54 protein-coding genes and 3 riboswitches (1 of these 57 only partly in view) are annotated in these 57,671 nt (G+C 41.3%); of the genes, 12 read left to right on the top strand and 42 right to left on the bottom strand.

The window, feature by feature from the left end:
• The 12 genes in view from AC3ISB_RS11705 to AC3ISB_RS11650 are tightly spaced (at most 47 nt apart) and all read right to left on the bottom strand, a layout consistent with a single transcriptional unit that may run on beyond the window.
• On the bottom strand, positions 1 to 938 hold the 5' portion of the coding sequence (locus tag AC3ISB_RS11705) for an MFS transporter (protein WP_489276469.1). The gene continues 424 nt to the left of window position 1, outside the view; the window shows 938 of its 1,362 coding nt (coding positions 1-938); it begins with the start codon at positions 936 to 938; its stop codon lies off the left edge, out of view.
• Positions 939 to 963: 25 nt separating this feature from the next.
• Entirely contained in the window at positions 964 to 1,737 is a 774-nt protein-coding gene (locus AC3ISB_RS11700; RefSeq protein WP_141994302.1) for a 2-keto-4-pentenoate hydratase, read from the bottom strand.
• Positions 1,734 to 2,753, bottom strand: a complete 1,020-nt coding sequence (gene dmpG / locus AC3ISB_RS11695) for a 4-hydroxy-2-oxovalerate aldolase (RefSeq protein WP_489276467.1) — start codon at positions 2,751 to 2,753, stop codon at positions 1,734 to 1,736. Before dmpG ends, AC3ISB_RS11700 begins: the two co-directional genes overlap by 4 nt.
• A gap of 34 nt (positions 2,754 to 2,787) precedes the next feature.
• Positions 2,788 to 3,669 carry an acetaldehyde dehydrogenase (acetylating) gene (locus AC3ISB_RS11690; protein WP_098371870.1) on the bottom strand — a complete coding sequence of 294 codons (882 nt, stop codon included), beginning with the start codon at positions 3,667 to 3,669 and terminating at the stop codon, positions 2,788 to 2,790.
• A 16-nt stretch (positions 3,670 to 3,685) separates the two neighbouring features.
• The gene (locus AC3ISB_RS11685; protein WP_144552728.1) at positions 3,686 to 4,468 is read right to left on the bottom strand and encodes a 2-keto-4-pentenoate hydratase; all 783 of its coding nucleotides are present in this window, start codon (positions 4,466 to 4,468) and stop codon (positions 3,686 to 3,688) included.
• A gap of 17 nt (positions 4,469 to 4,485) precedes the next feature.
• On the bottom strand, positions 4,486 to 5,961 hold the full coding sequence (locus AC3ISB_RS11680) for an aldehyde dehydrogenase (RefSeq protein WP_098371868.1): 1,476 nt from the start codon (positions 5,959 to 5,961) through the stop codon (positions 4,486 to 4,488).
• 47 nt (positions 5,962 to 6,008) lie between these two features.
• Positions 6,009 to 6,470 (bottom strand): RidA family protein, encoded by a 462-nt coding sequence (locus AC3ISB_RS11675; RefSeq protein WP_141994307.1) that lies wholly within the window; start codon positions 6,468 to 6,470, stop codon positions 6,009 to 6,011.
• On the bottom strand, positions 6,433 to 7,479 hold the full coding sequence (locus AC3ISB_RS11670; RefSeq protein WP_489276465.1) for an amidohydrolase family protein: 1,047 nt from the start codon (positions 7,477 to 7,479) through the stop codon (positions 6,433 to 6,435). Before AC3ISB_RS11670 ends, AC3ISB_RS11675 begins: the two co-directional genes overlap by 38 nt.
• Positions 7,464 to 8,024: a 3-hydroxyanthranilate 3,4-dioxygenase gene (locus tag AC3ISB_RS11665; RefSeq protein WP_144528071.1), complete on the bottom strand. Its 561-nt coding sequence runs from the start codon at positions 8,022 to 8,024 to the stop codon at positions 7,464 to 7,466. Before AC3ISB_RS11665 ends, AC3ISB_RS11670 begins: the two co-directional genes overlap by 16 nt.
• 38 nt (positions 8,025 to 8,062) lie before the next feature.
• On the bottom strand, positions 8,063 to 8,812 hold the full coding sequence (locus AC3ISB_RS11660) for an IclR family transcriptional regulator (protein ID WP_098371864.1): 750 nt from the start codon (positions 8,810 to 8,812) through the stop codon (positions 8,063 to 8,065).
• A gap of 31 nt (positions 8,813 to 8,843) precedes the next feature.
• Positions 8,844 to 10,325 carry a 4-hydroxyphenylacetate 3-hydroxylase family protein gene (locus AC3ISB_RS11655; protein WP_098371863.1) on the bottom strand — a complete coding sequence of 494 codons (1,482 nt, stop codon included), beginning with the start codon at positions 10,323 to 10,325 and terminating at the stop codon, positions 8,844 to 8,846.
• An 11-nt stretch (positions 10,326 to 10,336) separates the two neighbouring features.
• A complete protein-coding gene (locus AC3ISB_RS11650; protein ID WP_480338941.1) occupies positions 10,337 to 10,804 on the bottom strand; it encodes a flavin reductase family protein in 468 nt (155 codons plus the stop codon).
• Between the two features lie 259 nt (positions 10,805 to 11,063).
• On the opposite strand from AC3ISB_RS11650, the gene AC3ISB_RS11645 reads away from it, so the two are divergent.
• Positions 11,064 to 11,849: a serine/threonine protein kinase gene (locus AC3ISB_RS11645; RefSeq protein WP_311609721.1), complete on the top strand. Its 786-nt coding sequence runs from the start codon at positions 11,064 to 11,066 to the stop codon at positions 11,847 to 11,849.
• A gap of 520 nt (positions 11,850 to 12,369) precedes the next feature.
• Here the strand turns inward: AC3ISB_RS11645 and AC3ISB_RS11640 are convergent.
• From AC3ISB_RS11640 to AC3ISB_RS11565, 16 genes are all read right to left on the bottom strand, one after another.
• Positions 12,370 to 12,642 carry an HU family DNA-binding protein gene (locus tag AC3ISB_RS11640; protein WP_098371861.1) on the bottom strand — a complete coding sequence of 91 codons (273 nt, stop codon included), beginning with the start codon at positions 12,640 to 12,642 and terminating at the stop codon, positions 12,370 to 12,372.
• Between the two features lie 149 nt (positions 12,643 to 12,791).
• On the bottom strand, positions 12,792 to 14,309 hold the full coding sequence (locus AC3ISB_RS11635) for a cobyric acid synthase (RefSeq protein WP_480338940.1): 1,518 nt from the start codon (positions 14,307 to 14,309) through the stop codon (positions 12,792 to 12,794).
• 13 nt (positions 14,310 to 14,322) lie between these two features.
• The gene (locus tag AC3ISB_RS11630) at positions 14,323 to 14,859 is read right to left on the bottom strand and encodes a cob(I)yrinic acid a,c-diamide adenosyltransferase (protein WP_141994313.1); all 537 of its coding nucleotides are present in this window, start codon (positions 14,857 to 14,859) and stop codon (positions 14,323 to 14,325) included.
• Positions 14,860 to 14,873: 14 nt separating this feature from the next.
• Positions 14,874 to 15,437 carry a nitroreductase family protein gene (locus tag AC3ISB_RS11625; protein ID WP_141994314.1) on the bottom strand — a complete coding sequence of 188 codons (564 nt, stop codon included), beginning with the start codon at positions 15,435 to 15,437 and terminating at the stop codon, positions 14,874 to 14,876.
• Positions 15,416 to 16,225 (bottom strand): uroporphyrinogen-III C-methyltransferase, encoded by an 810-nt coding sequence (gene cobA, locus AC3ISB_RS11620; RefSeq protein ID WP_098371857.1) that lies wholly within the window; start codon positions 16,223 to 16,225, stop codon positions 15,416 to 15,418. The genes AC3ISB_RS11625 and cobA overlap by 22 nt, the downstream gene beginning before the upstream one ends.
• A 35-nt stretch (positions 16,226 to 16,260) precedes the next feature.
• Positions 16,261 to 17,655, bottom strand: coding sequence for a cobyrinic acid a,c-diamide synthase CobB (locus AC3ISB_RS11615; protein ID WP_098371856.1), 1,395 nt, complete (start codon positions 17,653 to 17,655; stop codon positions 16,261 to 16,263).
• A gap of 15 nt (positions 17,656 to 17,670) precedes the next feature.
• Positions 17,671 to 18,795, bottom strand: coding sequence for a cobalt-precorrin 5A hydrolase (locus AC3ISB_RS11610; protein ID WP_489276459.1), 1,125 nt, complete (start codon positions 18,793 to 18,795; stop codon positions 17,671 to 17,673).
• The gene (gene cobM / locus AC3ISB_RS11605) at positions 18,792 to 19,568 is read right to left on the bottom strand and encodes a precorrin-4 C(11)-methyltransferase (protein ID WP_098371854.1); all 777 of its coding nucleotides are present in this window, start codon (positions 19,566 to 19,568) and stop codon (positions 18,792 to 18,794) included. The genes AC3ISB_RS11610 and cobM overlap by 4 nt, the downstream gene beginning before the upstream one ends.
• Positions 19,565 to 20,272, bottom strand: a complete 708-nt coding sequence (gene cobI / locus AC3ISB_RS11600) for a precorrin-2 C(20)-methyltransferase (RefSeq protein ID WP_098371853.1) — start codon at positions 20,270 to 20,272, stop codon at positions 19,565 to 19,567. The genes cobM and cobI overlap by 4 nt, the downstream gene beginning before the upstream one ends.
• On the bottom strand, positions 20,265 to 21,479 hold the full coding sequence (gene cbiE, locus AC3ISB_RS11595) for a precorrin-6y C5,15-methyltransferase (decarboxylating) subunit CbiE (protein WP_098372007.1): 1,215 nt from the start codon (positions 21,477 to 21,479) through the stop codon (positions 20,265 to 20,267). The genes cobI and cbiE overlap by 8 nt, the downstream gene beginning before the upstream one ends.
• Positions 21,463 to 22,575, bottom strand: coding sequence for a cobalt-precorrin-5B (C(1))-methyltransferase (locus AC3ISB_RS11590; protein WP_098371852.1), 1,113 nt, complete (start codon positions 22,573 to 22,575; stop codon positions 21,463 to 21,465). The genes cbiE and AC3ISB_RS11590 overlap by 17 nt, the downstream gene beginning before the upstream one ends.
• A 5-nt stretch (positions 22,576 to 22,580) precedes the next feature.
• Entirely contained in the window at positions 22,581 to 23,228 is a 648-nt protein-coding gene (locus AC3ISB_RS11585; RefSeq protein ID WP_098371851.1) for a precorrin-8X methylmutase, read from the bottom strand.
• Between the two features lie 12 nt (positions 23,229 to 23,240).
• Positions 23,241 to 24,011 (bottom strand): precorrin-6A reductase, encoded by a 771-nt coding sequence (gene cobK / locus AC3ISB_RS11580; RefSeq protein WP_098371850.1) that lies wholly within the window; start codon positions 24,009 to 24,011, stop codon positions 23,241 to 23,243.
• On the bottom strand, positions 24,008 to 24,928 hold the full coding sequence (locus AC3ISB_RS11575) for a sirohydrochlorin chelatase (RefSeq protein WP_489276455.1): 921 nt from the start codon (positions 24,926 to 24,928) through the stop codon (positions 24,008 to 24,010). Before AC3ISB_RS11575 ends, cobK begins: the two co-directional genes overlap by 4 nt.
• A gap of 18 nt (positions 24,929 to 24,946) precedes the next feature.
• Positions 24,947 to 26,602: a precorrin-3B C(17)-methyltransferase gene (cobJ, locus tag AC3ISB_RS11570; protein ID WP_098371848.1), complete on the bottom strand. Its 1,656-nt coding sequence runs from the start codon at positions 26,600 to 26,602 to the stop codon at positions 24,947 to 24,949.
• 15 nt (positions 26,603 to 26,617) lie between these two features.
• Positions 26,618 to 26,986: a (2Fe-2S) ferredoxin domain-containing protein gene (locus AC3ISB_RS11565; RefSeq protein WP_098371847.1), complete on the bottom strand. Its 369-nt coding sequence runs from the start codon at positions 26,984 to 26,986 to the stop codon at positions 26,618 to 26,620.
• Between the two features lie 150 nt (positions 26,987 to 27,136).
• Positions 27,137 to 27,327, bottom strand: a riboswitch (cobalamin riboswitch).
• A gap of 201 nt (positions 27,328 to 27,528) precedes the next feature.
• Positions 27,529 to 27,724: riboswitch (cobalamin riboswitch) on the top strand.
• Between AC3ISB_RS11565 and AC3ISB_RS11560 the strand changes: the two genes are divergently transcribed.
• From AC3ISB_RS11560 to AC3ISB_RS11540, 5 genes are all read left to right on the top strand, one after another.
• A complete protein-coding gene (locus AC3ISB_RS11560; protein ID WP_179086154.1) occupies positions 27,708 to 27,878 on the top strand; it encodes a hypothetical protein in 171 nt (56 codons plus the stop codon). It overlaps the preceding riboswitch by 17 nt.
• 20 nt (positions 27,879 to 27,898) lie before the next feature.
• Positions 27,899 to 28,642, top strand: coding sequence for an energy-coupling factor ABC transporter permease (locus tag AC3ISB_RS11555; protein WP_098371846.1), 744 nt, complete (start codon positions 27,899 to 27,901; stop codon positions 28,640 to 28,642).
• Between the two features lies 1 nt (position 28,643).
• Entirely contained in the window at positions 28,644 to 28,955 is a 312-nt protein-coding gene (locus AC3ISB_RS11550) for an energy-coupling factor ABC transporter substrate-binding protein (protein WP_098371845.1), read from the top strand.
• Positions 28,942 to 29,718, top strand: coding sequence for a cobalt ECF transporter T component CbiQ (gene cbiQ, locus AC3ISB_RS11545; RefSeq protein WP_098371844.1), 777 nt, complete (start codon positions 28,942 to 28,944; stop codon positions 29,716 to 29,718). The genes AC3ISB_RS11550 and cbiQ overlap by 14 nt, the downstream gene beginning before the upstream one ends.
• Positions 29,719 to 29,736: 18 nt before the next feature.
• Positions 29,737 to 30,582 carry an energy-coupling factor ABC transporter ATP-binding protein gene (locus AC3ISB_RS11540; RefSeq protein WP_098371843.1) on the top strand — a complete coding sequence of 282 codons (846 nt, stop codon included), beginning with the start codon at positions 29,737 to 29,739 and terminating at the stop codon, positions 30,580 to 30,582.
• A gap of 112 nt (positions 30,583 to 30,694) precedes the next feature.
• Here the strand turns inward: AC3ISB_RS11540 and AC3ISB_RS11535 are convergent, their stop codons facing one another.
• The 8 genes from AC3ISB_RS11535 to AC3ISB_RS11500 form a co-directional block, all read right to left on the bottom strand.
• On the bottom strand, positions 30,695 to 30,913 hold the full coding sequence (locus tag AC3ISB_RS11535; RefSeq protein WP_098371842.1) for a YozQ family protein: 219 nt from the start codon (positions 30,911 to 30,913) through the stop codon (positions 30,695 to 30,697).
• A gap of 183 nt (positions 30,914 to 31,096) precedes the next feature.
• Positions 31,097 to 32,524 carry an alanine/glycine:cation symporter family protein gene (locus tag AC3ISB_RS11530; RefSeq protein WP_098371841.1) on the bottom strand — a complete coding sequence of 476 codons (1,428 nt, stop codon included), beginning with the start codon at positions 32,522 to 32,524 and terminating at the stop codon, positions 31,097 to 31,099.
• 450 nt (positions 32,525 to 32,974) lie between these two features.
• Positions 32,975 to 34,549, bottom strand: a complete 1,575-nt coding sequence (locus AC3ISB_RS11525) for a class I adenylate-forming enzyme family protein (protein WP_098371840.1) — start codon at positions 34,547 to 34,549, stop codon at positions 32,975 to 32,977.
• Positions 34,550 to 34,576: 27 nt separating this feature from the next.
• Positions 34,577 to 35,749 (bottom strand): acyl-CoA dehydrogenase family protein, encoded by a 1,173-nt coding sequence (locus AC3ISB_RS11520; RefSeq protein ID WP_489276452.1) that lies wholly within the window; start codon positions 35,747 to 35,749, stop codon positions 34,577 to 34,579.
• 171 nt (positions 35,750 to 35,920) lie between these two features.
• Positions 35,921 to 36,826 (bottom strand): LysR family transcriptional regulator, encoded by a 906-nt coding sequence (locus AC3ISB_RS11515; protein ID WP_144528057.1) that lies wholly within the window; start codon positions 36,824 to 36,826, stop codon positions 35,921 to 35,923.
• 118 nt (positions 36,827 to 36,944) lie between these two features.
• On the bottom strand, positions 36,945 to 38,183 hold the full coding sequence (locus AC3ISB_RS11510; RefSeq protein WP_489276449.1) for an MFS transporter: 1,239 nt from the start codon (positions 38,181 to 38,183) through the stop codon (positions 36,945 to 36,947).
• A gap of 295 nt (positions 38,184 to 38,478) precedes the next feature.
• Complete coding sequence (locus tag AC3ISB_RS11505; protein ID WP_489276447.1) at positions 38,479 to 40,470, bottom strand: alkyl/aryl-sulfatase; 1,992 nt, start codon at positions 40,468 to 40,470, stop codon at positions 38,479 to 38,481.
• A gap of 385 nt (positions 40,471 to 40,855) precedes the next feature.
• A complete protein-coding gene (locus AC3ISB_RS11500; RefSeq protein ID WP_489276446.1) occupies positions 40,856 to 41,734 on the bottom strand; it encodes a LysR family transcriptional regulator in 879 nt (292 codons plus the stop codon).
• A 255-nt stretch (positions 41,735 to 41,989) separates the two neighbouring features.
• Between AC3ISB_RS11500 and AC3ISB_RS11495 the strand changes: the two genes are divergently transcribed.
• Together AC3ISB_RS11495 and AC3ISB_RS11490 are read left to right on the top strand one after the other, a co-directional pair.
• Positions 41,990 to 42,619 carry a chromate transporter gene (locus AC3ISB_RS11495; RefSeq protein WP_260399715.1) on the top strand — a complete coding sequence of 210 codons (630 nt, stop codon included), beginning with the start codon at positions 41,990 to 41,992 and terminating at the stop codon, positions 42,617 to 42,619.
• 49 nt (positions 42,620 to 42,668) lie between these two features.
• On the top strand, positions 42,669 to 43,214 hold the full coding sequence (locus tag AC3ISB_RS11490) for a chromate transporter (protein ID WP_260399714.1): 546 nt from the start codon (positions 42,669 to 42,671) through the stop codon (positions 43,212 to 43,214).
• Positions 43,215 to 43,497: 283 nt separating this feature from the next.
• On the opposite strand, the gene AC3ISB_RS11485 is transcribed toward AC3ISB_RS11490, so the two are convergent.
• The 4 genes from AC3ISB_RS11485 to hutG all read right to left on the bottom strand — a co-directional run bounded on the left by AC3ISB_RS11485 (position 43,498) and on the right by hutG (position 47,533).
• A complete protein-coding gene (locus AC3ISB_RS11485) occupies positions 43,498 to 44,814 on the bottom strand; it encodes a Na+/H+ antiporter NhaC family protein (RefSeq protein ID WP_098371833.1) in 1,317 nt (438 codons plus the stop codon).
• Between the two features lie 191 nt (positions 44,815 to 45,005).
• Positions 45,006 to 45,113: riboswitch (SAM riboswitch) on the bottom strand.
• A 288-nt stretch (positions 45,114 to 45,401) separates the two neighbouring features.
• Positions 45,402 to 46,073, bottom strand: a complete 672-nt coding sequence (locus AC3ISB_RS11480; protein WP_144528053.1) for an SOS response-associated peptidase — start codon at positions 46,071 to 46,073, stop codon at positions 45,402 to 45,404.
• A gap of 60 nt (positions 46,074 to 46,133) precedes the next feature.
• Positions 46,134 to 46,289 carry a hypothetical protein gene (locus AC3ISB_RS11475; RefSeq protein ID WP_153246094.1) on the bottom strand — a complete coding sequence of 52 codons (156 nt, stop codon included), beginning with the start codon at positions 46,287 to 46,289 and terminating at the stop codon, positions 46,134 to 46,136.
• 287 nt (positions 46,290 to 46,576) lie between these two features.
• Positions 46,577 to 47,533: a formimidoylglutamase gene (hutG, locus tag AC3ISB_RS11470; protein ID WP_098371831.1), complete on the bottom strand. Its 957-nt coding sequence runs from the start codon at positions 47,531 to 47,533 to the stop codon at positions 46,577 to 46,579.
• A 123-nt stretch (positions 47,534 to 47,656) separates the two neighbouring features.
• On the opposite strand from hutG, the gene AC3ISB_RS11465 reads away from it, so the two are divergent.
• On the top strand, positions 47,657 to 48,559 hold the full coding sequence (locus AC3ISB_RS11465; protein ID WP_480338931.1) for a LysR family transcriptional regulator: 903 nt from the start codon (positions 47,657 to 47,659) through the stop codon (positions 48,557 to 48,559).
• Between the two features lie 138 nt (positions 48,560 to 48,697).
• Here AC3ISB_RS11465 and ggt read toward each other — a convergent pair whose 3' ends face one another.
• On the bottom strand, positions 48,698 to 50,773 hold the full coding sequence (ggt, locus tag AC3ISB_RS11460; RefSeq protein WP_480338930.1) for a gamma-glutamyltransferase: 2,076 nt from the start codon (positions 50,771 to 50,773) through the stop codon (positions 48,698 to 48,700).
• 680 nt (positions 50,774 to 51,453) lie between these two features.
• Here ggt and AC3ISB_RS11455 point away from each other — a divergent pair.
• Positions 51,454 to 52,365: a LysR family transcriptional regulator gene (locus AC3ISB_RS11455; RefSeq protein WP_141994769.1), complete on the top strand. Its 912-nt coding sequence runs from the start codon at positions 51,454 to 51,456 to the stop codon at positions 52,363 to 52,365.
• A gap of 232 nt (positions 52,366 to 52,597) precedes the next feature.
• On the opposite strand, the gene AC3ISB_RS11450 is transcribed toward AC3ISB_RS11455, so the two are convergent.
• Entirely contained in the window at positions 52,598 to 54,640 is a 2,043-nt protein-coding gene (locus AC3ISB_RS11450; RefSeq protein WP_480338929.1) for a sigma-54 interaction domain-containing protein, read from the bottom strand.
• 280 nt (positions 54,641 to 54,920) lie between these two features.
• On the opposite strand from AC3ISB_RS11450, the gene AC3ISB_RS11445 reads away from it, so the two are divergent.
• Both AC3ISB_RS11445 and iadA read left to right on the top strand, forming a co-directional pair.
• Positions 54,921 to 56,342 carry a YfcC family protein gene (locus AC3ISB_RS11445; protein WP_098371826.1) on the top strand — a complete coding sequence of 474 codons (1,422 nt, stop codon included), beginning with the start codon at positions 54,921 to 54,923 and terminating at the stop codon, positions 56,340 to 56,342.
• A 36-nt stretch (positions 56,343 to 56,378) separates the two neighbouring features.
• Complete coding sequence (gene iadA, locus AC3ISB_RS11440) at positions 56,379 to 57,551, top strand: beta-aspartyl-peptidase (protein ID WP_489276441.1); 1,173 nt, start codon at positions 56,379 to 56,381, stop codon at positions 57,549 to 57,551.
• Positions 57,552 to 57,671 lie beyond the last annotated feature (120 nt).

The raw sequence follows: 57,671 nt of genomic DNA, 5'->3' as shown, positions 1-57,671 counted from the left end.
ACCAAGTACCCTCCAATTATTGATCCGCCAATTTGTCCTATTCCCGATATAAGATTGAAAGATAAACTGGATGATAGGCCGTATCCGGACTGCTGCATGATTTTGGGTAACCATGTATTGAGTCCGTATACCATAAGTAAACAATTAAAGGCAGCTACCCAAAAAGCAAAAGTGCTAAGAGTACGCTTATTTTCAAAGAGCTTCTTGACTGGAAAGCCCTTTGCCCTTTCTTGGACTTTGGCAAACTCATAATCGTCCGACTCTTTATAGTCGCCGTCTGGGTCAATGCGATTCAAAATTCCAGCAAGCTTTGCTCCTTGTTTTCGAATAACATAATAGGAAAGCGATTCAGGAAATTGCTTCATGAAGAATGGCAGTGCCAGTAAGGGTAGAGCCCCTATCCAATATAAAACCCTCCAACTCATTTGTTCCATCACATACATTCCAATTAAAGAAGCAAGTATGCTTCCGATAGAATAACCACAGTACATAGTGGTTACAATGAGCACCTTATTCTTTTTGGGTGAGTATTCCGCCATTAAGGAGATGACATTTGGCATTAATCCTCCCATTCCCAAGGCTGCTATAAATCGCATAACCGAGAAAAAGGTAGGATTCGGGGCAAAACTTGAAAGTAATGTAAAAACACTGAATAAACATATACAAATGGCAAGCACTTTTTTCCTCCCTAGTTTATCCGCCAGGGGGGCAAAAATGAGGGCTCCCACCATCATTCCGAACAAAGAATAACTTGCTATTCCGCCAGCTTCAACGGGCGTCAAGTTCCATTCCTCCATCATCAAAGGTAAACCTACTCCGTACATGGCTATATCAAATCCATCGAAGGTAATTGCGAACAAACACCACATAAAGACCATTAAGTGAAAACGGCCAAATCTACTATTACCTACCACTTCCGAAGCATTAACTTCACGCAATTAATTCCCTCCCCTTTGCCATATTTCACGATATAACATGTAATGTCAGTTTCCCTAGTTCACCGTAATCTGCTATAATTTCATCGTTTGCCTGTATGGTAACGGCATCTGTAATTCCGCCTACCAATACAATCATTCCAGCCTGAATGGAAAGTCCTTCACGGCTAATCATTTTTACAAGTTCCACAATCGAGTGAATCGGATGATCGAGTACAGCTTCTCCAAGACCCCTCTTTTGCATTTCACCATTTTGATAAAGCGTAACTTCTGCTTGAGCCCAGTCCGTATGGTACGGAGAATAAGCTTGATTGCTAAGCAGGATTTTGGCTGAGGATGCGTTATCCGCTACTACATCGGTAAGTGTAAAAGAAAAATTTTTATAACGGCTGTCAATAACTTCCAGAGCGAGAAATACACATTCTACAGCCGGCCAGACATCTTTCGCCGTTATATTTGCACCTTTCAATTCATCCTTGAACAAAAAAGCAAATTCAGGTTCCACTCTCGGATGAATGAGTTCCCCAACTTTTAATACTGGTTTAGTTAGTTCCATTGCAGATGTCAACCTGCCATAGATTGCTTCCTCTACCCCTACTTGCTTTTGTTTGGCTTTGCTCGTCAAGCCCATCTTCCACCCGATGAATCTGTTATCACCAGTGATCGTCTCATTTATGCTCAACTTCTGAATTTCATATGCTTGATTTACTGTTAGTTCAGGATTGGATAATGTAAGCTTATCCATTTCACGTCCGCTTTTTTGCGATTCGGCTACCCGTTTTGCTAGTTGATCTAGTTTCATCTTAAAGTCCCTTCTTTCTGAAAAGCCATTTGCTCAGCTACTTCAATTATGGTATCTTCCTGACCGCCAACCACTTTTTGTCGACCAAGCTCCAGCAAAATATCCCGGGCATCAACTCCATACTTTTTCGCCGCTTTATTTGCATGCAATAAAAAGCTGGAGTACACGCCACTATAACCCATGATTAAACTAGAGTCTGTTATTTCCTGGGGCTTGGGCATGATTGTATTTCCAACTTCCTCCGAAAGATCGAGCATTTTATATAAGTCAATTTCGGTACAGATACCCATCTTATCCAGAACGGCAACAAGCACTTCCGTCTGGGTATTACCAGCCCCTGCACCGAGACAGCGGATGCTGCCATCGATTCTATTCGCCCCTTCTTCAATTGCCATAAGCGAATTTGCCACAGCTAGCGATAAGTTATTATGAGCATGAAAACCAATATCGATATTCAGCTTTGATCTTAATAACTGGATCCGCGTCTTCACATCTTGGGGCAAAAAAGATCCTGCGGAATCAACAACATACACAGCATCCGCTCCATAGGATTCCATTAATATGGCTTGTTCAAGAAGTTTTTCCGGAGATGCCATGTGAGACATCATTAAAAACCCGATTGCTTCCATACCGAGATGTTTCGCAGCTTCCAGATGTTGCTTTGAGACATCCGCTTCGGTTACGTGGGTTGCAATCCGCGCCATTTTCGCCCCAACTTGAGCCGCTTCCCTTAATTGGTCGATCGTCCCTATACCAGGGATTAAAAGTACTGAAATAACGGATTGGCCTGCAGCTTCAACAGCGGCTTCCACCAATTCAATATCATTCACTTTTGAAAAACCATATTGTAAGGATGATCCGCCCAGGCCATCTCCATGCGACACTTCAATATAAGGGACACCTGCTGCACTGAGTTTCCCAGTCATGTTTTTTACTTGATCGATGGTGAATTGATGTGCCACTACATGGCTCCCATCCCGCAATGCAACTTCAGTCACCAATACATCTTTACTCAAATGAACCCCACCTTTATAGTTCCGATTACCTTTTTCAAACAAATTGTTCGAATTGGCTTTTAGCGATCTCTTCCCCTACTTTTACTGCTGAAGCCGTCATTATATCTAAATTACCGGCATATACGGGAAGAAAATCCCCTAACCCTTTCACTTCAAGAAAGACCGTTATTTGTTTCCCATCACATATCGGCTCTGTCTTCAGGCGGTACCCTGGAACATATTCAGATACTTTTTCCGCCATCTTATTTATGGACGTTGTTATTTCCTTCACATCATAAGAATCCGATTGAAGCAGACAATGAATGGTATCCCTCATTATGAGTGGCGGTTCGGCCGGATTTAGCAGAATGATAGCTTTTCCTTTTTTCGCTCCACCCACCTGTTCCAGGGCCCTAGCCGTTGTTTGGGTGAATTCATCAATATTGGCACGGGTTCCGGGACCGGCACTCCTGCTGGAAATTGTCGCTATTATTTCGGCATATTCGACCTGTGCTACTTGACTGATCGCATGAACGATGGGGATTGTCGCCTGTCCGCCGCATGTAATCATGTTAACAACCGCCTCATTCAAATTTTCTTTTAAGTTCACGGAAGGAACGATAAACGGTCCGATTGCGGCAGGCGTCAAGTCTATCAGCTTCTTGTTCATCTTTTTCAAGGCTTTGCAGTGATAAACATGCGCCTTCGCAGATGTGGCATCGAATAAAATGTCTGCAAGCTCCGGCCTTTCCAAAAAACCATCCATGCCATTTTCAATGACATGATGTCCGTGCATCCTAGCCTTCTTCAAACCCTCTGATTCCGTGTCGATACCAATCATTACCGACATTTCGAGAACATCCGACCGATGAATTTTCATCATTAAGTCCGTGCCGATATTCCCTGATCCAATAATGCCTACTTTTAGTTTTTTCAAAGCCGCTGGCCTCCTTTCACTCAAAATTAACCGAAACCTTTCCAAGTTTTTCTCCAAAGTCAGCAGAAAAACGGTCACCTGGTTTCGCTTCGATTGCTGCGGATAACGCACCGGACAAAATTACTTCGCCCGCATTCAATGAACCTTTAAACCCATGCAGTTTATTTGCCAGCCAAGCTACGCAAGTTGCTGGATTTCCAAGTACTGCTTCACCTGTTCCTTGGTTCATGAATTCGCCATTTTTATAAAGACTCATTTGAATGGAAGGAAGGTCGATTTCACTCAAGTGAATTTTGCGATCTCCCAGAATATATAGGCCCGATGATGCATTATCCGCCACAGTGTCCGGAAGTTTAATCTTCCAGTCCATCACCCTGCTATCAACCACTTCAATCGAAGCAACCACATAATCAGTGGCATCGATTACATCATTAACCGTAATATTGGGACCATGTAGATCTTTCTTTAAAATAAAAGCTACTTCTGCCTCCACTTTCGGTTGGATCAACCGCAGACTCGAAATACAGCCATTATTTTCTATTTTCATTGCATCAAGTAAATGTCCGTAATCTGGTTCATTCACTCCCAGAACCTCCTGCATAGCCTTTGAAGTCAAGCCTATTTTCTTACCTGATACTTCCAGACCGGACTGGGTTTTCCTTCGAATGGTTTCAAGCTGAATTTGGTAGGCATCCTCCACATCCAAATCGGGAATTTCACTGGTGGGGGCCGAAATCCCTATTCCTGTTTTTTCCGCTTTCAAAAACCTGGCAGACCATTCTGTTAAACTAACGTTCATGATGCTTCCCTCCTTCTTTATAATTTAATCGTGACGTTAGACAGTTCACTGTAAAATTCGAAACTATGAGACCCGCCTTCACGGCCGATGCCACTGTGCTTCATACCACCAAAAGGTGTGCGCAAATCACGCAAATACCAGGTATTCACCCAGATAATTCCCGCCTCTATTTTAGAAGCGACACGATGCGCTCTCCTTAAATCATTGGTCCAGATCGTTGCCCCCAGTCCGTAATGAGTATCATTTGCGTGCTCCAGTACTTCTTCTTCCGTTTCGAAAGGCATGACCGTTACCACAGGACCAAAAATTTCTTCCCGTACACAACGGGATTCACGCGTAACTCCGGCAATAATTGTCGGTTCAATGAAAAAACCTTTTTCAAACTGTCCGGCTCTTCTTCCTCCAGTTAATATTTTCGCTCCTTCTTCTTTCGCCAGGTCAATGTAACTCATCACTTTTTTATAATGTTCTTTTCCTATTACAGCTCCTACTTCCGTTTCGGAATCAAACGGATCCCCGACTTTTAATTTTTTTGTTCGCGCGACCATCTTTTCCAGGAATTCGTCATACAATCCTTGCTGAACATAGATTCGTGATCCACATAAACAAACTTCACCTTGGTTCATGAAGCTTGATTTCAATGTCGTTTCGATTACTTCATCAAGATTCGAGTCTGCAAACACAATATTCGGATTTTTCCCGCCCAGTTCAAAAGAGATTTTTTTCAACGTGGGCGCTGCAGCTTTCATAATCGCCGTTCCCGTTTTTGTTTCCCCAGTGAATGTTATCGCATCGACGTCCGGATGCTCACTTAGAGCAGCCCCAGCTGAATTTACACCATATCCATGCACAAGGTTGACAACTCCATCGGGAACTCCCGCTTCCTTACAAATCTCCATTAACTTTGTCGCTGTCATCGGCGTCAGTTCAGCCGGTTTCATAACCGCTGTATTGCCAGCTGCCAGGCATGGTGCCAATTTCCATGTCAACAATAGCAAAGGTAAATTCCAAGGATTGATCATTCCTACCACTCCTACGGGCCGCCTAATGGAATAATGAAGTGCAATGTTGTTCTGATTGAAGGATTCATTACCAAGTGTAGTGATATAGTCCGCAAAAAAGTGGAAATTGTGAGCTGAACGCTTGATATCCATTTCCAGTGCAAGGCTATATGGTTTCCCTGTATCAAGGGTTTCTAACATTGTCAGTTCTTCTTTCTTTTCCAAAATGAGATCGCCGATTCGCCTTAGAACCGCAGAGCGTTCATTATCGGTAAAAGATTTCCAAGGACCTTTAAGCGCATGTCTTGCTGCAGAAACAGCCTGATTCACCTCCTCTTTTCCTCCTTCTGCAACCCATCCAAGTATTTCTTCCGTTGCGGGATTGATATTGTCAAAAGTCTTGGATTGATCTGGATTCAGGAATTCCCCGTTAATAAAGTGACGGCAATCTATTGATTTAGTTGTATTTATGCTATCTTTTGCTGCTTGCATGAAACATCCCTCTCCCTTTATTGAGACACCCGCTCAGTTCAAGTGCCTCAATCTTGTATTTCCACAATCATTTCAATTTCAATTGCAGTGTTATTTGGAAGCTGGGCCATTCCCACTGCTGACCGAGCATGTTTACCCCTCTCTCCAAATACGGCCACAAGCAGGTCTGATGCGCCATTCAATACTTTGGGCTGTCCTGTGAAATTTTCGGCTGAATTAACCATTCCGAGAATTTTGATTACCTTCTTCACTCTGGATAGTTCTCCAAGCTCATCCTTCAGTACCCTTAGAAGATTAATCATTGACTGCCTCGCTGCCTGATACCCTTCCTCTTCCGTCAGCTCATTGCCAAGCTTGCCGTGATATTCATCAACACCTTGTCCGGATGTGAAAATTAAATTTCCCACCCGGACGTGGCTAACGTAGTTGCCGACCGCTTCCCTTGGCGGCTCAAGCATGATTCCAAGTTCTTCAAGGACTTGTTCGGGTGCTTTTATCTGTTTTTCCATGCTTCTCCCCTCGTGATTCCAAATTTAAAAACCTCAATGCATTTCTCCCTAGAAGATTCGCTTTCACTTCATCTGATAGATTTAGAGTGTCATCAATTACTTGACCTGGTGGCTTTTCTCTCAATAAAAATGGATAGTCGGAACCCATCAGCACTTTCTTATATCCAAAACGGTCAATCAGATACTGAATATTCCGGGTATCATAGTTCAGTGAATCGAAATAAAACTTTTGCGCATAGTAGCTTGGCGGCATTGATGTTTTTCTTAAATCAGGCCATACTTCCCATCCCTGATCGATCCGCGGTAAAATATATGGAAATGAGCCTCCGCCATGTGCAAAACAGATTTTCAGATCCGGGAACTTTTCCATGACGCCACTCCATAAAATGCTTGCTGCCGCCAATGCCGTTTCACTCGGCATCGCCACTGTATACATGAGGTTATGCCGTTCCGTTCGGTCTTTTGCCATTGTCTCCCATGGGTGTATAAACAGTGGGACATTCCACTTTTCAGCCATTTGGAAGAATTCCAATAAAACAGGAGAATCCAGATTTTCTCCATTTACGTTAGTACCGATTTCGATTCCCGCCATACCAAGCTCAAATTTACAGCGTTCCATTTCCCTGATTGCCAATTTCAAATCCTGAAGCGGTACAGTACCGAGACCGATGAACCTGTCTGGATACCTGTTCACAGTCTCAGCAATGAAATCATTCTGGAACTGGGACATGTATAGCGCCTGGTCAATTGGCGCCCAGTATGAAAATGTCACTGGCACCGGTGAGAGCACCTGCATATCGACTCCTTCCGCATCCATATCCTGAATGCGTTTTTCAGGGTCCCATACCTGGTCAGTCACTTTCCTGAACAGTTTTCCGCTTACCATGATATCCGCCCCGCAAGAACATTTCTGCTCTAGCACTGGCCAGCGTCCCTGACCAAATTTACCGGTTAAGTCTGGCAGGTCCAACGGAAGAATATGTGTATGAAAATCTATTCGCATTTCCAAGCCTCAACGTTTTCTGACATAACATGACCGCATTCACTACAGGTGCGAAGTTCCTTACTTCCGTTGAAAGCCTCGATCGCCTCTTTCACCTGGACCTCAATATTCGTCAATTGGATCGTAACTTTGTGCATCTCATGGTTACAATTCCCGCAAAACCAAACAAAATCTTCAAGCTCATCTTTAGCACGCTTGCGCTCTATGACAATGCCGTAAGTATCAGATACACGATGAGGAGAATGAGGTACATCAGCGGGCAGCATAAACATTTCTCCCTCTTTCACCTCCACTACTTCACGGTCCCCGCTTTGGTTGATGCATTCTACATAGCAGGAGCCTTTTATCTGATAAAACAACTCGTCAGAAGGGTCTACATGAAAATCACGCCGATAATTCGGACCACCAAGAAGCATGACAATGAATTCAGAATCTTCCCAAAGCACTTTGTTATTAACCGGCGGTTTCAATAAATTTTTATTGTCTTCAATAACTTTTATTAGATTTAATGATCTAGCCTGTAATTTTGAAGATTGAGCATATCCTTTCATAAATAAACTACCCCCATTTTTCTTAATAGTCCGAAAATTCACATTAACGACATATAACCTACTTGTTTTGAAATCATTTGTGCCGATCGTATTACAGACTGAATAATTCTAGTTTTTTCTTTCCCAATCATATAATTTCGATCCCCGACAAGGTTAAGTGCTGCAATAACTTGGCCATTATAGGATTTAATGGGTGCTGCAACGCCATATAAACCATAATCATTTTCATCATCACTAATCGCAAATCCTTGTTTGCGGATGTCCTTTAATTCTTCATTCAATTGGTTGATGCAAGTAATCGTGTTAGTTGAGTGCTTCAATAGCCCTTTTGCAAGCGTAGGCTGAATAAAGGATGGGTTAAAGGCAAGTAATACTTTCCCGCTGCTCGTACAATGAGCTGGTTTTCTTGCTCCTATATATGTGGTCATATGCTCGGCATGAGGGGACGACATTTTCATCACAAACCTGACTTCGCCTTCGTGAAACATACCGATGTGAGAATTACCTTTAAATTGCAGGACAAGATTACTGATAATTGGACCTGCCTCATAATGAATATCCTGCTGATACATGACTTTACTGCTCCACTCAAGTAACTTCCATCCAAGCCGGTACTTTCGATCTTTGCCTTGGATCAGCATCCCTTCCTTGCACATCGTTTTCACTAGATGATGAGATGAGCTTGGACTCATATTCAATTTTTCAGCTATTTCCTTATTTCCAAGTGCGGGTTCTTCATTAGTGAATAAATCAAGTATCTTTATAAGCTTCTCAACGGACGAAATCATGACGGCCCCCCTCCCCATTCAACTATTAAAATTACTGGTTAACCGCATCTATGGCTACTTGCATCGGTTTGTTAAGCACTTCATCAACCATGTTAAAGTTGTTGTTTTTCTTATATTTATTATAAAAAATGGCTCTTTTCCGTACTGGATCTCCCGTGTAATAGCGCTCGTATTGAAGGAGGCGCTGTCCAAACGCTTCCCCGCATAAATCCCAAGCAAGTTTAAACACGCGAACGCGCTCTTCCGCTGAAACCCCGCTACGTCCTCCATAATATTTATCGAGATCAATGCGCAATTCGGGATTATCAAAGTCGGCCCCTGTCGGAGACATCAACAGCCCTCCAGCTCCAATGGTCTGGATAACCTCTATGGCACGTGGATACATCTCCGGAAGGAAACCGCGAATCGTTTCCAATGCATCCGGATTTGGCCGGGCCTCACCGTAGTCATTAATCGTGTACTCATATTCCGCTACCCGAAGCAGTGAACGGATGACTTCCACAGATTGAACAAGTTCACCCAAATCACGCTGTACATGCAGGAATCCATCGACTCCGATAGAGTCTGCGACTTTACAAGCGACTTCAACGGCAAATGCCATTTTAATATATCCACGCACGCCTGATTGGTGAGCAGGCTGTTCAGCGATTCCCGTCATTGGATACAAGCGGTTTGCCGCCTCCACATTGTTGTATAAGAAGACACGATTCCAAGGAACCAGAACATCATTAAATACAAGCAGGGCATCCATTTCCTCATAGCGGGAGGCCAGTGGATGGTCAAACATCGAGCGTGTTCCGTCCTGCATTGGTTCCCGGCAAATTATGCGCAGTCCAGGCGTATCGATCGGCAGTGCAAATGCTACCGCATGACGTTCATCCCCTGGTGTGAATCCTGGGAAAGAATAGATAATCACCTCATCTGTAATCGGTGCCAGCGTTGCTAACATCTTTGCACCGCGAACAAGTATCCCTTCTTCTCTTTCCTCAACAGTCCCTAAGTGGGTATATGTTTCTTTTTGTTCATGAGATTGCTTGCTTCGATCATTTTGAGGATTAATGATTGCATGCGTCAAGAATAAATCATTGTCACGAATATAGGCATAATAATCCTTGATGTTCTTAGACCAGTCTTTGTTGTATTTATCAAGAAACCAGGAATTATGTGCCATGGAAGTGACCACGACATTTAAAAAGTCAGGCGTTCTCCCCATTAGCCCATATGTCATCCTTGCATACACTTCAAATAATTTACTTCTTTTTTGCAGATCCTCCGATGTCTTCGGGAATAAGAAAGCATTGTTAACACGTTCACCGGTCTCTTTGCAAATGTGGGTGATTTCATCTTGATATTCCGGGTCATGTTGAATGTCATACAACTTCGCAATTTCTTGTATCGGCTGCTTAAAAATTGGCTCATTATAAATATCCTCAACCACTCTTCCACCAAGCCAGACTTCTGGCTTTCTCGATTTAATTCTATTAATATATTCTTCACCGGTTTTAATGCCCATAAGAATCCCCCTCATTTTACAAGTTGTTTAGCAGACCCCATATTCCCTTGATAAAAAGTAAGCGCTTCCAAATCTTCGAAATGTAACTCCTGGATCTCACCGATGAACAATACATGATCACCAGCCTCAAACTCTCTCCATGGTTTGCATTCCATCCAGGCAACACTTCCATTTATTTTTGGCGTAATCCCCTTGTTATCCCAGTCAATTTCAAGTGTGTCCTGTTTACTGCCCGCAAATTGCCATGCAATGGATTCTTGCTCATCCGACAAAATATTAATGGTAAAAGATTTATCTTTCAAGCTAGTGCAGGCTTTTGCTTCTTTATGAATCGAAATTAAAGCAAGCGGGGGATCCAAGGAAACCGAGGTGAATGAATTCACAGTAATGCCCTTTTGAACTTTCCCATCAAACCAGCTCACTATCGTGACTCCGGTTGGGAATTTACCAAAGCAATTTCTTAACTCACGCCCATCCATCTTTTCACCTCCTACTCTTTTATTATGAATTCATTATAGTAAACTTAATAATTTTAAAAATCATATAATTTCATAATATGAAATTTAAGGAAATTTTTTTAATAGCTCTTTTTAATTGTGAATTATCGTAAAAAAGACTTTCATTACCGCATTACCAAAAATCAGTGTTAAACTATCCATGATCATTCATAATTCCAGCTTTATGAATAATGGTCTTTTTCGACTCGAATATATGAAAGTGGTGAGGGAAGTTTCAATTTTGCGTTCCTTAAGAAAGATCTACCAATTCTTTGTGGATATTCCTTTTAAAAAAGGAGTGGTTTTGAATGACCGTTACGAGGTGAAAACTGTAATCGGTACAGGAAGCTACGGTATTGTTTACCTTTGCGATGATTTGAAAATGAATGAAAATAAAGTGATCAAGCAGCTCCGGAAAAGTAAACGCCGCAGCAAAAAAGAACTGAGACAGTTTGAAAATGAAATCTCCATATTACGAAAGTTAAACCACAAAAACATCCCCAAATTTCACGAGAAATTTTCACATGACGGAAATGTATATTTTGTGATGGATTTTATAGAAGGGGATAATTTAGAAGACCATATTTTCTTGAATCAATTAACGTTCAATGAGAAAGAGTCTCTATTTTTTCTGGATGAGCTGGCCGGTTTAGTATCTTATCTACATGACCATGACATTTGCCATCAAGATTTACGTATTCCAAATATTTTACTTAAGAACCATCAGCCCATTTTGATAGACTTTGGTTTGTCCAAAATGATCAATTCGGCCGATCTCGCAAAAGACTCCGTTTTACAGCTGAAAAGGCAGGATTTTTACGACTTGGGGGAAATACTTCTATATGTACTTTATACGACATACGCTTCCAAAAGTAAAAAGGCTCTTCCTTGGACAGAAGAGCTTTCGTTAGAAAAAGAAACCGTGCATATACTGAAAAGGTTATTAAGCATCCAAGAACCTTATTCAGATATTAAAGAAATCTCAATGGACCTGCAGGCTGCATTGAAGTCAAAGAAATTGAATTAGCTGCTGCTGCCACGCCCCTTTCTCTTGTAGCGGTCACTTCCACTCATGGGATACCTTTTATACCCTCGGCTGCTGCTGCTGCTGCCTCGGCGATAATGACCATGTCTTCGCTCACTGCTTCCTTGGGAAAGTTGTTTGATTTTTTTCATTATTTTCTTCAGCATTTATTTCACCTCTTTTATTTTGGTTTTAAAGCTTGTTATTCATTTAGCCTAACATAGTCACAGTATAAACCTTATTAATAAGTACTATAATTTTTTTTCATTTGTGTTACATTCCATTACTGCTTATTTTTTTCATGGAGTCGGCATATTTCATAGTTGATCAAATGAAAAATGGCCTATAAAAAACAACCAATTAAAGAGACGCTTAATGGCCTTTTCAAAAAAATATCTTGCCTCACCAGATGACAAACCGTTTTTTATCTTTCCATTAAAGATTAACCGGGTTAATTGAAAGTACAGTAAACAGAAAAAACCTGGCGAACATTGCATCGCCAGGTTTTTTCTTCGTTCATCATTTATTTTACAGCTTCTTTTAATTCCTTACCTGCTTTAAAAGCAGGTACTTTACTAGCTGCAATTTGTATTTCTTCGCCAGTTTGAGGGTTTCTTCCTGTACGGGCAGCACGGTCACGCACTTCAAATGTACCAAAACCAACTAATTGGATTTTTTCTTCTTTAGCAAGTGTAGCCGTGATTGTTTCAAACAATGCATCCACAACTTTTTTTGCTTCGTCTTTTGTCAGTTCAGCTTGTGCTGCAACACTGCTCACTAATTCTGTTTTATTCATATGAACACCTCATCCTTTTATTTTGTATAAAGTATGTAGAGAAGACAACATAACATATCTTGTATGCCTCTGTCACTTATTATGGCTAAATAAAAGGAATTGTAGCTCTAAATTGATCTTTTTTGAAGTTAAAAGGGCTTTGATTAACATTAATTTTCTGCAGTTTCCAGCTGCAGCCATTGATAGATGGTATCCATATCAATGTTTTCCTCCAAATGGGATGCCAAGAGATTGTACGCTTCCTCCCTACGCTCCGAGTCGCTTTGGACGTTTTCCTTCACTTCTTCCAACCCCTTGTTCCGTCGAATTTGGTTAACTAGTAATCTAGTGAACAGGCGATTATGGAATATCCCATGAAGATATGTTCCCATTACTTTGTTGTCATTGGAAATGGCTCCATCCTCTCTTCCATCCTTCAATAAAAGAAAGGGCCTTACTTGCGACTTCAATGTCGTTCTGCCCAAATGTATTTCGAAACCGTTAAGTTTCATTTGACCTTCCATTATCCCGGCAGAAAGGACACCTTCCATTTGTACCGTTTTCTTTTCTGCTTGAAATACGGTTTCCACCGGAAGAAGCGAGAGCCCATCTGCGTTCTCACCGTCACCTTCGACCGCGTCAGGATCGAAAAGTTTAGTCCCTAGCATTTGAAAACCACCGCATATGCCAAATATCATCGTTCCTTGTTTCCGCAATTCATTGATGGCCCGATCCATCCCCATACGATTCAACCACTTTAAATCTTCCATCGTGTTTTTTGTACCAGGCAAAATAAGCAGATCGGGATTACCTATCTCATGGACACTGCTTACTAGGCGGACACCTACTCCGGGTTCATCAAAAAAAGGATCCACATCTGTAAAATTGGAGATCCGTGGAAATCTCAAGACGGCTACATCGATCGGAAACTCAGCCTTTTTAGGTTTTTTAAAACGCAAGGAAGAGAGGGCAAGTGAATCTTCCGCTTCAATATTCACGTCAAGATAGGGCAGCACCCCGAGAACCGGAATCCCGGTTTCCTTTTCCACCCATTCAATGCCATCGTCCAACAATTCACGCATGCCACGAAATTTATTGATGATGATCCCCTTTACACTATCTCGTTCATCTTGATCCAATAAAGCAAGTGTGCCGATGATGGACGCAAATACTCCACCACGATCAATATCGGCCACCAAAATGACAGCCGCATCCGTGAGTTTAGCCATTCGCATATTCGCTATATCCCGGTCCTTAAGGTTAATTTCAGCCGGACTTCCTGCCCCTTCGAGTACGATGATGTCATAGTCTTCTTGAAGTTTTTCGACCGATTTACGGATGATGGGCATGGCTTCCTGGACAAATTGGGACCGATAGCTTTTTGCATTCATATCAAGAAAATGCTTTCCGTGCACGATGACTTCCGAAACCATATCCTGCTTCGGTTTCAGTAATATCGGATTCATATCGGTCGTTGCCGTGATCCGTGCTGCTTCCGCCTGTACTCCCTGAGCCCGTCCGATTTCACCGCCATCCAAGGTTACATAAGAATTCAAAGCCATGTTTTGTGATTTGAATGGGACGACACGTAATCCTTTATTGGAAAATACCCGGCAAAATGCCGTACAAATCAAACTTTTCCCTACATCAGACGACGTCCCTTGTATCATGATGGATCGTGCCTTCATTACGCTCACCCCCTTAAAACTCTAATCCTTTGACAGCGCCAATGCCCTCGTCATAATAATGCTTGGTCGCCTCAATCGATGAAACCAAATCGGCCATTTCCATTAGCTCTGGCTTGGCATCCCTGCCGGTAATGACTACATGCATATGAGCGGGACGATTTCGAATCGCATCGATGACTTCAGTCAATGGCAAGACATCTTCAATCGGGAATTTGGAAATCGCCAATGCATTGTTCAACTCATCCAAAACAAGTAAATCAATGCCGGGATCACTAAGGGCCAGTCTCGCCTTTTCCCAAGCCAACGATAATGCGTTGCGATGCTCTTCTGGAGTTTTGGTCCATGTAAAACCAATACCTAGCTGCTCCATTTCAACTCCTAATTTTTTCAAAGCCAATGCTTCCCCATATGTACGCTCTGGAGATTTTATGAACTGAAGGTATTTGACATTCATTCCTCTGCCGATTGCCCTCAAAGTCACCCCTAATGAGGCAGTCGTCTTCCCTTTCCCGTTTCCTGTATAAATAAGCATTAATCCTCTGCGTGCCACTCACTCACCTACCTTCATAGCCAAACTGTTTTTTCTATGTATGAAGTCCTTTTAGTAGCAGGAACCGGTTGATCTCCTTTAGGGTATCCGACAAAAATGGTGCCGATCACTTTTTTGTTTTCCGGTGAACCGATAAATTCGTGCAGGCGTTCATCCCTGACAAGACCCACTCCTCTAGTGCGCCAAACGAAGCCGAGACCAAGTTCTTTTGCGGCAAGCCACATCGAATGAACGGCACAACAAGAAGCAAATACATTGTCTTCGGATGAATCTGGATCATCAGGCAAAATATCGGCAGTCACGACAATGATTAGCGGTGTCGTCTTTACAACTTCCAGTGAACTTTCAATCAATTTTGGTTTGGTCGGGAAGCGTTCATGTAAATACCTTTCTGCCAATCTTTCATAACGGTGCTTCGCTTCTCCCTTAATTACATAAAAACTCCAAGGTTCACGCAATCGGTCGTTAGGGGCATAGGTAGCCGCTTCCAATAGCTGCCTGATTTTTTGGTCTTCCACTTCTTTTTCTTCGTAATTCCTTATTGCCCTGCGTTCCTTCAATTCTTGAATGATGGACATTCCGACTCATTCCCTTCAATTATGGACTTTGAATCAATCACTCTTTCAAACCATTGGATTTTTTCTCTTAATTGGACGACATCCCCTACTAGAAAGATTGATGGATTTTGAATTTCTTCTTTTATAGCCTTCAAAGAAATCGAATTCAAAGTACCGGTAATCGTCCTTTGTTTATCAGTCGTGCCCCATTCAATGACAGCCACTGGCGTATTGCCGTCCCTGCCATGCTCCATCAATTTTTCACAGATAAACGGCATATTACCTATTCCCATATAAAAGGCGATGGTATCGATTCCCTGAGCCAATGCCTGCCAATTCAGGTTATCCTGCCCCTTGTAATCACGGCCATGGCCTGTCACAATCGCATAACTTGAGGCATGATCACGGTGGGTCACCGGGATGCCCGCATAAGCCGGTGCTGCGATTCCCGCTGTGATTCCTGGGACGATATCATATTCAATCCCGTTAGCAGCCAGTATCTCTGCTTCCTCACCGCCCCGCCCAAAGACAAACGGATCTCCACCCTTCAGACGGGTAACGTTTTTCCCCTGTAAGGCTTTTTCCACTAAAAGTTCATGTATTTCATTTTGAATGAGATGATGTTTCCCTGGTGATTTCCCGCAATACACCAGTTCTGCATCTTCTTTTGCATAAGTTAATAATTCTGGATTGACAAGCCTGTCATATGCAATGACATCCGCCTTTTGGATACATTCCAGTCCATATACCGTAATCAGTTTCGGATCTCCAGGACCCGCACCGACCAGATGAACTTTTCCCGGTTTCATGCTCGCGCCTCCTCTTAATCTTCGTAAAATACCTTCTACTTGTTGATAGTTTCATGGGCAGATCTGTTTTTTTGTTTTAAGCAAGCATCGATCCAGTTCTTTGCAAGTGTTGGATTGGAAGCAAAATGAAAGTGAGTATACCCAGCAACAAGGTTACCCAATACACACCCCTCTTGTTTCGACCCGAATCTGCCTTTGGCTTCATAAGCATGTGTAAGATCATCATCCGCTTCGAATGTCGAGTAGTGGAATTCATGTCCTTTTGCCTGCTCCATTTCATTGATCAAAAAATTGCCTGGAGTTCCTGTAATTTCTCGATACCCAAGTGCTGCAAGTTTTTTCTGCATTTTAATCCTGCCCGGTATAATACCTGCCATCTGATGCGTTTCTTTGGAAGTTGTTTCAATCGATTTGCTCAAAAACATGAAACCGCCACATTCCGCTAGAGTCGGCATCCCCTTTTCAATGGAGCTTCTGATGGATTTGATAGCACCCACGTTACCGGAAAGTTCAGCTGCAAATTCCTCAGGAAAACCGCCTCCAAGGTATAAACCATCAGCATCCAATGGAACTTCATCCCCTTTTAATGGAGAAAAATACTTGATGTTCGCCCCAAATGCTTCAAGCAACTCAAGGTTTTCCTGATAATAAAAATTGAAGGCTGCATCTTTTGCGACGGCAATGCACACTTCCTTTTCATTTTGGGGTTGAAATATATTTGAGTTTCCACTGGAAACGGAGCTTGTCTTGGATAAACGGTACAACTGATCGATATCGATCGTTTCCATGACTAATTGTGCAAGCTTATCGAAAAACGGATTTAGTTCCCCGCGTTCAATAGCAGGAATTAAACCCAAATGACGGCTTGGAATATCAATATCCATTTCCCGCTTCATATAACCCAGCACCGGTACATCACACTCTTGCTCAATGGCTGATTTGACAATTTTGTAATGCCCTTCACTTCCCACTTGATTGGCAATTACACCAATGATGTCCGGACCGGTCGAAAAGTCCTGAAATCCTTTTACGATGGCAGCTGCACTCCGTGCCATGCTGGCACAGTTGACTACCAACAGGACAGGGCTTTGCGTGATGATGCTGATTTCAGCCGTCGATCCTGTATTGGATAAAGGACTTTTGCCATCGAAGAAGCCCATGACTCCTTCGATGATCGATATATCAGCTCCGGTACCTGCTTTGGTAAGAATTTCTCGGACAGTGTCATGTTCGAACATCCAACTGTCAAGATTGCGTGAAATCCGTCCTGTAACGGCTGTATGATAAGTAGGGTCAATATAGTCTGGACCACATTTAAACCCTTGCACAGTATAGCCTTTCTTCTGGAGGGCTGCCATGATTCCGATGGTCAATGTCGTTTTACCGACACCGCTTCCGGTACCCGCAATTACCAATCTTCTATCGTTCATATTACTTCTCCCTCCTTAAAAAGGAATGATCCCCACTGAAATGGTTACGTTCCCCGATTTTTTCTTAACCAGCTCCAATTGTTCAGCTTTAGTATAAATCCTCACAGCCGGTTCACTTACACCATATGCACCCGTGTATTTAAATACTGTTTCTGATGGCGCTTCGATTTTAGCTTGATTAAGCTCTTCCGGTTCAAAATGCACGAATTCCCAGCCATATTTTTCGACCACTTCAATCAAACCGATTTCGTCTTTCTTTAAGGAAATTGTACAGATCGCTTTAACGCTTTTTAGGGAAAATGATAATTCCGCTAGTGTTTCTGCAATCACCTGCTCAATTTCAGCTGCCGCTGTTCCCCTATTGCACCCGATACCGAGAGCAATGACTTTTGGACGATATACGATCCCATTTTCAAGGATCCTCTTTTCCGACTGGCTAAGAATACGGTGAGTTACGACCAGCGCTGCTTGCGGCTTTGCGTGAAGCGCTTCTTCAATGGATGGATATACGATTATCCGTTCAGGTAATGCCGTTTCATAAGTCCACCAATTCCGTTCACCTGATTCCTGTACAACGGCAACATGCTCTTCATTTACAACGGACGCACTTACTGGCGTCAATTTTTCTGCAGAATCCCAAATCCAGCCGAAGCGCTGGCCGAATAAGTCGACAGGAATCGTTTTTTGTACATCTGAAGCGGTGGTGATTATAGCTCTTGCGTCAAGGGCTGCAGCAACTTCCTTAGTCAGTTCATTCGCTCCTCCCAGATGCCCTGACAGTACACTGATAACATTTTCCCCTTTATCATCAATGACAACGACACCCGGATCCGTTTTCTTATCCTTCAAAATTGGTGCAATCATCCTGACTACTGCGCCGAGTGAAATAATTAAGATGATTCCTTTATATTCCTTGAATAAAGCTGGTAATAGCATACGGACACTGCCCGAAAAAAGCTGGATCTGTTTATGCTCTTCGTCCCCTTTTTCAAACTTGCTCATGTAATATAGATCGGAATTCGAAAAAGCGGTATGTAATTTTCGTGCCAGCTCGACACCATGCTTTGTAATCGCCACGATCGCATAAGTATGAGACCGTTTAATGGGAGCAAGTTCCGCTTCTTTCAGTTCAATGATCATGGCTTAACACCTTTTCTGAAACCGTGGGTAAAACTCGCATCATATAATTTGGAACGGTATTCATCTTTATCATGAATGGTAGGGTCTAACGCCCATCCAGCCAAAATCATCGCATGCTTGCGGATACCATTTTGACGCATATCATCATCCAAGTTCACTAACGTGGTACGAACGATTTTTTGGTCCGGCCATGTTGCCCTTTGAATGACTGCTACCGGAGTATCATCCTTCCAACCGGCTTCCTGGAGTTCTTTAACGATTTTTTTGGTCAAGGTCGCACTCAAGAAGAGGGCAATCGTACAGTGGTGACTTGCCAAATCACGTAGCTTCTCAAATTCCGGAACAGGCGTACGTCCTTCAGCCCTCGTCAATATGAGTGTCTGAGTTAAATCAGGGATGGTCAGCTCTGCTCCTATTGCCGCTGCTGAGGCGAATACCGAACTTACGCCAGGGATCACCTCATAACCAATACCCTCTTTCTTCAAAAGGACAATTTGTTCCATGATTGCACCGTACATGGCAGGATCACCTGTGTGGATTCTAGCAACCATCTTTCCTTCTTTAACACGCTCAACCATGATGCCAACAATTTCCTCCAAATGCATTCCAGCCGTTTTTAGCACCTCGGCCTCGGGTTTTGCCTTTGCAATCAATTCTTCATTCACTAATGAATCCGTATATAAAATCACATCAGCCGTTTGGAGAATGTTCAATCCTTTTACAGTAATCAAATCCGGGTCACCTGGGCCAGCACCTACAATATATATCTTCATTTTCTCACCACCATCAATGTTAAGTATTCTAGTTCAAGTCCTTCCAATTCACTCACTTTCCAAATCACTTCTTCATCGGAAGTGACTTTGGTTACGACCGAGGCCTTTTCAAGCAAGTCCAAATCTTTTAAAACGGTAATCATTAAATCGATGACCTTTGCGACTTTGATGAACACAACTGCATCATGATCTTCGATCGCCTTCTTCATCGCTTCATAGTCATCCCTTGCAGGAACTATCGCAACATGATCATCACCATCAGCCAAAGCGATGCCCAGCCTTGACGCTGACCCATTAAACGAAGAAATGCCCGGGACTGTCTTGATTTCTACTTCGGGATGCAACTCCTGCATCAATTTCATCATATGTATGAACGTACTATATAAAAGCGGATCGCCTTCCGTAACGAAAGCAACATCTTTACCTTCATTTAATTTTTGCCAAACTTTTTCAACCGTTCCGTTCCATTCCCGATCCAAAATCGCTTGATCTTTCGTCATCGGAAAAACTAGTCCCAGCATATCCTTCTCTTCAGGACGAATGTAAACTTCAACAATGCGATGGGCGTAGCTTTTACTCCCTTTTCTTTTTTTTGGATACGCAATGACCGGAGATTCCTGAATCACGCGAAATGCCTTTACTGTAATAAGCTCTGGATCGCCCGGGCCCACGCCAAGGCCATATAATGTACCAAGATTACTCATTCATGTCTTCCTTTCGTTGTGCAGTAATGATATACACCGGATTAAGCGGAACAAATCTGTTCATTCCTAATATTGGCTTACTTCTGGAGATTTGGGCATGCATGATGGAAGTGTGAAAACCAGCTTCAGCAAATGCCTCATTAGCCCGGTAAAGATTCTCAATCGTCGCAGCATTTAGAACGATCCTGCCGCCTTCTTTTAGCCGTTTGCAGCATGTACTGATTAGATCTACCATTTCGCCGCCAGTCCCTCCAATGAAGATTGCATCAGGATCCGGAAAAGTTTCCAGTCCCTGCGGAGCTTTTCCATGAATAGCAGTTATATCAGTACGGAATTTACGCTGGTTTAAATAGCAGTTATCTAAATCAGGCTCATTTTTTTCAATTGCGAAAATTTGGCCTTCGGATGCAAGCTTGGCCGCTTCAATTGCCATTGAGCCCGTACACGTCCCAACATCCCAAACGGTGCTGTTTTTCCGGAGTTTCAACGCATGCAGGCTTAATACCCGAATTTCCTTTTTGGTTATGAGGCCTTTATCCGGTTTTCGCTGCGAAAATTCTTCATCTTCTATCCCCAAGGACCAGCTTGGACCTTCTGATTTTCTTTTCAAAATGACGACATTCAACGGGGAGAATTCCCGCTCCATCATTTCTTCAAGTTCATACCAGCCAGAGTCTTCGGTTTCTCCTTGAAGATTTTCAGCCACAAATGCCCGGTATTCAGTCATTCCGAATGAAATGAGATATTTAGCAAGTTGATTTGGACTATTTTCGATGTCAGTAAGCAAAGCTACTTTCGCTTTTCCATCAATCCTTTGGGCCAGCCCTTTCATACTGCGGCCATGAACACTAACTAGGAAGGCATCTTGCCAGCTTTCACCCATTTTTGCAAAAGCAAGCTGAATTGAACTGAAATATGGGTAAACCTCTATGTTGATTTTGCTAGAAAGATAGCCTCCCATTCCATAAAACAATGGGTCACCGGAAGCTAAGACAACTGTTGGACGAGTTTCATCCTGCAGTTGTTCCACCACCTTTTTCAAACCGCCCTTTATGACAATCTTCTTGCCAGTATAGTTCGGGAAAAACGATAAGACCCGCTCACCTCCGACCAGCACTTCACTTTCTTCTATCCATTGGGCATATTGGGGCAGTAAGCTTTCCTGACCGTTATCCCCTATCCCGATTAATTTAATCGATTGACTCAATTCCAACAGCCCTTCCCAGTAATTGTCCTTTCAACGAATAAATCGCCGTTTCCATTTCAATTCCGCCCTTCACTTGCTTTATGGCAGAGTGACAGCAGGATTCACATAGTTTATTAAAAAAATCAAAATTATTTATCGCTGACATCATGTCCCCGACTTGTGACGCTGTGTTTGCATTCTTGATTTCAAGAACAAGATCATCTTCAGCTCCGACGCTTTGGGCTATTTCCGATAGAAAACCGAAGTCGACCGGCGCACTTTTTGAATGCACCATCATCACACCTTGGGCCACTTTGGAGAATTTCCCCATCATGCCGACCAGTGATACCTTTTTAATTCCCTGCCTCTTACATTGCTTAAGTGAGAAGCCCACAAAGTCACCCATTTCAATAAAGGCTTCCTCAGGTAAATCCTGGAGAAGGCCCATCGCATACTTTTCACTGCGCCCGCCAGTAGTTAAGACAAGATGCTCGCACCCACTCGCTTTGGCGACACTGATAGCCTGGACGATGCTTGCCATATAGGCTGAACTGGAAAAAGGGACGACAGTGCCCCTTGTTCCTAAAATGGAGATGCCCCCCACAATCCCTAAGCGGCCATTTAATGTTTTTTTCGCTATTTCTTCACCTGCTGGCACGGAGATGACGACTTTCACTCCTCTATTGATCTTAAATTCTTCCAATGTTTGTTTCACAGTGGTTAAAATCATTTTGCGCGGTACAGGATTAATGGCCGCTTCTCCTACAGGAACAGGAAGCCCGGGTTTGGTCACACGACCCACACCGATCCCTCCATCCAGGATAATCCCAGGTGCATCAGACCAGCTGACAGTAGAGATAATATGTGCCAGATGGGTAGCATCGGGATCATCTCCGGCATCTTTGATCGTTTCAGCACTAACCGCATTTTCCGATATATCATATTTCTCAATAGTGAAAGTGGCATCTCGCCCGATGGGCAAGGAAATCGTGGCTTCCTCAAGTGCATCCCCCGTGATCAATGCAGTCAATGCCGCTTTAGTCACGGCAGTCGAACATGCCCCTGTCGTATACCCATGACGCATTTGTGAGGGGTCTTTTTTTACTTTCTTTTCCATGATTTTTAACTATCAGCTAAAAGGGAAATCGCGTTCAATGCAGCAACAGTGACAGTACTTCCACCTTTTCGGCCAATATTCGTAATGAATGGAATTTCCGTGATCTTAGCGAGTTCCTCTTTCGATTCTGCTGCAGAAACAAACCCAACAGGCATTCCAATGATTAAGTCCGGTTTTGCAATCCCTTCTTTAATAAGGCGAATGAGCTCAAGTAAAGCTGTAGGTGCATTGCCAATGGCATAAATGCCCCCTTCATTTTCCTTTACGGCTTTTTGCATCGAAATGATCGCCCTTGTCGTATTCAAACGTTTTGCTTCGACCATCACATCCGGATCTGAAATATAGCAATGAACGTCCCCGCCGTGTTTTTGAAATCTTTTTTTGCCTGTACCACTCTCGATCATTTGCACATCCGCAATGACATGTCTACCTTTGCGAATTGCTTCCACACCAGCTTGAATGGCATTTGGATGGATGATGACACTTCTTCCCAATTCAAAATCCGCTGAAGCATGAATGACCCGGCGGACGATCTTCCATTCATCTTCAGAAAAATCATGATTGCCCATTTCTTCGGCTATGATCGAGAAGCTATAATCATATATTTTGTCTGGGTCTACCGTTAGTGGTTTAAAATCCGTTTTAAAATCCATCTTGCATTCCTCCTATTTTTCATTTAGCTGTTTATTCAACTCGGCGATGACATGATCAAAACTGGAATGAACATTTTGATAGTCAACATCCGGTCGCGATATCATAATCGTTTCTATTCCACATTCCAACGCGGCTTCCAATTTCTCATCAACCGCACCGACCTTGCCACTTTCTTTCGTTATCATCAATGTGACGCCATACTGTTCATATAGAGCTTTATTTAATTCTTTGGAAAATGGACCTTGAATCGCAACGATATTTTTTTGTTCAATGCCCAGCTGCGCACATTTTTCCATATTGTCCATGCGTGGCAGCATTCTCGCTATGACTCTGGTATTCTCGAGCCCTAGCAATTCTTTTGCGAACACGGCTAGGGTTTTACTTCCGGTCGTGAGCATGATGACTCCCCGTTTCGCAGCGGCAAGTTTGGCAGCTTCTTCATAATCACGGACAACTATCAATTTATCATTCTGAAACCGTTGACTTTCACGCTCATAACGAATATAAGGGACATTTGCTGCCTTTGCTCCGTTAAGGGCGTTTTTGGATGCTTCTTCGGCAAATGGGTGACTTGCATCAACTACAGCCTGAAAACCTTTTTCAGAAATTAAAGATGTCATATCCTCTGCAGTTAATCGGCCAATCCGGGTGGATATGCCTGCATCTTGCAAACTTTTAGCCGCCGACCCGGTTACAACAGTTGCCAAAACCTTGAATCCCACCTGCTGCATCTCAATAGCTAATTCCCTTGCATCACTTGTACCCGCCAAAAACAAAATCATTTTGACGTCCCCACCACTTGCCCATCGTGATCGTGGTGATGGTCGTGGTCGTGGTCGTGATGGTGATCGTGATCGTGATCGTGGTCGTGATGGTGATGATGGTGGGCATGCCCATGTTCCTCGACATGTTTACGATAGTTTTCCAAATCACGTGCCCCGCTTGATCTGCCTTCACTAGCTTCAATTACACGTTCTTGCAGAATGTTCTGTAATGTTGGATGATATCCAAAATACTTCGCCAAAATGAATTCTTGATCTTGATATAGCTCTTGATAGCCTTTCAGCATATCCTCCATTCTTTCCATCAACACCCCTGTGAAGAGGAAATATGGCAGCATCACTACTTTTTTTGCCCCTAAGCGGGTGCATCGCTCAATGCCTTCATCAACGTGCGGGTCCGTTACACCCATGAAAGCTGTTTCGACCCATTTAACGTTTAATTTTTCCCATAATAATCGTGAAATTTTATATATATCACTATTTGCATCAGCATCACTGCCACCTCGGCCAATTAGCAATATTGCTGTCTCAGCATGTTCAGAGGTTGTATCGAATCCCGCTTCCTCAAGACGGTCTGTCAGGATTGTCAATACATCATGGTGGACCCCGATCGTTTGGCCATATGTGAATTTCACTTCTGGATACTTTGTTTTCCCATCTTCTATTTCAGCTGGGATATGTAATTTCGAATGACCTGCATGCAACAAAATGATCGGTATGACGATAACTTCAGTAGCCCCTCGTTTTACACAATTATCAATGCCTTTGGATATATTCGGTGCCGCAAATTCCAAGAAGCACGTTTCTACAAGGAAGCGCTCATCCAATGCCGGAATCATATTTTCAATAAAATGAAGGACTTCTTCGTTTCCCGAAGCCAAGCGGCTTCCGTGTCCTACGAACAAAACTGCTTTCATTTACTTTCCCCCTCTTGATTAGTCCTCACAAGGCGCAGGCTCTATGTTTATTTTTGGAGCGATGTCCTGATAAGAAAAATTCTGTATCTTTTTCGAACGTTTGAAGTATTTAAAAAGCCGCTCATTTGGATGGGCATTTTGCTTATACTCCGCGACAATGTCCGTAATCAGTTCAACAAGCTGTTCCGGTTCAATGCCTTCCGCAACCGGCTGACCTGGATGGGCTGTTCTTCCAACCGGTTTAGCTCCAAGAAATAAGTCGAACTTCCCTTTTCGGAAGACAATCCCGATATCATCCATCACAGCACTATAACAAGCCATCCCACACCCATTAAAACCGATGTTAAGTTCCTTGGGCATTTTCATTCCGCCAAGCACCCGATGTATTTCATCCGCATAAGGAATGGATTCCGTTTTTTCACCATCACAGAAATCACAGGCTTTTAATGTCAGTACATCTCCAATCGGCGATAATAGAAAGTTTGCTGATTGCAATTTCCCCGTAATGACTTCCGGATCCGTTGTCGGAATCTTTAATACGATTTTATGATTTGGCGTGTATTCCATCGTGCCCTTTTCCCCGACAACTTCCGCAAGTGTCATCATTTGTTTGGGAGTGAATTGTTTATTCGCCACACCTGGACTAACGGCAAGTTCGAATACCGACTCCATTTTTTGCTGAACAATTGGCTCAATGGATTGCTGAACGGTTTGACCCTTGACTCTTGACAGTGCTTCCATTGCCATTTCAAAGGAAGCTGGCTTCTTTTCTGGTGCTTTTGTAAGTAATCCAACTCCCCCAGCGGATTCGATGAAGACTTCTTGCACAGAATCGGCTTCTTGATCTAATGCCCACGGTTCCGCTTCTTTTTGCAGACGCTGATGCGGCTTCAATGGTTGCTTTTCCGAATTCAAAGTATATTTCCTCTGATAGCCTCTTGGTGTGATGATTTTGTCATCATATAAAAAGGTGGATGAATTACCAATAATGACGGTGGTCAACATTCCAATATCGTGATTCAACATATCTTTCAAATTGGTTATGACAATATCCTGCCTATCGCGATAAGCACTTTTCACCAACCCGACAGGTGTATCGGGCGAACGGTAGCGAAGGAGAATGTTCTGTGTTTCAACAATTTGCCTGGTCCGCCTGCCGCTGCGCGGATTATACAGGGCAATGACAAAGTCTGCCATTGCAGCTGCTTCAACCCTTTTAGCGATCAGTTCCCAAGGAGTTAAATGATCACTGAGACTGATCGTACACGAATCGTGCATGACTGGTGCCCCAAGTAATGATGCACAAGAGTTGATTGCCGAAATGCCAGGAATGACCTCAATGCCCACTCCAGTTTCTTCTTTCCAGCCTTTTTCAATCAATACTTCATAAACCAAGCCAGCCATTCCGTAAACTCCGGCATCCCCGCTGGAAATTACCGCAACTTTCTTACCCAGCTCCGCTTGTTTCACTGCTTCCTGTGCACGTGATACCTCTTCAGTCATACCCGTACTAATAATCGTTTGATCTGTGAGCAGTCCCTGAATGAGTTCAACATAAGTTTTATAACCAATGATGTAGTCACTTTCTTGAAGGGCTTCGACAGCACGTTTGGTAATGTGTTCAAAATTCCCTGGCCCAAAGCCCACGACGAATAATTTACCGTTTGTACTCATTAAGACATCTCCTTTTTACGCTTTGTTCTTTGAAATACCCGTATGAGCAGGAAAATCTGGATTCGGTGTCATTTCCCCATCATTGAATTGGTAGATCATTTGTGGAACAAACTCCCCATCATCAATATGGCTGACAATCTGGCGACCGAAATCAGGCGTTTCCACTCGATACCAGTTTCCTTGAGGATAGGCAATCACAACGCAGGCATCCTTACATCTTCCGTTACACCGTGTCCTGGTTGTATGGATTTTCAAATCCAGTCCTTTGGAAGCAATTTCATCGCGAATCGCTTGGGTTACTTCTTCCCCGCCCTTCTTCATGCAGCTGCTTCCATTACAAATCAACAGATGTGTATTTGTACCCATTAAGTTCCAAGTAGTCATCTTCTTCCTCCTGCGTTCAGGGAAAAGGCAAAATAAAAAACCTTAACATAAGAGTCAAGGTTTAAAAAAACTATATGAATGAGGAGCCCCAGGCAAGAATGCCCAATCTCCCAAAATCGTCATAGTCCTTCTACCTTTCCCTCCGAAAAGTATCATGCAATTTTAAAAGCAGGTTTCCTGGCTTACGCTTCATTTTACTTTGTCCCTTCCCGGCAACAATGCCAGTGGCTATCGACAATTTCATCAGCGTTTACAGTAGCGGGGGCTGCATCGGATTTTCACCGATTTCCCTATTATCCCTTGCTTATTCACACAAGAGCACTTTTAAAATATAATATTTGGTTTTAATATACATTTCTAACTAACTTTATCTATCATATAACAACTTTATCAAAATTCAATAGTTTATTCCGACTGTTTAGAAAAGTTTAATAGAGTATATCCTTCCCACAGGCCTTTCCTTGCAACAAACTTAGTCAAAAAAAAAATATAGTGTAGCTGGAATTATTTCTTTATGGTACACTATACGAGAATTTTCTAAATAATTACATAAGTTTTATGGTGTTGAATTTTTCGGAATTCAGCTTAAAAGGGAAGCCGGTGAAAATCCGGAGCGGTCCCGCCACTGTAAAGGGAAGTCCTATTACTTTAACTTTAATCCACTGTCAAATTAGATGGGAAGGATGTAATGGGATGATGAACCAAAGCCAGGAGACCTGCCATGAAGCGTGAAACTGTTTCAACCTACGAGGATGGGTGTGCGGATCAGGCAGAAAGGCCCATGGTTGGTTTATGCTGCAAAATTCCTGTTCATTACGCACTTCTTTCCTTTGAGAGAAGTGCTTTTTATGTTGGGCGCGCCTTTCTTCTCAAGATTGATCAGAAAAATTAAAAGTGTTGAAAGGAGAAAGAATGAAAAGAACCAATTGGAAAATTATTTATTTTGTCATTTTACTGCTTTTTGTCCCAAAAAGGGCAATGGCCATGCATATCATGGAGGGCTTTTTACCCATTGAATGGGCTATATTCTGGTGGGCCGTTACCCTTCCATTTTTAATCTTGGGTTACCGGTCCATTAGATCCAAAGTAAGGGAAAACCCAGAAACAAAAATGATGCTTGGCCTATCGGGTGCATTTGTATTCATTTTATCGGCCCTAAAGATTCCTTCCGTTACGGGAAGTTCTTCACACCCTACCGGAGTTGGTTTGGGATCCATTTTATTCGGACCATTGGCCATGAGTGTCGTTGGCTCCATCGTTCTGTTATTTCAAGCTGTTTTACTGGCTCACGGAGGATTGACGACATTAGGGGCCAATGCATTTTCCATGGCCGTTTGCGGACCGTTCATTGCTTACTTCGTCTTCAAGGGCGCAACTAAATTGGGGTGGTCTTTTTCACTTGCCGTTTTCTTGGCAGCTGCTTTTGGAGATTTGGGAACCTATGTGGTGACTTCCGTTCAACTTGCTCTTGCTTTTCCATCCGAGGTAGGAGGATTCATGGCCTCTTTCAGTAAATTTGCAGGGATTTTTGCCCTGACCCAAATTCCCTTGGCAATCAGTGAGGGGTTATTGACAGTCGTCGTGATGAATTTCTTAAAAAAATACAATCTAGGCGAATTGAAATTGCTGCGAGTTTTATCTAAGGAGGCCCGTTAACATGAAAAAAAGTTTACTGCTGCTTTTCCTGGTCGTCATTCTTGCTACCATACCGTTAATCACACAACAAGGAACGGAATTTGGCGGTGCCGATGGCGAAGCTGAAGAAGCCATCACTAAAATCCAGCCGGAATACAAGCCATGGTTCAACAGTATTTGGGAGCCGCCAGGTGCAGAAACCGAAAGCTTATTATTTGCGCTGCAAGCTGCAATCGGAGCTGGTTTCATTGGTTATTTCATAGGTGTAACGAGACAAAGAAATAAGCAAACCAAACAAGAAATTCCCGAAAAATCGAATCATGTTACTCATTGATAAATATGCCTATTTCAATGGGCTAAAGGATGTACATCCGTTGGAAAAGATGGTTTTTGCACTCTCCCTTTTGCTATTTTCGTTAACGGTAAGGGATATGACCGTTTCGCTCATCACTTTTACGGTGATGAGTGCTTTAATCATTTTTGGGGCAAAAATCCCGCTTTCTTATTATCTTAAATTACTTCTATTACCAGGATTTTTTATACTATCAGGAACAATTACCATCCTTTTTTCTTTTACAAGCAAATTTACTTCGATTTCGAATATATGGTGGTCCTGGAAGGTCGGGAACTGGCAAATTTTCATCAGCGATGACAGCATAGGTACAGTGATCAATTTGATCACTGTCGTATTAGGCAGCATCAGCTGTTTATATTTCCTTACCTTGACTACACCCATTACCGTCATCCTATCGGTGATGCGAAAACTTAAAGTGCCTTCCTTATTGGTCGATTTAATAGAGCTGACCTATCGCTTCATCTTTATTTTTTTAGATACAGCTTTGGCCATTCACCAATCACAAGCTTCACGGCTGGGGTATGGTTCGTTAAGGAAAGGCATTCGATCTCTCGGATTACTAATCTCATCATTATTTTTAGGAGTATTGCAGCGCTCTGGACATTTGACGATGGCCATGAACGCTAGAGGCTATCAGGAGAACCTTTCCTATATCGAGGATACTTACACCTATTCCTCACGCAATTGGCTGATCGCGATTGTAATACTAGGAAGCTTAATCTTTATTAATGGATTTTTGTAAATTGGAGGCAAACCAAGAATGGACGAGCATATTTTTCATATAGAAGGCCTCACCCATCAATTCGCAGATGGAACGTTCGCTTTAAACGATCTTTCGCTAACGATTCAACATGGTAAAAAGATAGCGTTATTAGGCAATAATGGTGCCGGCAAATCGACTTTATTCCTGCATTTAAATGGTCTTTTACAACCTACAGCAGGAAAGATCAGATTTAAGGGCAAGAAAATGAAATATGACCGTAAAGCATTATTATCATTACGAAAGCAAGTCGGGATCGTTTTTCAAGATCCCGACTCGCAGCTCTTTTCCGCTAATGTACAACAGGATATATCGTTTGGACCGATGAATTTAGGTTGGGATAGAAATGCAGTCCAGGAGAAAGTAAATTGGGCAATGGCTGAAACGGAAGTAACCGAACTGAAAGACAGACCCACCCATTTTTTGAGCCTAGGGCAAAAAAAACGTGTCGCCATTGCAGGGGTACTCGCCATGGAACCCGATGTCTGGCTCTTGGATGAACCTACCGCTGGATTGGATCCTTATTTCTCAAAGCAGATCATGGCTCTGCTGGACAGTATCCACCACCAGGACAAAACGATAATCCTGTCAACTCATGATGTTAATTTAGCTTATCAATGGGCTGATGAAGTCGTGGTCATGAACGATGGTAAGGTCATATACCAAGGGGACCCCGTATCCGTTTTCCATGATGAAGACGTTTTGCTGCAAGCGCATCTGGAGAAGCCGTGGGTTTTTGAAATGTTTCAAGCCCTTCATCAATCAAGGGAACCTGCAGAACGGGACCTTTTCCCAAGAACGAAGGAAGAATTGCTTCAATTGTTGGAGACTGAAAGTATTTATTAATTAAGCATCCCCTAGCTCTTGTTTCATCCAAAAACTAGGGGATCAAACCGATATATCTTTAAAATAACAGGCGATAATTCTTGTTCCTAAAAAACAAAAATCTTATTATTTATTACTTTTCTTCCTCAGTTCTTTCTTTTGCAAGCTCAATATCTCTTCCGTTTACATCATCAACGACTGCTTTTATCTCGCCTTCCGCATAAGTATCCGATACTTGTTCGTGGGTTGTAGCCAGTCCAGAGGATAAATTATCTTCCCGTTTATAATCACTAACATCATATGTTCTTCCGGCAATTTCAGAAGATTCATTTTTTGATTGCTTGCTATCCATTTTTTTCACTCCTAGTTTTTTTAATTGTCCAATCATCCATTGACAGCAGTATTAAAGACAAAAGTATTTTGTGTAAAAACTGAAGCAATATTCAATAATGATAAAAAAAGGAGGGAAAAGGGAAAAAAAAGCTTACAAGTAAAATACCCTTTCAAGGACTTTACATGTAAGCTTATTGAGAGCTTAGGCTTCCTTCTTCACATCCACATTATCGGATGGGTCACCCCAACATTCCACATTCTTCAAACCTTTAATATTGTTCACATGGAAGACAGGATTTTTCCCACTTTTCTTTTGCTTTTGATAATCCGCCAGTGCAGCAAATGCAATCTTCCCTAGTAATGCTATGGCGATCAGGTTGATAATGGCCATAAGGGCCATCAGCAAGTCAGCCAGTCCCCAAACAAAATCCAGTGAGGCAAGAGAACCGAATATCACCATCCCTACGACTGCGATACGATAGATGTTTAACCAAACCTTTTTTTCATTGATGAAGCCAATGTTCGACTCTCCATAATAATAGTTGCCCACAATGGAGCTAAAAGCGAATAACAGTACAATAATGGCAAGGAAAATACCCGCCCAAGATCCCAATGCCGTTCCAAGGGCATTTTGGGTAAGGACGATTCCGTCCGTTTCCTTCGATGTATAAAGACCTGAAAACAAAATGATGAAGGCAGTCGAACTGCAAATGATGAGCGTATCGACAAAAACACCTAGTGACTGAATGAGCCCTTGTTTAACGGGATGACTGACATCTGCCGTCGCACCAGCATTAGGTGCACTACCCATCCCGGCTTCATTTGAAAATAGGCCGCGCTTGATTCCCTGCATCATGGCTGCTCCCAGTACTCCGCCAGCCACTTCTTTTATTCCATTAAATGCACTTTCAAAGATCAGAACAAAAACACCAGGTAACTCGGTAATATTCATGATGATGATAATTAACGCCACTATAACATAGGCTCCTGCCATGATCGGAACGATGACTTCAGAGACCTTTGCAACCATTTTGATCCCGCCAAAAATGATGACAGCCGTGACGATTGCCAGGATGACAGCCGTAACCCACTTTTCAATTCCAAACGATTCATTGAATGCGCTTGTAATCGTATTGGCTTGAACCGAATTGAAAGCAAGTCCAAATGTAAGCGAAATCAACACAGCGAACGTGATGCCCATCCAGCGGGCATTCAATGCTTTTTCCATATAATACGCAGGACCGCCGCGGAATGCATCCCCATCCTTGACCTTATAGATTTGAGCAAGCGTACTTTCAATGAAAGCCGAAGCAGATCCGATCAGTGCTATTAACCACATCCAGAAAACGGCTCCAGGTCCGCCCATCGTGATCGCTATGGCAACACCTGCAAGGTTACCCGTTCCCACCCGGGAAGCCGTACTAATACAAAATGCCTGAAAGGATGTCACACCTTTTTTTTCCGCAGTGGCCCCTTCACCCAATAGCCGGAACATTTCCCCTACCATTCTGAATTGAACAAACTTCGTGCGTACGGAAAAATAAAGTCCCAATCCAATTAACATGATGATTAAAATGGATGACCACAACACATCATTTGTCTCACTAATAAAATTTTCTAACATCTCCATTAAAACAAACCCCTCTACTACACTATAATTATTATTATAAAAACATATACAGCTATAATTTATTCCCCTGTTCATTGGGGAGATAAAAAAATGAAGCCATAAAAAAAAGGAAATTCCGTTATGAATCTCCAATACAATAATATATTATATCCTAACACTCTATTTTTTTCATTCATGAATTGGTGTAATCAATAGAAAAATATAATATTTCAGTATCATTTCCTTTAGATAATAATCTTTCTTCCTCACTTCATTTAACGTTCACTACAACGTTAATTAAATTTCTATTCAAAAACAACTTAGATATAGTACATAAAAGCCTCACACGTCCTGATTCCAGATTAACGTGCGAGGCTTATTTTGCATTCATCTGCTCTATCTTATATTCTGGATTGCTGTAGGTCCCAAGGTTGAAATTAGCTCTTTTATGATATCCTTGTTCTGCCTCTCCTAGATGGTTAGAATACCTTGTGCAAACATCTTTCTTAATTCTTTCTTATCAATTTTTCCAATCGGCGTTAATGGAAACTTATCTAGAAAATAGACAACTTTAGGAACCATATACTTTGAGGTTCTTTGTTTGCAGAAATCAATTAATTCCTCACTAGTACAGTTCAACCCTTCTTGCAGTGATGCAACGACACACACTACTTCTCCCCAATCTGGATGGGGAACACCTATGCAAGCACTTAATGCAACAGAAGGGTGCAGGTTCACCACCCGCTCAACTTCTGAAGAATATACGTTCATCCCGCCTGAAATGATCATATCTTTCTTTCGATCTACGATATAAAGGTAACCGCTTTCATCCCATTTACCAATATCACCAGTGTAGAACCAGCCATCACGGATGTATTCCTGGGTAAGATCAGGTCTTTGATAATAGCCTGCCATCATCGCTGGGGATTTTACGATAATTTCGCCAAGCTCGGAAGGTTCTACATCATTTCCTTCATCATCAATCAGTCGAACTTCGGTAAGAATGCACGGTTTTCCACAGCTTTTCAAAATTTCCGAATTGTTATGATAAGCCCATACATGAGCGCTTTTCGATAGTCTTGTAATGACAATATTACATTCTGTCATGCCGTATTGCTGGCGCATAATGGGCCCGAATACTTCAAAAGCTTCTTTAAGGCGCTTTTGTGAAATTGGTGACGCGCCGTAGAAAATATTGCGCATGGAGCTCATATCATATTCCATCTTCTTTGTCTGATCAAGTAATCTGTATAACATGGTCGGTACCATGAAAGTCGTCGTAATTTCATGTTCCTTTATCGCCCGTATGAATTCTGCAGCGTCGAATGAGCCCATCACATAGACATGGACGCCCGAAACAAGGGATCTCCAAAGTAATGAACCGGCTGAATGCACAATAGGCGTACTTAGCAATACTCGGTCTCGGTCGTCAAGTGGGTCTTCGATAGCGGCAGAAAGTATGGCGGCGCCGAGTCCCTTTTGGGAATGCATGACGCCTTTCGGTGTACCCGTTGTCCCGCCTGTATATGAAAGAAGGGCAATGTCTTCCGCTTCAGCTAATGGCAAGTCTAAATTATTTATTTCACTGGGCCATTGAAACCGTTCAAACTCCTCTGGATAATTAATATTAAAGCCAGGAAGCCCAATGACATGGACATCTTCCTTCTTCATTTCTTCCAAATACTCAAAGAAGGTGTCAAAGTGTGTCTTTGTAGCTATTATGACCACTTCTGGTTTTGCTTCCTTAAGGATGAATTGTATTTCTCGTTTTCCCAGTTTTTCACTTAATGGCACTAAGGTAGCTCCACATTGCTGGATGGCCAAACCAAACATCACACTTTCCAAACTGTTTGGAATGATGGTCGCTATGCGGACACCCCTTCCTGCACCTAAGCGAAGTAAATAAGAAGAGATAAGTTCAGTTTTCTTCCATAACTCGTCGTAGGTTATCGTTTCCCCGGTTGGCAACAAGGTAATTGCAGGCAGTTCGCCGAATCGTTTCATTCCTTTATTCAACAGTGACTGAAATGTCAACTTATGCAGCATGTATTTTTTCCTCCCTCGAAAAAGGTTTTACCCTTTTAATAATGCTTTGGCAATTGTATTTTTTTGAATTTCCGAGGTCCCGCTCAGAATCCGATACATCCGTGCACTCCTGTACATTTTTTCTACTGGATGACCTTTTACCAAGCCTTTGGAGCCAAAGATTTGGATGGCCTTGTCAGCCACACGGCTATTTACTTCTGAAGCAAACAGCTTTGCCATGGACGTGCCTGCCCGATCCTCTTTTCCTTGATCAATTTTTTCAACCACATCATAGACCATGCACCTTGCTGCATAGATTTCCGTCGCCATTTCTGCGAGCATATGCTGAATTGCCTGGAAGTCACCAATGGGCCGTCCATGTTGGACTCGCGTTTTAGCATGCTCAATAGATAAATTGAGAAGGTGTTGAGCCATTCCGATAAATCCGGCCGCATGGGAAGCGCGATTTGTGTTTATTCTCTTCAATCCGAGCAGCAACCCTTTTCCTGGTTCTCCGATTATATTGGCGGCAGGCACTCGACATTGATTGAAATTTAATTCAGCATGTATGCGCTCTCCTGATAGGGGAACTTGAATGTCTCCTAGTTCAAACCCCGAATATTCGGGTGTTTTTTTATCTACTAGGAAAGCAGTGATTCTTCCTTTTTCTCCTTCCTGATATTCTTTCGCTATGACAATGGCGAAATCAGCATAGGGTGCAGCACTGATAAAATGTTTTTTTCCATTCAATAAATAATCATTTCCGTCTTTGACAGCTGTTGTTTCGATAGCAAAGGCATCCGATCCGGCATTTGGTTCTGTAAGGGCAAAGCAGCAGCTAGCTTCCCCCTTCACGACGGGCATCACATATTTTTCTATTTGCTCCTGTGTAAAACTTTCCAGCATCTGACCAATTCTTAGCGGCCCGCCAATCTCGCCGATAACCTGCCCCCATAACACCGCTCCGGAACGGGCCAATTCCTCCTTGAACATGCATAATCCTTTTAAGCTAACATCTTGTCCACCATACTTTTCAGGGAGGTTAATTCCATAAAAACCCAATTCCCTGGATCGTTTTCTTGCCCATTGTATGGATTCCCTCGGTATATCCTCTTCAGCGTTCAATCCATGCTCCTGTTCATATGGAAGCAATTCATTTTGAATGAAATCCTGCAACTTTGCTTGAAGTACCTCTAATTTCTCTTCCTGCGTTGTTACCATAAGTTTCCCCTTTCATTTTTTGGTTTTTGTCAAACTGTTCAAATATTTAAAATGTTATAAAATTAATTTTAATTGTAAATAATACTTAAGTAAAATAATCATATATGATATAAACATAAGAAAAATTGATGTAAATACAAAAAAATATTAGTTCCCCTTCATCATGGGAAACTAATATTTAAGAGTAGTATAGAATTCGAGACATTTAATAAACTCCCTGGCAGCTTTTGAAAAATACTGCTTCTTAGAGCGAACATAACCGAATTCCATTGTATTATTTTCTAGCTCCACCAAAGGAATGGCCACAAGTTCCCCGCTTAGGAAATAGGGGTCGCTGTTAACTCCAATATCATAGGAAAAGGCAATGGCTAATCCCTCAGCGACGGTTTTTTTGATGATTTCTGTATTATTTGTGAAAAACAAAATATTCATCTCACCGTAATGATCAAAAAAACCTTTGATGAACGCCTTCATTCTTGGTCCATTGTAAACGACCAAATTTTCGTCCATTAGCTCTTGTGGGGTTATGCTTTTACGTTTGGCTAAAGCGGAATTCTTACTGACTGAAACAATCACTTTTGCTTCCATTAAAGGTTGAAATTCCAACTCATTTTCTTTTGGTTTAACCTTTGGAATGTTCAATAGCCCGATGTCTATCTTATCATTCAGTACTTCATCGGTTATCTCTTGTCCCCCCTTTTCTTCAATCACGATTTTCACCTCTGGATACTTCTTCTTAAATAATGCCAAGGATTTAGGCAAAACCGTCAGAAATAAACCTTGTGTAGAGGATAGGCGTAATTCTTTTTCCATCGTATCTGAATGTATTTGTGCACTGTCTCTTATTTCTTCTAATTTGCTTAATACTTCAAGAGCTTTCTGAATGATTTCCTTTCCGTCTTCTGTAGGTATCGTTCCTAACCTAGACCGCTTGAAGATTTTTATACCTAATTCCTTCTCCAGACTCGTAATGGCCATGCTGATTCCAGATTGAGAGATATGGAGGCTCTCTGAAGCCGTGGAAATCGAGTTAACCTCGGCTACCTTAATGATATATTCCAATTGTTCAATATTCATGGTTGATTCTCCTTCTAGCCTATTACTAATATCATACCTCGAAAAGAAAGCCCTTTCAATTCTAGAGATGTGGAATCAGGACATCTCAAACTGTCTCCTCAAAAGAAGAATGCCAATTTTATACAATGGTAGTTGTTTTTTCGTATTCTTTAGCGGGTTGTGCCCGATTATTTTTAATAGAAACGGCAACAACCGTTCCCAATAACGCCATTATTACTAAAAACAGGAAAGCTGCATTATAGGAGTCATTAAACAGACTGATAATCATACCGAGGGCTAAAGGCGAAACCGCACCTGCAATTTGACCAGCAAAAGTTACGAGTCCGGAGGCAGAGCCCGTAAGTTCCTTTGGTGAGTATTTTATGATAATCGTATATAGAACGGTTCCAAAGAAAGACAGCGCTATGGAGTTGAGAGTGAGATAAGTGATGAAAAGTGCTATGGACGTGGCGTTAGACATTAAAAAGAGAAAAATTGCCGATAATAAAGCGCCTGCAGCAGCAAGATACTTCTCCCGGTTAGCCATATGCTTATCCAGAAGCCATCCGCTTACATTAAACATCAAGAAACCAAAAACATAAGGGATTGCCAATAAACCCCCGGCGTCTATTAAATCAACCCCTTTTTCCTTAACCAAATATATAGGCATCCAAGTGATCAGACCATAGTTGATAATATTTGAGATAAACTTGAAAGTTATGAGTTTCCAAATGTTTTCGATTTTAAATAATAGTTTCAGGGCTACCTTTTTTTGTTTCGGATTGTCTTTTTTAACCTCTTGAGTTCCTTGAGGCTTTAGAATGAACCAAATACCGAAAGAAATTATTATCCCTAGAATTCCGGCAATGGTAAACATGCCCCGCCAACCGAAAGCTACAACCATTGAAGCGGCAAGAGCAGTACCTAATATCCCGCCAATATTCTGGGCGGACAGGAAAAACGAATTGGCCCGGCCCCGTTCTTCTTCCGGGAAGTTATTTCTTATAGTGGACATACTGGCAGGATAGAAAGGCCCTTCACCTAACCCGAACAGAAAACGAATGAATAATAAAGACATAAATGACCAAGCAAACCCAGACATTACAGTGAATAAAGACCAACTAAATAAAGAAACTGTAACCATGACCCTTGCTCCATATTTATCGGTCATCCATCCGCCAAGCGGTTGCATGAGTGAGTAACTAACAAAAAATATACTAATTAAAAAGCCTGTCTGGGACGTATTGAGATGAAACTCATCTGCAATAGGAATAATTCCGACATTTATGGCAACGCGATCAAAAAAGCTTAAAATCATCCCAACAAATAAAAGGCCGCTAATCACTAATTTTCGTTTCTTACTTGCATACAGCTGCATTCCTCATCACTCCATTTTTTATATTTTCACAAAACTTTTGAATTATATAAGGGAAGCGCTTACATTCCCTTTCGAAATGCCAAGCCTGAAAATTCACTTTTCACTTATTGATTTTTGTTCTGTGACTATTAGGAGCGTTTTCATTAAAAGACAATAAAGACAATAATGATTTAAAAAAACGAAACTGGGATGCCTACAAGATTATTTGATACATTCAAACCCACGAGACTAATAAGTAGACTCGTGGATAGAAACATCCCTCACTTGATCCATCATGCTATAAAGTAGTTGATTATCACGGAGTAACGATATTGACCTTTGGTTGAAATTGATCAAGCAAAGACAGGAAATCTTCAAACTGTTCTTTATCACCTGAAATGGAAACTTTACCGGCCGCTGCCATTTTGGATAAATCTTCACGACCTAGAGCAATCTGATAGAAGGTTATTCTATCCAGTGTTAATGTTGCATCAGGATTGGACGCCATTTTCCCTTTTTTGAAGTTCAATACAGAATTATCCAGATCAAACATGTAATTGGTTTTTGAATCTGTAAAGGTCAAATTGAATGTCATAATTTTATTTTCCGCTTTTGTTCCATTTAATTTAATGGACAAGAATTTCAAGAAATCATCCATTGGCATATTGAGCAGCGTATCGAGATTCATCATTCCGCCAGTTCCCTTGGAGTCTGCCACACCATTCCTTAACTCATCTGCGCCGGTTAGATAGAAATTACGCCACACAGAAGATTCAGCTGTGTATCCTAATTGTTCATAAGCATTAGCCAGTAAATTTTTTGCTTCTGTATTTTTGGGGTTAGCCATGACCACATGCTTTAAGACTTGAGCCACCCAGCGATATTCCCCTTTTTTATAATCAAGTTTTGCCCGTTTAATGACCTTCTTTTCCCCACCCATATATTCTATATATTTAGCGCCCGATTCTTCTTGTGGTAAAGTATCCAAGTCGGATGGATTACCGTTGAAATATCCTAAATAAAAGTTATATACCGCTTTTACGTTGTGTTTCAATGTTCCGTAATACCCCCGATTGGCCCAAACTTTATCCAACTTTTCAGGAAGCTTTAACTTTTCCGCGATTTCATCAGGTGTGAGTCCTAAATTAGCTAATCGTATGGTTTGGTCATGAATATATTTATACAAATCACGCTGACTTTCCAACTGCTCCAGAACATGGTCTTTTCCCCATATGGGCCATGTATGGGCGGTAACCATAGCATCTATATCTTCATTCCCAAACAGATCAACTGTTTCATCAAGTGCTTTCACCCATTTTAAGGTATCTCTGGTTTTAGCTCCCCTTAATGTATAAATGTTATGTAACGTGTGTCCTGTGTTTTCGGCTACGACTAAAGTTTTGTAATCATTGATATAATAATGCATCTCAGAAGGAGCTTCTGAAACCGGCGTCAATAAAAACTTAAATGTTATTCCGTCTATTTCCACCGTTTGAATATCATCCTTTACTTCCATTGTTGGAGGTAAATAGCTAAAATTTCCGTTACTTAATCCCGGGCCAATTCCAGAAGTAACAAATCCTCTTTCATTTGCGGGTAAAAGATTTCCAAACATATAACCTGCACGGCGAGACATTATATTACCTAAAAGAATGTTTTCACTTAGCGCTTCATCATTAAAACCTGCGGGGACAATAATGGGCACCTTTGCTGGATTTTCAGCGTACTGAGCAATGCCTTTCATACCACCAAAGTGATCCGCATGACTATGACTAATAACAATGGCACTTACCGGATTTTTGGGTCGATGTTCAAAATACAGCTCCATCGCTGCTTTGGCCGTTTCAATTGTAGAAAGTGTATCCAAAACTATCAATCCTGTTTTTCCTTCCAAAATGGTAAGCACTGATAAATCCTGGCCCCGTACTTGATAAACGCCATCTACCACTTTAAATAAGCCTGTTATATTTTGTAGTTGTGCCTGTCTCCACAAACTAGGGTTTACAGTAAAACTTGCCGGCTGATCTTCTTTGATGAATGAATATCGATTACTATCCCATACTACGTCACCTTTTGAATTTTTTATTGGATTCATATTCAAGGGTGCAATGAATCCTTTATGTGCATTCTTGAAATCTTCCTTGTCTTTAAAATTCAACTGTTCATAAAAAGCCTTATTTGCTGATATAGTTGCATTTGTTGCGGGCATCGGCTTATCGGATGAAGCATTTGTAACAGAAGTTCCTGCGAGTATAGCAAAAATAATGGGAACGGAAACAATTCCTTTAATAAAAGTTACTTTGGACATTTCATACCCCTTTCTCGTTTGAATAAGCAGATATCATGTCTATATTCCGTATGTTGAAGAAGTAAACTTTCTCTTTTTATAGAAATTTTTAGAATAATTTGAATTTATTTTATAATTAATTAGCCATTAAGTATATTTCATATTTCTAATAGTAACTTCAATTTTATTTATATATAAACTGCTTGTTTACATACGTTTGTTCGGCTAATCTGAACATCCCAATACAAAAAGCCCCTCCCGATAGAGAAGAGCTTTTATGAATAATCATGGGGTATATTCAATTTGCTATGACTTTTTCAAGGTAAGGGGGCCGGGGGCACATCGTTAACCATGAAACTGAAAACGCTGCCAAATTGTAATAGTAAACCAAAGAGGCTTTCCTTCCTTATTGAAGAAAATTAACAAATTTAGACACCCCTACTTTATTAAAACGATTGTTTTTCCTGACTAGCCATAAATTTCTTGTTATATCTATTCTGGAAATAACCACTTCCCTCAAAAAGCCTTGCTCCAATTCCCTGGCCACTGTCAACCTTGGCAAAATGCTGATTCCAAGTCCAGCTTCAACCGCACTTTTTATCGCTTGTGTGCTACCAATCTCCATGTAACTTTCTATTTTTGCTAAAACCCCATGCTCCCTTAACATGTTTTCTACTATAAGCCGTGTTCCTGAAATGGATTCACGCCAAATCATTCTTTCATTCCCCAATTCCTCAAGCTGAATTTCTTTTCTGTCTTTCCATGGGTGGTCGGACGGACATACCAATATCAATTCGTCCTCGGCGAACTTTTCTACAATAAAATCGCTGTTTTCCACAAGCCCTTCCACCAAGGCCAAATCAATGACATCGTTTGAAAGATCCTCAAGAACCCGGGGGGTATTTTTTATCGTTAATGTCACTTTTATTTCAGGCTGTTGTTTTTTAAATCTCCCAAGCAAGCTCGGCAACAAATACTCACCGATTGTCAAAGATGCCCCAACTATGAGGTTTGCATTGTACTTGCCAGTTGATTGCTGAATCACTTCTTTTGAATGGTTGAAGTCATTTACAATAGCTTTCGCAAAAGGGTATAACAACTTTCCTGCCTCTGTAACTCTCAGCCTTCCTTCCTCACGGTCGAATAACAAAGTGTTGTAATAATTTTCCAGTTGATGGATTTGTCTTGTTACAGCGGGTTGAGATAGGAAACTTAACCTCGCTGCCTGGCTTATGCTTCCTTCATCCACCACTAAACAAAACATTTTTAGATTTTCTAATTTCAAGAAAACGACCTCCATGTTTTTTGATAGTTAATTAAAATGATAGCATCATAAAGGTAAATGGTGAAATGAAAAACGAGTGCTACATCCCTGAATAAGTGAGGCTATTAAATTATTGGCGACATTCTTTATAAAACGGATAAACCTTCTGGGTATAACGTTTTGTTATACCCGATGATTTTGTTGCAATTTACCCATTCCTTTTTCTTTGATATGTTAGTAATAAGATTTAAACAAAGCATGCAAAGGAAGTGACTGATGTCAATGAAAGGACAATGGAAAACTCTATTCCATTTATTTTGGACCTTTTTTAAAATAGCACCTGTCACATTCGGAGGCGGGTTTGCGATGATCCCTTTAATCGAAAAAGAAGTGGTCGAAAAGAGGAAATGGATGAAAAGCGAAGAAGTTACGGATGTTTTTGCGTTATCTCAGTCCGTACCGGGAGCTGTAGCCATTAACTCCGCCACCTTTATCGGCCATCGAATTGCCGGAATGAAGGGGGCAATGGCAGCCATGATCGGTGTTTCATTACCTACCTTTTTAATTGTTCTGCTCCTAGGCATTTTGTATTTTTTCATTCAGGATAATCCGAAGATAGAATCCGCATTCATATCGATCAGAGCTTCCATAGTAGCCATCATCGCCTATGCGGCTATCAAGATAGGAAAAACGGCTGTTGTAGACAAAGCAACTTTCTGTATTTTACTAGTAGGAATTCCAGTCCTCTTCTTTCTTCACCCTGTGATAGTTATAGTAGCAGGAGCTGTAGCGGGTATTGTGACAATCTCCATTAAGAGAAAATTAGGATACGATGTCAAGTTGGACAGAAAAGATATGAGAAAAGAAGAAAATGATTTCGAACCTTTCATGGGTGCTGGCATATAGGTAAATCTAAAAAAGGGTCTAACTAATTTTCAAGAAAGCGTGTGATATTATGATGGAATTGTGGGAGTTGTTTAGCACCTTCTTTATTATCGGCTTTGTATCGTTCGGAGGCGGATACGCCATGATTCCCGTAATAGAATCGGAAGTCTCACAGCATGGATGGATGACGACGCAGCAATTTACCGATATAATCGCCATTTCCGGTATGTCCCCAGGACCCGTCACAGCCAATAGTGCCATTCTCGTTGGCTATTCGACTGCTGGATTAGCAGGAGCCATATCATCCGCTCTCGGAATCTTGCTACCTGCTATTATATTCGTGACCGTTATAGCCACCTTCTTCAGCAAATTGAATCATTTTCCAATTATTCAATCCATGTTTTATGGATTAAGACCCATTGTCACTAGTTTAATCCTCTTTGCAGCAATCAGTTTAGCACTTTCCAATCATATGATAGCCCCGAACTTTTCATGGCATACGATTAGCTTATTACTCGTTTTTGGATTATCGTTATTTGCCCTAATGAAATTACGCTGGCACCCAGCCTATGTAATTATTCTTTCTGGTTTAGTTGGTGTTGTCCTCTATTCATGACAAATGCCTCACGCAAAACCATTATCAATATGGACCGGAATGAAGCGCAGTTATTTTGGTTATGGAAAAAATTTGTCTATCATAAATTAAAGAAATATCAAACAGATGAATTGGTATTTTCAGGTCAGATGAAGACGGCCTTGATTAGTTTAGGACACTTATTCTGAAATAAGAGCGAGGGTGACTTCTGAATAATTTTTATGCTTATGTTTTAGTATTTCGATCATACAGAAAACACCCTGTATCCAATGATCCAGGGTGTTTTTCATTACCTATTCTCATTTTAAGAAGTACGTTTCTTCGCTACATCTTCTCCAGGCCGAAACCGTGGAAAACCAATCAAGATGGCAACGACTCCACAAAGTCCAATTAATATTGGGTAATATGAATACGGCAAGATGCTTATCGGTGAAATCTTTGCTACTCCTGCTGCAACAAGCAGCTGTGCCCCATATGGAATCAACCCTTGGATACAACAGGCAAAAACGTCAAGTAAGCTCGCCGATTTACGCGGATCAATCCCATACTTTTCAGCAATATTTTTGGCAAGTGGCCCGGCAATGATAATCGAAATTGTGTTATTTGCCGTTGAAAGGTTCGTCAAACCAACAAGCCCGGCAATGCTGAATTCCGCCCCTTTTTTTGATTTGCTATTTCGGGTCACGAGGTGGAGTAGATAATCGATGCCACCATTATGTTTTATTACAGCAACCATACCTGCAATTAAAATGGCAAGGAAGGATATTTCATACATTCCCGCCATTCCTTCACCAACTTTTTGAATGACACCCAACGGTTGATAACTTCCATCCGCCAAGCCGATTATTCCGGCAAATACAATTCCGATAGAAAGGACCAGGAACACATTGACTCCTGCCAATGCAGTGATCAATACGCAAAGGTATGGAAGAATCTTCACCCAATTATAAGAATTTTGGGTGATGTCGGCTTGTTCACCCATCGTTAAAATTCCAAGAATGGCACATGTGATGATGGCCGCAGGTAAAACGATGAAAAAATTCACCTTAAACTTATCCTTCATTTTCGTTCCCTGTGTTCGAACTGCAGCGATTGTCGTATCTGAAATGAAGGATAGGTTATCCCCAAACATCGCACCACCAATAACGGCAGCCATTGAAAAGGCAAGCGAAATATCGGTTTGCTCGCTAATTCCCACCCCGATAGGTGCTAGGGCTACAATCGTTCCCATGCTAGTCCCCATAGATAGAGAAATAAAACAAGCGATAATGAATATCCCTACCATTAAAAGATTTTGCGGAAAAACGGCTAAGGCAAGATTCACCGTTGATTCAACTGCCCCCATGCCATTTGCAACTTCGGCAAAAGCGCCGGCTAAAAGGAAAATGATAACCATTAACATAATATTGGCGTCACCGGCACCTTTACAGAAAATATCAACCTTTTGATTGAAACTTTCTTTCCGATTCATTGCCAATGCAGCTGCTGATGCAATAGAAATTGCTACAATCACCGGAAATGAATAAAAATCTTTAGTGACGATTCCGGACCCTATAAATAAAATTAAAAATACGACAAATGGAATCAATGCCCATGGATTCCCTTTATTGTTTGCACTCATGATGTACACCTCTTTTTATTTTTCCCATGACATGTGTCATAGCTTTTATTCTTTTAACAGTTTTCGCAAATAACACCAATTTGAACTTGATTACCCATTCATGGAGCTATTAGCTAAAAAAACTATCAGCATAAAAAAGACCCCTTCTATTAAACAACAAGAAGAGGTCTTTTAATTTATAAAAAACACCCTCCTTATCTTTCAGGCGAAAATCAGCCTGCTGGATTTGGCACAGCACTCCTATTAAGTCCGCTGCCGAGACATCTTCGGGCCAGTCCCTCCGTCTCTCTTGATAAGAAGATCAAAATTATATAATTTATCAAATATTACGATGCCTGTCAGAAAAGTCCCAGGCTGGAAGCTTGCTGAAACCATCTGAGTTTGTAAAAGTGACATCGAAGTCGTTTTGAAAAGCAAATATAAGAGTACAGCATTTTGTCTATTTTCGCAAGGTTTAGTTTTAAAGTATTCACATGCACTTCTTACTGATTAATAAGAGATCTTGAAATGTGCAGTTAATCAGTACAATGAGTCTTCTATGATATTTATCGGGACGGAATTAATATAAAAAGAGGTCTAATGACCTCTCAGCAAATTTGTTGTATTAGGTTAGGTGAATTTTTTTTAGTCGAGTTCACATCAGTCGATACCTCAAAAGCTTCCATTTGTTCCGAATCGAATGACTTTAAATACTGCTGCAGATATGCAGGATCATTAATGGATGGATTCAACCAATCTTTTTCATCTTCTGGTTTAAGGATTACAGGCATGCGATCATGAATGCTGGTCATCAGCTCATTAGGAACGGTTGTTATAACGGAGCACGTGTAGATGCTGCGGCCTTCAGGGGATTTCCAGGATTCCCATATACCGGCCATTCCAAATGGAGCATGATTCTTCAGTTTTATTCGCATCGGTATTTTTCTTTCTGGCGTCTTCTTCCATTCATAAAATGAGTCAGCGATTATCAAGCATCTCTTCTTCTTATACGCATTCTTGAAGCTAGCTTTCTCTGCAATGGTTTCCGCTCTGGCATTGATCATTTTATAGCCCACTTTTTCGTCTTTTGCCCAGAAAGGAATGAGTCCCCACCGAAGATATCCAAGTCGGTTCATTGCCCCGTCATTAATGACGGATAGCACGGATTGGGAGGGAGCAATATTGTAGCTGAATTGGTATTCCTCATCAAATGATCCTTGAATATCAAACCGATCTTTTAGTTCTTCAATGTCAGTGAAAAGGGTGAAACGTCCACACATAATATCGCCTACCGTATTAAGATTTATTACAGTGTAACAAATGGAACGGGAAGGCACAAATCAGCGTTCTAAAATCCTGATGTCGGTAAATGGTTGATTAAATAATTCGCTGGAAATCAAAAGGGTGCCAAGGACTTCTCTTTCATCTTCAGCTTTAATGATTTCCGACAAAATTAAGGTACTGCCATTCCTTACCGTTACTTTATATTCATTCATGGAATCCCCCCTCAAAAGGCTAGATGGTTGTTATTATAAACCAAAAACCCACAAGTATCAGTATTGAACTATGGCAGAGTCATGGTTAATCTTCTAATGAAGAGGCCGCATGGAGGTTCCTTTACACTTTAAAGGGTTAGTCGAACAATGCCCGGGACCATAAATCCTTGATAGGCGGCAAAAAAAGACTGTCCATGAATGATTCATGGACAGTCAGGATCTGTCAAAGGTTTTTCGCTTCAATTTCGATAATTGATTAAGGAGATGGCATTGAGGAAAGCCATTCATTATTTAAAATGCAGTAAAACCTCATTTATTAAATGTGCTGCCAATGTAACGGTTTTATTATTTTCGTCCAACGAAGGATTCACTTCCGAGATATCAAAGGAGAGGATCTTTTCATTCGATACGATATGCCTGATAATGGCACGGACCAATTTCGGATTCAGTCCAAACGGCGATGGAGCACTTACCCCAGGTGCGTAGGCTGAATCAATAACGTCTGTACATAATGTAAGAATAATGTAGTCATATTCCTTAGCGAAATCATTTATCCGCCGCTTAGTTTCATCTATTTCGTTCAATGATAAATCTTCTTCCAAAATGTAGTCGACCTTACTTCTCTCGGCAGTTTCAAACAGTGCCTTCGTATTCCCCTGCTTCTGAATTCCGATACATAAATAGCCACAACTTTGATCTTCGTCCAAAATCTGCTTAAACATCGTTCCTGATGAACTTTCTTTTTCATAAGGCCTCATATCAAAGTGAGCGTCAATATTAATGATCCCCAATCTAGCTTTTGGTCCAATGGATTTCCTAATCCCAAGATAATGGCCATACAGGGTTTCGTGCCCTCCCCCAAGTATGATAGGAATCGCTTTACTCTCCAGTATCCGGGTAACAGCCGATCCCAGTTGGGATTGGGCGGCCTCCATCTCTGTACCTTCACATATTACATCGCCAGCATCCACCAGCTCGGTTTGGGAGGGTAAATGGCAGGGTAATTTTGCCAATGACTGCCTAATATGATCAGGCCCCTCTGCAGCACCAATCCTGCCTTTATTCCTTTTGACGCCTTCATCACATTTGAAGCCAATCAATCCAAAGGTACTTGATGCATTGGAAGAGATGGCTAATTCCGAAATCGGTGCCAAACGTACTCTTTGGTGGTATCTGAAGCTGTCCATGTCAGATTGGGAATCAATTCTTCCATTCCAATATTTTAAAGTCGGATTTGTATACATAATTTCTCCTTTATTTAAAAAATTCCGAAATATCTTTTTTCAAAATTATAAATGAGATAATATATAATTACCAATACAAAATTTCAATATATCTATAGTTTAAAGCTATAGAAAGGAGAATATATGGATCTTCGTCAACTTCGATATTTCACTACAATTGTCCGGGAAAAGAATTTCTCAAAAGCGGCAAAAATGCTGCATATATCACAACCTTCCCTAAGTAATGCCATAATGAAATTAGAAAATGAAGTTGGTTTTCAGCTTTTGGAACGTAATACAAGGGGGCTTGAGCTTACGGAAGCAGGGGGGATTTTTTATACGAGATCTGTGGATTTGCTAAGAAGATTCAATAATATGCAAGTGGAACTTGAGGAAATCAAGCAGGTTGGAAGTGGAACAATTGCTATAGGCTCCATTGAATCTTTCAAGTTTTGGTTCCCCAAGATCATCAGGAATTTTAAAATCCTATATCCTAATATTCATATAAAAGTTAAAGAAATCTTGGGGGAAGAGAAAGTTATCGATTTTTTGGTCCAGTATAATGGACATTTCACCATCACGAACCAGCCAATTAACAACGATGAAATCATGTCTATTCCCCTCTATAATGAAAAATTCATGCTTTTGGTCCATAAAGATGACGACTTAAATGAAAAAGGTTCCATCACTTTCCAAGACCTTGCAGGGAAAGAATTGATCATCAGTACAACGGGTTTTCAAACGAGAGATGATATTTTGAAAGCTTTTAAAGCGGAAAACGTAAATCCCAATATTTTTTACGAAATAGAAAGACTTGAAACAGCTTGCAGTTTGGTGGAAGAGGGACTTGGGGTTACAATTTTACCGGAAAGCTATATAAAATCCGCTGTAACACCCAATACTGTAATTCGAGCAATCGATTCGAATTTTTTGGAAAGAACTGTTTACCTGGCCTATTTGAAAGATCGCTATCTGTCTCCTGCAGTATGTAAATTAGTTGAGGAGATACATAGCTTTTTTAAGGGTGATGTTAGGAACGGGGACTAAAAAAATCCAACAGTAATGACAAAAAAAACATTCCCCAAATGCACATTGCACAAGGGGAATGTTTGATTAAATGCTCTGGCCGTTTTCCTTATTAACATCTTGCTAGAGGAATTTCATTCTATATTCTTCAGGGTAAAATTAATTCGTGACACTGCCATCATCATCTGGATCTTCAATATCCGCCGGATCTTTTTCCAGTAGTGCCTCTTTGTCTTTTTCGTTCCATTTTGCTTTATATCCTAATGATTGTGCTACTCTTAACACCGGTAGATACGATTTTTTATCTGGTTTAAAAGTTTCTAAGTCCCCTGTTCCAATTGCACCCAAACCAAGTAACAATTTGTCTGATTGGATATAGGGTTTTTCATCTATCAGTTTCATTTGTTCAGCTGTATAAGGATAAACGGCTCCATTCACTTTTAAGGTAAATGGTCCCTTTTTTTCTTCTTTTATTTCTTTTGGCTTTTTCGATTTATAGGAAACATTATACACTCCTTGAACAGTTCCTTCTCTCGTATTATCGGCTCCTCCATACATTTTCCCCTTTTCATAATCATAAATAACAGCTTGCACATTTCCGATATGCTGGGGTTTTTCTTCATAAACATGGCCTTTTGCCATTAACTCCAACCTAGTATTTTGTTCAATTCCCGGTTCCCATCTAACTGTCGGATATCCAGCGGAATAAATACGTGGCGCTAAAATGGCATCTTGAATTGGCATTTTATGATCAAGCACGTTCATAATCGTTTCAGATACAGATGCTATTATCGTCGCTCCCCCAGGTGAACCAATGGCCATGAAGGGATTGCCATCTTTTAATACGAAGGTCGGGGACATACTGCTTCTTGGTCTTTTTCCTGGTTCCACCTGGTTAACTCCACCCGGTGTTGCATCAAAATCCGTCATTTCATTATTTAGCATGAATCCATAATCAGGTACCATAATACCTGATCCGAATACTTGCTCGATTGTAGTCGTATAAGCAACCATATTTCCCCATTTATCCATTACAGAAAAATGGGTTGTTTGACCGATCGGTGTTTTCTCCTCTTTTACCTTTTTCATTGGAGTGGGTTCTTTGCCCTCATACTTCCATGGATCGCCTGCTTTGACATCAGCTGTTGATCTATTTGGTTTGATGAGTTTTCGCCTTTCTTTAATATAATCTTCATCCAATAGTCCTTTTGTAGGTACATCATAAAAATCTTCATCTGCCATATAGGCAGCTCGATCGGCAAAAGCAAGATGCATGGCTTCCGTGAGATAATGAAGATACTCAGGTGTGTTCGCCCCCATCTTTTGTACATCGAATCCTTCCATAAGCTCTAGGATTTGTAGAACGGTCAAACTGCCTGAGCTTGGTGAAGCTGCCCCTACCACTTCAAATCCCCTATATTCCGATTTAACCGGCTCTCTTTCTTTAACCTCATAGTTTTGCAAATCCTCAGTTGTCATCGTTCCTTCACGCTTTTGAACTTCTTTGGTAAGTGCTTCCCCGATTTCACCTTTATAAAAAGCCTTGGAACCTTGTTTTTTTATTAACTTAAGAGTCTTTGCCAGATCTGGCTGAACGAGGGTGTCTCCCTCTTCCAATGGCTTTCCGTCTGGTACAAAAACTTTTGCAGCCGCTTGGTTATTTTTAAGCTTTGTTACATTTTCATCGATATATTGTGCTGTTGCCCAATTGACTCTTACCCCTTGTTCAGCTTGTTTAATGGCCGGTCCTATGACTTGTGATAATTTCAATGTTCCATATTTCTCCAGAGAAGTCTCTACACCCATCAGAGTTCCAGGAACAGCAACCGCTTTACCAGATGTGTGCCGCTTACTAAAAGGAACAGGTTTTCCCTTTTCATCTAAAAAAAGTTCAGGCGTAACATTTTTCGGTGCCATTTCGCGATTTTCAATCATCGTTATTTTATTTTCCTTTTTATTATAAATCATGATAAAACCACCGCCACCGATTCCAGACATCATTGGTTCAACTACATTTAACGATAATTGAATGGCTGCTGCTGCATCGACTGCGTTTCCACCTTGTTTTAATATCTTTATGCCCGCTTCAGCTGCTAACGGGTGGGAAACTGATACGATACCTTTTGTTGCTCCCTTTCCCATTGACCCATCCACTCCAGGGACACTTGCAAAAGCTGGTGTAATCATACAAAAGAAACTGAAAGTAACTAAAATAAAACTTTTTAAAAATTTCATGAATTAGTCTCCTTTCAAAAATAAAACAAATTGGGATTTACCATAAGCCAACTGGATATACGAGCAAATGACTCTGCTTTTGCAAGTAGGAATATGCTGGTCGATCTCTGCAGTCTGCACATTCCCTGCTCTCTTTAATGTTTCACTTCAAAAAATCACCCCCCGAATGCCACGATAATACCGGTTAACGTCAAAATCATAATCAATAAAAAACACTTATGAATTTTTCGAAAAAACTCCACCTCATGTGTTTTCATCAACTGCAAAAAATTATAATGTTATTATTCTACCAACCATCTTACTTTCCCTTTTTTTACAAAATTAGACGCACCCTTCAAAAGCACTAGCAATCCATTAAAAAGTTTTATATAAATCAAAACAACAAACAAAAATGTGTAATAACACCTATTAAAAACAAGAAAAATCGGTTATTTAATAGGGATATTTTACCTTTTATTACCTTTTCTTCCTTTCTTTAAGGATAATATTGACTCTTCCAATTTAGAAATATATTATTGTTATAAACTTATAAGACTATGTTATAAAATCAACATCCTAGCATTTCTATCCTTTAATCGTTATTTCCAGCTTTTGTTAGAGAGGGAATTAAAAGTTCACCCTTTCTTTTACCAGCAGGTTTTAGCCTTGTATTTTCAAATCCAACTGAAGTGGGTGATTGTTTGAATTTCCTATCCCTCCGCTATTTCATAGAGGTTTCTAACCATCTTAGTTTCAGTGAGGCTTCCAAAACCCTGCATATATCCCAGCCCGGACTTAGCCAACAGATTTTATCCCTCGAAAAACAATTAGGCTTTAAACTATTGAATCGAACGACAAGAAAAATTACATTGACGGAAGAAGGTGAGTACATCTATAAAAAACTAGCTCCTTCCTTCGAAGATATTGAGAAAACAGTGAATTACATAGTTGAAAATAAAGCCATCCCCAAGCCTAAACTGAAGATTGCTACCGTCCCTTCTGCAGCTAGTATATATATCCCGAAGTTATTGAAAAAGATAGTGGGGGATTACCCGGAAACAGAATTTTACGTGCATGAAACAACATCTTCAAGGGCTGTAAAACTCTTAAACCAACAAAATTATCACATCGGTTTCATCCGGACGCCCATTAACAGTAACATCATTGCCAATGAAGGATTAAGCATGATTGAATTCATGAGGTTCCCTTTACAATTGGTCGTCTCCATTGATCATCCACTAGCCCAAAAAGATGCTATACATTTATACGAAGCAAAAGACGAACCTTTTATCCATTATGATGCCGTCCAAGCACACTCCCTTCAATTCCTTTTGGAAAAGGCTTGTCTGACTGCTGGATTTTCACCTAAAGAATTATGTAAAGGCTCTGAATTACTGACGATCGCCAATCTAATATCCAATAACTTAGGCGTAGCGCTCATGCCGGAAGATATGGTGAGTTTGTTGGGAAAACGCCAAGTCAAAGCCTTGAACATCGATAACTCGGAATTATCAAGTTCCATATCGGCAGTTTGGAAAAACACGGATGCATCAAGTCTGACTAAGCATATTTTGAATACGTTAAAAAATGATCATGCTTTTAGCGACATATGAAATTATTTATTGGGAAAATATGCTAAACGACTCGGAATGAAAAGGGTCATTTATAATAAGAACTATACTAATCGGTATTAAAAAGCCCCATTTCTCTTGTGACATAGAGAAATGGGGCTTTTAATATAATTTCAACTCTTAAACTTCTTATTGGCGATGGGACGGGACCCCTTCCATAATTTATTAAAACCTTAAATTAGCAAACTCTCCTTATTGGTAGTGACTAATTATATCAATGCATAGCATGATTTGACTTAAGAAAATATAAATACTCCATTCCCTCAGCGGTGATCTTAGTGCCGGCCCTTCCTCTGCCTTTGACGACAAATCCTTCGATTTCTAAAATATCCAAGCGGCGACGGATTTGCTGAGGGGACAAGACAAAGTCCGATTCTTGACTCTGACTAGAAATCAGTTCTCTGCTTGCCGCTTTTCCTTTATCGTTGTATTGCTTGATTACTTCCAAGATGAAAGTGCGCTCCTGAATTTCCAGCATACTTTCACAGACGGGATAATCTGCCGTAACACTTTCTTCCGCATGCCCGTGCATGAACGGAAGATCCCTCTTCGTCACGATATTCCCCTCACAAACCGTCAGCATGTAATCGATCGTGCTTTTAAGTTCCCTTATGTTGCCGGGCCATTCATATTGCATGAAAAACTCCATAACGTCTTGCTCTACTTTTACCCACTTCCCGCTTTTTGTGATGAGATGCTTTATCAAAAGTGGAATATCCGCTCTTCTCTCTTTTAGTGACGGTATGTAAAGATTGAGTACATTCAGACGGTAAAACAAGTCTGTTCTGAATGAACCGTCCCGCATCTTATCATGAAGATTTTTATTCGTCGCAGTGATCACCCTGACATTTATGGGAATGATTCTCTTGCCGCCAATTCTGCGGATTTCACCCTCCTGAAGAACTCGAAGCAGATGGGATTGAACTGTGAGACTTATGTCACCAATTTCATCCAAAAAAATAGTCCCTTTATCCGCCATTTCAAACAGTCCTTTCCTGCCTCCTCTTTGCGCTCCTGTAAATGCCCCTTCTTCGTAACCAAACAATTCACTTTCAAGTAAAGTTTCTGTTAAAGCGCTACAGTTAACCGCTAGAAACGGCCCGTTCTTTCGTAATGAATGCTCATGAATCGCATGCGCAAACAGCTCTTTTCCTGTTCCTGTCTCTCCCTGAATCAAAATCGGGTGCTCAGACAGGGCAAGCTTCTTGGCAATCTGCTTACGCTCTTTCATTACTTCATTCTCGCCGATAATATCTTCAAAGCGGTATTTTGAATAAAAGCCTTGATTTCGCATTTCCCTTTGTGCAGTCTTTTCTATTTCGAAAGCTTGATGTACGCTTTTGAAGGTTGCGACGATTGTATTTTCTTTCATCATTTGCAATCGAAAAATTACGATATCCACTCCGTCTATGTTGAAGAACTTGCTTTCGTCATTACTTCCCATGATGAAATCGATAATATCCCGGCGATTCAATACATGCTCTAGATACTTATTAACCACATCTTTTGCATCAACATGGAATAATGCCGCAAGCTGGTTATTGAATACCGTTATCAGCCCTTCCTCGTTAACGACCAATATGCCGTCATCGACAGTCCCCAACACATTTTGGATATGATCGCTCATTTGCTTGGCATCACGCTCTGCATATAACAGCTTCCGTTGTAATTCAATGATATTGCTAATATACCTTTCTGAAATCTTCGAGGATATATCCTTGTGTAAACCACAGCATTCTACAACTTCCAAAATTGTTGTTATATCAAAAAGACGCACACCTATATCGATTACTTCTTTTATGTAAGAAGGACATAGGTGAGTTTCTCCTGGTGAAACGGCTATTTGGACATTCTCATAAAATAATATCCCCTTCCTGAAAGGGATAAATTGAACATGATCGACACCAAGCTGATATAAGGATTCAATAAGGTTCATAGTTGCATCATCATCATCATTCACCAAAAGAACTGCCGAACCCTCTGGTATTCTTAATAGCTTGTCAATGTATTCATGATTAACAGTTCTCTTTCCCACGATTATTTTCTCGGGATTTACGCTATACATTCCCTCTTTCTTATCATAAGCGGCATCTGATGAAAACAAGATAATTCCATCTCCCAGAGAACGAGGTATTCCCTCATCGGTAGAATGGCTTTTGACGTGCACGTAGTCTCCAAGCAGTTGTTCCAGTTGCTCCTGCAAGGCTTCCTTTGTTTTTGAGCTTCCCGCTATAAGTGTAAGTGAGGATTTTGACATAAAAACACCTACCTGTCTTTAATTGGTACTATTATATCACCAAAAAGAACCATTAAAGACCTAAAACTTCAATTCAACCATTAAGTTTTCATAAAAATCAATTACCCCATATTGGCACAGATTTTGCATATCTATTGATATTGACATTGACGTGCCTATGGTTTTGAAAAGGAGGGAAACAGCAGAATACTAGAAAAACAGATGATAGCCGATAGGCCGGCAATATTTTGTAAGCGTATTAGTTCCATGAACTTATTTTAAATTCAAAGGAGAGACACTTATGAGCCGAATAGAAGAGAAAGCTGTTTTGCTGGAAACAGCGGGGGAAAAAGAGAGAAAAATCAATGTTTTTGTATTGCTGCTCTGCATTCTCGCCATAGCAACTCTATTTACTTACATTTTGCCGGCCGGGGAATATACACGAATCGAAGCAGATGGACGGACAACTGTTGACGCCACTTCTTTTAAATGGATAGAATCTGCACCGGTGGAATTTTTCGATATGATAAAAGCTATTCACACAGGAATGGTTGAAGCCGGCAATATCATCTTTTTCTTATTGATTATTGGAGGGTTTTTCGGTGTTTTAAGAGCAACAGGGACGGTTGATGTGCTTATCGCCACAATGGCTCGGAAGTTGGCGACACGTGAAAAGCTATTAATTCCTGTCGTGATGTTGTTTTTTGCTGTAGGCGGCTCCTTAATGGGAATGGCGGAAGAAACACTAGCATATCTTCCTCTTATCATTCCGCTGGCGTTGGCTCTCGGATTCGATACAATTACAGGAACCGCCATCGTCATTGTTGGGGCATTGTCGGGGTTCACGACTGCCATAATGAATCCATTCACAGTAGGACTAGCGCAAGGAATTGCTGAATTGCCGATGTTCTCAGGTATAGGGTTGCGCCTTATTTTATTTATTATCGTCTACCTTGTTTCCGTTCTTTATATCCATCGTTACGCAATGAAGGTAAAGAAAAATCCTTCCATCGGTATCTATGGGAAATATACAAAAGAAGAATCGAAAAAACTGCTGCAATCAAGTGGGAAGTTAACAGCGAGACATAAGTTCATCTTAGGCAGTTTCTTAATTAACTATATCGTCTTGGCGTTTGGAGTCATCAAGTTCCAATGGTACATGACAGAAATCGCTGCCTTATTCATTATATTGACAATTGTTATTGGAATCATCGGAAAATTGTCTGCGGATCACATCGTCAGCTCCTTTACCAATGGATCTGCAGCCTTGCTGGGCGGTGCTTTGATTATTGGCGTATCACGCGCCATTCTTGTTGTATTGAATGAGGGACATATCGTCGACCCTATGCTCCATCAAATATCTGAAACTATTCAGCATGTTCCGGCCTATTTAAGCGTTGCCGGCATGTACAGCTTCCAAACTCTCATTCATTTTATTCTAGCTTCCGGCACCGGTCATGCGATGTTGACCATGCCAATTATGGTTCCGCTCGCAGACTTATTGGATATTACACGTCAAACTGCAGTGTTGTCTTTCTCTTTTGCGGACGGAATTGGAAATATGATTTTCCCGACCGCTACCACCTTGATGGCGGGCTTGGCAATTGCAGGCATACCTTGGACAAAATGGGCGAAGTGGATTCTGCCCCTAGTACTCATTCAATATCTCATCGGATTAATAGCCGTCATCATGGCTCACTTCATCGGATATGGTCCATTCTGATAAAAATCACGAATTAATTACAGGAGGAGAAACGCATTGCTTACTTTAATCAAAAATGGCGAGATATACTCACCCAATTACTTAGGACCGAAAGACGTTTTGATCACAAATGATAAAATCGCATTCATCGATGACAGTATCGAGATTCCTGACAACTTTGCTCCTATTCATATCATTGATGCGACCAATCTTTTAGTTGTTCCAGGTTTCATAGATTCACATGTTCATATTATTGGCGGAGGCGGTGAGGGCGGATTCAAAACCCGCACCCCTGAGCTGATGCTTACGGATATTACGACTTCCGGTATTACAACGCTGGTCGGCTTGCTCGGTACGGACGGAACTACGCGTAGAATGGAAAGCCTGCTTGCCAAGGCCCGGGCGCTTGAAGAAGAGGGTATTTCCTGTTTCATTCATACAGGTTCCTACCAGGTGCCAGTAAAAACATTGACAGGAAAAATCGAAGATGACCTTATACTCATCGACAAAATCATCGGTGTCGGGGAGATTGCCATCTCCGACCATAGATCATCAGAACCCACTTTTGAAGAATTGACCAAGATCGCCGCAGCGGCACGCAACGGTGGTATTCTGTCAGGAAAAGCTGGTATATTAGAAGTTCATGTAGGAGACGGAGATGGCGAGCTCTCGTTGTTACATGCAATTGCTGATAAAACCAACATTCCGATTCGGCAGCTCCATCCGACACATATCAACCGAAATGAAGAATTATTCAAGGCGGGAATTGATTACGCTAAGCGCGGCGGGTACGTAGACTTTACAACAAGCACCATTCCTCAGTTTCTGGATGATGGCGAAGTGAAGTGCAGCATTGCCTTGCGGATGATGCTTGAAGAAGGGATACCAGTCGGACACATAACCTTCTCTTCAGACGGACAGGCCAGCCTTCCGTTTTTCAACACCCATGGAGAGTATGCAGGCCTTCAAGTGGGAAAAGTATCTTCGCTATATCAGGAAGTGCGTGATTCTGTTTTAGAAGAAGGAATCCCCCTTGAAACGGCACTGAAGGTCATCACCACGAATCCCGCACAAGTGCTGAAACTATCGAACAAGGGCAATATCCAAACCGGGAAGGATGCAGATATCGTACTATTGCAAAAGGAAACTTTGGCAATTAGCACTGTAATGGCAAGAGGACAAGTTATGGTAGAAAAGGGTATTCCGTTGATAAAAGGAACATTTGAATGAGTTAAGACAAGATACCCGTTATCGAAAAATTTACACGACTAGCATTGTTTAAGATTTCGTATTAGGTATCTCCTATACTTAATTGGTCCGTATTTCCCAGAAGTCCATCCTGGTTTAATC

The organism is Peribacillus sp. GL_122 (assembly GCF_057835005.1).
Note: the sequence above shows the minus strand (reverse complement) of the source record. Positions and strands in the feature narration are given on the sequence as shown.

Bases quoted from the DNA above. Each gene is read 5' to 3' on its own strand.
- AC3ISB_RS11540 (WP_098371843.1), top strand. From the start codon at position 29,737: ATGGACGAGCATATTTTTCATATAGAAGGCCTCACCCATCAATTCGCA.
- AC3ISB_RS11700 (WP_141994302.1), bottom strand. From the start codon at position 1,737: ATGAAACTAGATCAACTAGCAAAACGGGTAGCCGAATCGCAAAAAAGC.
- AC3ISB_RS11530 (WP_098371841.1), bottom strand. From the start codon at position 32,524: ATGGAGATGTTAGAAAATTTTATTAGTGAGACAAATGATGTGTTGTGG.
- AC3ISB_RS11585 (WP_098371851.1), bottom strand. From the start codon at position 23,228: ATGGATTTTAAAACGGATTTTAAACCACTAACGGTAGACCCAGACAAA.
- AC3ISB_RS11475 (WP_153246094.1), bottom strand. From the start codon at position 46,289: ATGAATGAATATAAAGTAACGGTAAGGAATGGCAGTACCTTAATTTTG.
- AC3ISB_RS11550 (WP_098371845.1), top strand. From the start codon at position 28,644: ATGAAAAAAAGTTTACTGCTGCTTTTCCTGGTCGTCATTCTTGCTACC.
- AC3ISB_RS11560 (WP_179086154.1), top strand. From the start codon at position 27,708: ATGAAGCGTGAAACTGTTTCAACCTACGAGGATGGGTGTGCGGATCAG.
- cbiQ (WP_098371844.1), top strand. From the start codon at position 28,942: ATGTTACTCATTGATAAATATGCCTATTTCAATGGGCTAAAGGATGTA.
- AC3ISB_RS11515 (WP_144528057.1), bottom strand. From the start codon at position 36,826: ATGAATATTGAACAATTGGAATATATCATTAAGGTAGCCGAGGTTAAC.
- cobK (WP_098371850.1), bottom strand. From the start codon at position 24,011: ATGATTTTGTTTTTGGCGGGTACAAGTGATGCAAGGGAATTAGCTATT.
- AC3ISB_RS11575 (WP_489276455.1), bottom strand. From the start codon at position 24,928: ATGAAAGCAGTTTTGTTCGTAGGACACGGAAGCCGCTTGGCTTCGGGA.
- AC3ISB_RS11590 (WP_098371852.1), bottom strand. From the start codon at position 22,575: ATGGAAAAGAAAGTAAAAAAAGACCCCTCACAAATGCGTCATGGGTAT.
- cobA (WP_098371857.1), bottom strand. From the start codon at position 16,225: ATGAAACCGGGAAAAGTTCATCTGGTCGGTGCGGGTCCTGGAGATCCG.
- AC3ISB_RS11685 (WP_144552728.1), bottom strand. From the start codon at position 4,468: ATGAACGTTAGTTTAACAGAATGGTCTGCCAGGTTTTTGAAAGCGGAA.
- AC3ISB_RS11635 (WP_480338940.1), bottom strand. From the start codon at position 14,309: ATGAAGGCACGATCCATCATGATACAAGGGACGTCGTCTGATGTAGGG.
- AC3ISB_RS11640 (WP_098371861.1), bottom strand. From the start codon at position 12,642: ATGAATAAAACAGAATTAGTGAGCAGTGTTGCAGCACAAGCTGAACTG.
- AC3ISB_RS11510 (WP_489276449.1), bottom strand. From the start codon at position 38,183: ATGCAGCTGTATGCAAGTAAGAAACGAAAATTAGTGATTAGCGGCCTT.
- cobI (WP_098371853.1), bottom strand. From the start codon at position 20,272: ATGAGTAATCTTGGTACATTATATGGCCTTGGCGTGGGCCCGGGCGAT.
- AC3ISB_RS11445 (WP_098371826.1), top strand. From the start codon at position 54,921: ATGAGCCGAATAGAAGAGAAAGCTGTTTTGCTGGAAACAGCGGGGGAA.
- AC3ISB_RS11505 (WP_489276447.1), bottom strand. From the start codon at position 40,470: ATGTCCAAAGTAACTTTTATTAAAGGAATTGTTTCCGTTCCCATTATT.
- AC3ISB_RS11655 (WP_098371863.1), bottom strand. From the start codon at position 10,325: ATGGGCATTAAAACCGGTGAAGAATATATTAATAGAATTAAATCGAGA.
- AC3ISB_RS11450 (WP_480338929.1), bottom strand. From the start codon at position 54,640: ATGTCAAAATCCTCACTTACACTTATAGCGGGAAGCTCAAAAACAAAG.
- AC3ISB_RS11625 (WP_141994314.1), bottom strand. From the start codon at position 15,437: ATGTCCATCATTCAAGAATTGAAGGAACGCAGGGCAATAAGGAATTAC.
- AC3ISB_RS11490 (WP_260399714.1), top strand. From the start codon at position 42,669: ATGATGGAATTGTGGGAGTTGTTTAGCACCTTCTTTATTATCGGCTTT.
- AC3ISB_RS11610 (WP_489276459.1), bottom strand. From the start codon at position 18,795: ATGATCATTGAACTGAAAGAAGCGGAACTTGCTCCCATTAAACGGTCT.
- AC3ISB_RS11535 (WP_098371842.1), bottom strand. From the start codon at position 30,913: ATGGATAGCAAGCAATCAAAAAATGAATCTTCTGAAATTGCCGGAAGA.
- cobJ (WP_098371848.1), bottom strand. From the start codon at position 26,602: ATGAGTACAAACGGTAAATTATTCGTCGTGGGCTTTGGGCCAGGGAAT.
- AC3ISB_RS11665 (WP_144528071.1), bottom strand. From the start codon at position 8,024: ATGAAAGGATATGCTCAATCTTCAAAATTACAGGCTAGATCATTAAAT.
- AC3ISB_RS11525 (WP_098371840.1), bottom strand. From the start codon at position 34,549: ATGCTGCATAAGTTGACATTTCAGTCACTGTTGAATAAAGGAATGAAA.
- AC3ISB_RS11520 (WP_489276452.1), bottom strand. From the start codon at position 35,749: ATGGTAACAACGCAGGAAGAGAAATTAGAGGTACTTCAAGCAAAGTTG.
- AC3ISB_RS11495 (WP_260399715.1), top strand. From the start codon at position 41,990: ATGTCAATGAAAGGACAATGGAAAACTCTATTCCATTTATTTTGGACC.
- AC3ISB_RS11660 (WP_098371864.1), bottom strand. From the start codon at position 8,812: ATGATTTCGTCCGTTGAGAAGCTTATAAAGATACTTGATTTATTCACT.
- AC3ISB_RS11565 (WP_098371847.1), bottom strand. From the start codon at position 26,986: ATGACTACTTGGAACTTAATGGGTACAAATACACATCTGTTGATTTGT.
- AC3ISB_RS11485 (WP_098371833.1), bottom strand. From the start codon at position 44,814: ATGAGTGCAAACAATAAAGGGAATCCATGGGCATTGATTCCATTTGTC.
- AC3ISB_RS11480 (WP_144528053.1), bottom strand. From the start codon at position 46,073: ATGTGTGGACGTTTCACCCTTTTCACTGACATTGAAGAACTAAAAGAT.
- ggt (WP_480338930.1), bottom strand. From the start codon at position 50,773: ATGAAATTTTTAAAAAGTTTTATTTTAGTTACTTTCAGTTTCTTTTGT.
- AC3ISB_RS11555 (WP_098371846.1), top strand. From the start codon at position 27,899: ATGAAAAGAACCAATTGGAAAATTATTTATTTTGTCATTTTACTGCTT.
- AC3ISB_RS11615 (WP_098371856.1), bottom strand. From the start codon at position 17,655: ATGAACGATAGAAGATTGGTAATTGCGGGTACCGGAAGCGGTGTCGGT.
- hutG (WP_098371831.1), bottom strand. From the start codon at position 47,533: ATGTATACAAATCCGACTTTAAAATATTGGAATGGAAGAATTGATTCC.
- AC3ISB_RS11675 (WP_141994307.1), bottom strand. From the start codon at position 6,470: ATGGAAAAACAGATAAAAGCACCCGAACAAGTCCTTGAAGAACTTGGA.
- AC3ISB_RS11680 (WP_098371868.1), bottom strand. From the start codon at position 5,961: ATGCAAGCAGCAAAAGATAGCATAAATACAACTAAATCAATAGATTGC.
- AC3ISB_RS11465 (WP_480338931.1), top strand. From the start codon at position 47,657: ATGGATCTTCGTCAACTTCGATATTTCACTACAATTGTCCGGGAAAAG.
- AC3ISB_RS11650 (WP_480338941.1), bottom strand. From the start codon at position 10,804: ATGGATGGGCGTGAGTTAAGAAATTGCTTTGGTAAATTCCCAACCGGA.
- cobM (WP_098371854.1), bottom strand. From the start codon at position 19,568: ATGAAGATATATATTGTAGGTGCTGGCCCAGGTGACCCGGATTTGATT.